Annotated in this window: 59 protein-coding genes (2 of these 59 cut by a window edge); 25 read left to right on the top strand and 34 right to left on the bottom strand. The window is 43.8% G+C overall.

Features of this window, described 5'->3' with window-relative positions; genetic code table 11:
- Positions 1-177, top strand: the final stretch of a protein-coding gene (gene queE / locus ACMUMQ_RS09640) for a 7-carboxy-7-deazaguanine synthase QueE (protein ID WP_414681776.1). 519 nt of this gene lie to the left of the window's left edge; 177 of the gene's 696 nt are visible here — the last part of the coding sequence; its start codon lies beyond the left edge, outside the window; it ends in the stop codon at positions 175-177.
- A 2-nt stretch (positions 178-179) separates the two neighbouring features.
- Here the strand turns inward: queE and ACMUMQ_RS09635 are convergent, their stop codons facing one another.
- The 3 genes from ACMUMQ_RS09635 to lplA form a co-directional block, all read right to left on the bottom strand.
- Positions 180-746, bottom strand: coding sequence for a hypothetical protein (locus ACMUMQ_RS09635; RefSeq protein WP_414681775.1), 567 nt, complete (start codon positions 744-746; stop codon positions 180-182).
- Positions 743-1936: a DUF3500 domain-containing protein gene (locus ACMUMQ_RS09630; protein ID WP_414681774.1), complete on the bottom strand. Its 1194-nt coding sequence runs from the start codon at positions 1934-1936 to the stop codon at positions 743-745. The genes ACMUMQ_RS09635 and ACMUMQ_RS09630 overlap by 4 nt, the downstream gene beginning before the upstream one ends.
- Before the next feature lie 86 nt (positions 1937-2022).
- Complete coding sequence (gene lplA, locus ACMUMQ_RS09625; protein WP_414681773.1) at positions 2023-3036, bottom strand: lipoate--protein ligase; 1014 nt, start codon at positions 3034-3036, stop codon at positions 2023-2025.
- Between the two features lie 193 nt (positions 3037-3229).
- Here lplA and dld point away from each other — a divergent pair, with 193 nt between their 5' ends.
- On the top strand, positions 3230-4972 hold the full coding sequence (gene dld / locus ACMUMQ_RS09620; protein WP_414681772.1) for a D-lactate dehydrogenase: 1743 nt from the start codon (positions 3230-3232) through the stop codon (positions 4970-4972).
- A 136-nt stretch (positions 4973-5108) separates the two neighbouring features.
- On the opposite strand, the gene greA is transcribed toward dld, so the two are convergent.
- The 6 genes from greA to ACMUMQ_RS09590 form a co-directional block, all read right to left on the bottom strand.
- Positions 5109-5585: a transcription elongation factor GreA gene (greA, locus tag ACMUMQ_RS09615; protein WP_414681771.1), complete on the bottom strand. Its 477-nt coding sequence runs from the start codon at positions 5583-5585 to the stop codon at positions 5109-5111.
- Positions 5585-8800, bottom strand: a complete 3216-nt coding sequence (gene carB / locus ACMUMQ_RS09610; RefSeq protein WP_414681770.1) for a carbamoyl-phosphate synthase large subunit — start codon at positions 8798-8800, stop codon at positions 5585-5587. The genes greA and carB overlap by 1 nt, the downstream gene beginning before the upstream one ends.
- 20 nt (positions 8801-8820) lie before the next feature.
- The gene (gene carA, locus ACMUMQ_RS09605) at positions 8821-9957 is read right to left on the bottom strand and encodes a glutamine-hydrolyzing carbamoyl-phosphate synthase small subunit (protein ID WP_414681769.1); all 1137 of its coding nucleotides are present in this window, start codon (positions 9955-9957) and stop codon (positions 8821-8823) included.
- 249 nt (positions 9958-10206) lie between these two features.
- Positions 10207-10764 carry a DJ-1 family glyoxalase III gene (locus ACMUMQ_RS09600; RefSeq protein ID WP_414681768.1) on the bottom strand — a complete coding sequence of 186 codons (558 nt, stop codon included), beginning with the start codon at positions 10762-10764 and terminating at the stop codon, positions 10207-10209.
- A 35-nt stretch (positions 10765-10799) separates the two neighbouring features.
- Entirely contained in the window at positions 10800-11270 is a 471-nt protein-coding gene (locus tag ACMUMQ_RS09595) for a GNAT family N-acetyltransferase (RefSeq protein ID WP_414681767.1), read from the bottom strand.
- Positions 11271-12116, bottom strand: coding sequence for a hypothetical protein (locus tag ACMUMQ_RS09590; protein ID WP_414681766.1), 846 nt, complete (start codon positions 12114-12116; stop codon positions 11271-11273).
- 223 nt (positions 12117-12339) lie between these two features.
- Between ACMUMQ_RS09590 and ACMUMQ_RS09585 the strand changes: the two genes are divergently transcribed.
- Together ACMUMQ_RS09585 and ACMUMQ_RS09580 are read left to right on the top strand one after the other, a co-directional pair.
- Complete coding sequence (locus ACMUMQ_RS09585) at positions 12340-13128, top strand: transporter substrate-binding domain-containing protein (RefSeq protein WP_414681765.1); 789 nt, start codon at positions 12340-12342, stop codon at positions 13126-13128.
- 119 nt (positions 13129-13247) lie between these two features.
- On the top strand, positions 13248-14057 hold the full coding sequence (locus ACMUMQ_RS09580) for an amino acid ABC transporter permease (RefSeq protein ID WP_414681764.1): 810 nt from the start codon (positions 13248-13250) through the stop codon (positions 14055-14057).
- A gap of 25 nt (positions 14058-14082) precedes the next feature.
- Here ACMUMQ_RS09580 and ACMUMQ_RS09575 read toward each other — a convergent pair whose 3' ends face one another.
- The 3 genes from ACMUMQ_RS09575 to ACMUMQ_RS09565 form a co-directional block, all read right to left on the bottom strand.
- Positions 14083-15177 carry an alpha-hydroxy acid oxidase gene (locus ACMUMQ_RS09575; protein WP_414681763.1) on the bottom strand — a complete coding sequence of 365 codons (1095 nt, stop codon included), beginning with the start codon at positions 15175-15177 and terminating at the stop codon, positions 14083-14085.
- A gap of 4 nt (positions 15178-15181) precedes the next feature.
- A complete protein-coding gene (locus tag ACMUMQ_RS09570) occupies positions 15182-15865 on the bottom strand; it encodes a Fe2+-dependent dioxygenase (protein ID WP_414681762.1) in 684 nt (227 codons plus the stop codon).
- 85 nt (positions 15866-15950) lie between these two features.
- Positions 15951-18167, bottom strand: a complete 2217-nt coding sequence (locus tag ACMUMQ_RS09565; RefSeq protein ID WP_414681761.1) for a TonB-dependent receptor — start codon at positions 18165-18167, stop codon at positions 15951-15953.
- A gap of 250 nt (positions 18168-18417) precedes the next feature.
- Between ACMUMQ_RS09565 and ACMUMQ_RS09560 the strand changes: the two genes are divergently transcribed.
- From ACMUMQ_RS09560 to ACMUMQ_RS09545, 4 genes are all read left to right on the top strand, one after another.
- The gene (locus ACMUMQ_RS09560; RefSeq protein ID WP_414681760.1) at positions 18418-19449 is read left to right on the top strand and encodes a Fe(3+) ABC transporter substrate-binding protein; all 1032 of its coding nucleotides are present in this window, start codon (positions 18418-18420) and stop codon (positions 19447-19449) included.
- A gap of 172 nt (positions 19450-19621) precedes the next feature.
- Entirely contained in the window at positions 19622-20533 is a 912-nt protein-coding gene (locus ACMUMQ_RS09555) for a LysR family transcriptional regulator (protein ID WP_414681759.1), read from the top strand.
- A gap of 114 nt (positions 20534-20647) precedes the next feature.
- Positions 20648-21622, top strand: a complete 975-nt coding sequence (locus ACMUMQ_RS09550; RefSeq protein WP_414681758.1) for an isopenicillin N synthase family dioxygenase — start codon at positions 20648-20650, stop codon at positions 21620-21622.
- A 2-nt stretch (positions 21623-21624) separates the two neighbouring features.
- Entirely contained in the window at positions 21625-22362 is a 738-nt protein-coding gene (locus ACMUMQ_RS09545; protein WP_414681757.1) for an alpha/beta fold hydrolase, read from the top strand.
- A gap of 108 nt (positions 22363-22470) precedes the next feature.
- Here the strand turns inward: ACMUMQ_RS09545 and ACMUMQ_RS09540 are convergent, their stop codons facing one another.
- Positions 22471-22809, bottom strand: a complete 339-nt coding sequence (locus tag ACMUMQ_RS09540; protein WP_414681756.1) for a peptidoglycan-binding domain-containing protein — start codon at positions 22807-22809, stop codon at positions 22471-22473.
- A 70-nt stretch (positions 22810-22879) separates the two neighbouring features.
- Positions 22880-23335, bottom strand: a complete 456-nt coding sequence (locus ACMUMQ_RS09535) for a DUF6314 family protein (protein ID WP_414681755.1) — start codon at positions 23333-23335, stop codon at positions 22880-22882.
- Between the two features lie 456 nt (positions 23336-23791).
- On the opposite strand from ACMUMQ_RS09535, the gene ACMUMQ_RS09530 reads away from it, so the two are divergent.
- The 4 genes from ACMUMQ_RS09530 to ACMUMQ_RS09515 all read left to right on the top strand — a co-directional run bounded on the left by ACMUMQ_RS09530 (position 23792) and on the right by ACMUMQ_RS09515 (position 25655).
- The gene (locus ACMUMQ_RS09530) at positions 23792-24061 is read left to right on the top strand and encodes a hypothetical protein (protein WP_414681754.1); all 270 of its coding nucleotides are present in this window, start codon (positions 23792-23794) and stop codon (positions 24059-24061) included.
- A gap of 48 nt (positions 24062-24109) precedes the next feature.
- Positions 24110-24388 carry a hypothetical protein gene (locus ACMUMQ_RS09525; protein WP_414681753.1) on the top strand — a complete coding sequence of 93 codons (279 nt, stop codon included), beginning with the start codon at positions 24110-24112 and terminating at the stop codon, positions 24386-24388.
- Between the two features lie 670 nt (positions 24389-25058).
- Complete coding sequence (locus ACMUMQ_RS09520) at positions 25059-25328, top strand: hypothetical protein (protein ID WP_414681754.1); 270 nt, start codon at positions 25059-25061, stop codon at positions 25326-25328.
- Between the two features lie 48 nt (positions 25329-25376).
- Positions 25377-25655: a hypothetical protein gene (locus tag ACMUMQ_RS09515; RefSeq protein ID WP_414681753.1), complete on the top strand. Its 279-nt coding sequence runs from the start codon at positions 25377-25379 to the stop codon at positions 25653-25655.
- A gap of 137 nt (positions 25656-25792) precedes the next feature.
- Here the strand turns inward: ACMUMQ_RS09515 and ACMUMQ_RS09510 are convergent, their stop codons facing one another.
- Positions 25793-26944 carry an alpha-hydroxy acid oxidase gene (locus ACMUMQ_RS09510; protein WP_414681752.1) on the bottom strand — a complete coding sequence of 384 codons (1152 nt, stop codon included), beginning with the start codon at positions 26942-26944 and terminating at the stop codon, positions 25793-25795.
- 117 nt (positions 26945-27061) lie between these two features.
- On the opposite strand from ACMUMQ_RS09510, the gene ACMUMQ_RS09505 reads away from it, so the two are divergent.
- Complete coding sequence (locus ACMUMQ_RS09505; RefSeq protein ID WP_414681751.1) at positions 27062-27976, top strand: LysR family transcriptional regulator; 915 nt, start codon at positions 27062-27064, stop codon at positions 27974-27976.
- 8 nt (positions 27977-27984) lie between these two features.
- Here ACMUMQ_RS09505 and ACMUMQ_RS09500 read toward each other — a convergent pair whose 3' ends face one another.
- On the bottom strand, positions 27985-29079 hold the full coding sequence (locus tag ACMUMQ_RS09500) for a PA0069 family radical SAM protein (RefSeq protein WP_414681750.1): 1095 nt from the start codon (positions 29077-29079) through the stop codon (positions 27985-27987).
- A gap of 107 nt (positions 29080-29186) precedes the next feature.
- Here ACMUMQ_RS09500 and ACMUMQ_RS09495 point away from each other — a divergent pair, with 107 nt between their 5' ends.
- On the top strand, positions 29187-29687 hold the full coding sequence (locus ACMUMQ_RS09495; protein WP_414681749.1) for an OsmC family protein: 501 nt from the start codon (positions 29187-29189) through the stop codon (positions 29685-29687).
- Positions 29688-29727: 40 nt separating this feature from the next.
- Here ACMUMQ_RS09495 and ACMUMQ_RS09490 read toward each other — a convergent pair whose 3' ends face one another.
- From ACMUMQ_RS09490 to ACMUMQ_RS09475, 4 genes are read right to left on the bottom strand one after another with little or no spacing between them, the layout of a single operon-like run.
- The gene (locus ACMUMQ_RS09490) at positions 29728-30459 is read right to left on the bottom strand and encodes a class II aldolase and adducin N-terminal domain-containing protein (protein ID WP_414681748.1); all 732 of its coding nucleotides are present in this window, start codon (positions 30457-30459) and stop codon (positions 29728-29730) included.
- 57 nt (positions 30460-30516) lie between these two features.
- The gene (locus tag ACMUMQ_RS09485) at positions 30517-31356 is read right to left on the bottom strand and encodes an ABC transporter substrate-binding protein (RefSeq protein WP_414681747.1); all 840 of its coding nucleotides are present in this window, start codon (positions 31354-31356) and stop codon (positions 30517-30519) included.
- Positions 31357-31382: 26 nt separating this feature from the next.
- Positions 31383-32243 (bottom strand): phytanoyl-CoA dioxygenase family protein, encoded by an 861-nt coding sequence (locus tag ACMUMQ_RS09480; protein WP_414681746.1) that lies wholly within the window; start codon positions 32241-32243, stop codon positions 31383-31385.
- A 14-nt stretch (positions 32244-32257) separates the two neighbouring features.
- Entirely contained in the window at positions 32258-33787 is a 1530-nt protein-coding gene (locus tag ACMUMQ_RS09475; RefSeq protein WP_414681745.1) for an amino acid ABC transporter permease/ATP-binding protein, read from the bottom strand.
- 369 nt (positions 33788-34156) lie between these two features.
- Here ACMUMQ_RS09475 and ACMUMQ_RS09470 point away from each other — a divergent pair, with 369 nt between their 5' ends.
- The 6 genes from ACMUMQ_RS09470 (at position 34157) to ACMUMQ_RS09445 (ending at position 39886) form a co-directional block, all read left to right on the top strand.
- Positions 34157-35068, top strand: a complete 912-nt coding sequence (locus ACMUMQ_RS09470) for a LysR family transcriptional regulator (RefSeq protein WP_414681744.1) — start codon at positions 34157-34159, stop codon at positions 35066-35068.
- A gap of 235 nt (positions 35069-35303) precedes the next feature.
- Positions 35304-36569 (top strand): flavin-containing monooxygenase, encoded by a 1266-nt coding sequence (locus ACMUMQ_RS09465; RefSeq protein ID WP_414681743.1) that lies wholly within the window; start codon positions 35304-35306, stop codon positions 36567-36569.
- An 8-nt stretch (positions 36570-36577) separates the two neighbouring features.
- Positions 36578-36994, top strand: a complete 417-nt coding sequence (locus ACMUMQ_RS09460; protein WP_317005223.1) for a RidA family protein — start codon at positions 36578-36580, stop codon at positions 36992-36994.
- A 12-nt stretch (positions 36995-37006) separates the two neighbouring features.
- Positions 37007-37681 (top strand): DUF1028 domain-containing protein, encoded by a 675-nt coding sequence (locus tag ACMUMQ_RS09455; RefSeq protein ID WP_414681742.1) that lies wholly within the window; start codon positions 37007-37009, stop codon positions 37679-37681.
- Entirely contained in the window at positions 37674-38843 is a 1170-nt protein-coding gene (gene argE / locus ACMUMQ_RS09450) for an acetylornithine deacetylase (protein WP_414681741.1), read from the top strand. Before ACMUMQ_RS09455 ends, argE begins: the two co-directional genes overlap by 8 nt.
- A 59-nt stretch (positions 38844-38902) precedes the next feature.
- Positions 38903-39886: a C-terminal binding protein gene (locus ACMUMQ_RS09445; protein WP_414681739.1), complete on the top strand. Its 984-nt coding sequence runs from the start codon at positions 38903-38905 to the stop codon at positions 39884-39886.
- Between the two features lie 146 nt (positions 39887-40032).
- Here ACMUMQ_RS09445 and ACMUMQ_RS09440 read toward each other — a convergent pair whose 3' ends face one another.
- Positions 40033-40644, bottom strand: a complete 612-nt coding sequence (locus ACMUMQ_RS09440) for a glutathione S-transferase family protein (protein WP_414681738.1) — start codon at positions 40642-40644, stop codon at positions 40033-40035.
- A gap of 125 nt (positions 40645-40769) precedes the next feature.
- Between ACMUMQ_RS09440 and ACMUMQ_RS09435 the strand changes: the two genes are divergently transcribed.
- Positions 40770-41621: a LysR family transcriptional regulator gene (locus ACMUMQ_RS09435; RefSeq protein ID WP_414681737.1), complete on the top strand. Its 852-nt coding sequence runs from the start codon at positions 40770-40772 to the stop codon at positions 41619-41621.
- A gap of 57 nt (positions 41622-41678) precedes the next feature.
- On the opposite strand, the gene ACMUMQ_RS09430 is transcribed toward ACMUMQ_RS09435, so the two are convergent.
- Positions 41679-42839, bottom strand: a complete 1161-nt coding sequence (locus ACMUMQ_RS09430) for a DNA alkylation repair protein (protein ID WP_414681736.1) — start codon at positions 42837-42839, stop codon at positions 41679-41681.
- A gap of 56 nt (positions 42840-42895) precedes the next feature.
- The gene (locus tag ACMUMQ_RS09425; RefSeq protein WP_414681735.1) at positions 42896-43453 is read right to left on the bottom strand and encodes a helix-turn-helix domain-containing protein; all 558 of its coding nucleotides are present in this window, start codon (positions 43451-43453) and stop codon (positions 42896-42898) included.
- Positions 43454-43577: 124 nt separating this feature from the next.
- On the opposite strand from ACMUMQ_RS09425, the gene ACMUMQ_RS09420 reads away from it, so the two are divergent.
- On the top strand, positions 43578-44249 hold the full coding sequence (locus tag ACMUMQ_RS09420; RefSeq protein ID WP_414681734.1) for an AzlC family ABC transporter permease: 672 nt from the start codon (positions 43578-43580) through the stop codon (positions 44247-44249).
- Positions 44246-44563: an AzlD domain-containing protein gene (locus ACMUMQ_RS09415; protein WP_414681733.1), complete on the top strand. Its 318-nt coding sequence runs from the start codon at positions 44246-44248 to the stop codon at positions 44561-44563. Before ACMUMQ_RS09420 ends, ACMUMQ_RS09415 begins: the two co-directional genes overlap by 4 nt.
- Before the next feature lie 69 nt (positions 44564-44632).
- Here ACMUMQ_RS09415 and ACMUMQ_RS09410 read toward each other — a convergent pair whose 3' ends face one another.
- The 3 genes from ACMUMQ_RS09410 to ACMUMQ_RS09400 are packed head-to-tail and all read right to left on the bottom strand — an operon-like array spanning position 44633 to position 46422.
- Positions 44633-44917 carry a putative quinol monooxygenase gene (locus ACMUMQ_RS09410; RefSeq protein ID WP_414681732.1) on the bottom strand — a complete coding sequence of 95 codons (285 nt, stop codon included), beginning with the start codon at positions 44915-44917 and terminating at the stop codon, positions 44633-44635.
- Positions 44918-44965: 48 nt separating this feature from the next.
- Positions 44966-45472: a GNAT family N-acetyltransferase gene (locus ACMUMQ_RS09405; RefSeq protein ID WP_414681731.1), complete on the bottom strand. Its 507-nt coding sequence runs from the start codon at positions 45470-45472 to the stop codon at positions 44966-44968.
- Positions 45473-45483: 11 nt separating this feature from the next.
- Complete coding sequence (locus ACMUMQ_RS09400; RefSeq protein ID WP_414681730.1) at positions 45484-46422, bottom strand: DMT family transporter; 939 nt, start codon at positions 46420-46422, stop codon at positions 45484-45486.
- Positions 46423-46579: 157 nt separating this feature from the next.
- Here ACMUMQ_RS09400 and ACMUMQ_RS09395 point away from each other — a divergent pair, with 157 nt between their 5' ends.
- The gene (locus ACMUMQ_RS09395; protein WP_414681729.1) at positions 46580-47041 is read left to right on the top strand and encodes an Lrp/AsnC family transcriptional regulator; all 462 of its coding nucleotides are present in this window, start codon (positions 46580-46582) and stop codon (positions 47039-47041) included.
- 63 nt (positions 47042-47104) lie between these two features.
- On the opposite strand, the gene ACMUMQ_RS09390 is transcribed toward ACMUMQ_RS09395, so the two are convergent.
- The 8 genes from ACMUMQ_RS09390 to ACMUMQ_RS09355 form a co-directional block, all read right to left on the bottom strand.
- Positions 47105-48112 carry a TIGR03842 family LLM class F420-dependent oxidoreductase gene (locus ACMUMQ_RS09390; protein ID WP_414681728.1) on the bottom strand — a complete coding sequence of 336 codons (1008 nt, stop codon included), beginning with the start codon at positions 48110-48112 and terminating at the stop codon, positions 47105-47107.
- Between the two features lie 88 nt (positions 48113-48200).
- The gene (gene npdG / locus ACMUMQ_RS09385; protein ID WP_414681727.1) at positions 48201-48878 is read right to left on the bottom strand and encodes an NADPH-dependent F420 reductase; all 678 of its coding nucleotides are present in this window, start codon (positions 48876-48878) and stop codon (positions 48201-48203) included.
- 86 nt (positions 48879-48964) lie between these two features.
- On the bottom strand, positions 48965-49738 hold the full coding sequence (cofE, locus tag ACMUMQ_RS09380; RefSeq protein ID WP_347984176.1) for a coenzyme F420-0:L-glutamate ligase: 774 nt from the start codon (positions 49736-49738) through the stop codon (positions 48965-48967).
- Positions 49731-50387, bottom strand: a complete 657-nt coding sequence (gene cofC / locus ACMUMQ_RS09375; protein WP_414681795.1) for a 2-phospho-L-lactate guanylyltransferase — start codon at positions 50385-50387, stop codon at positions 49731-49733. Before cofC ends, cofE begins: the two co-directional genes overlap by 8 nt.
- A 14-nt stretch (positions 50388-50401) precedes the next feature.
- Positions 50402-51376, bottom strand: a complete 975-nt coding sequence (cofD, locus tag ACMUMQ_RS09370) for a 2-phospho-L-lactate transferase (RefSeq protein WP_414681726.1) — start codon at positions 51374-51376, stop codon at positions 50402-50404.
- Positions 51376-52590, bottom strand: coding sequence for a 5-amino-6-(D-ribitylamino)uracil--L-tyrosine 4-hydroxyphenyl transferase CofH (cofH, locus tag ACMUMQ_RS09365; protein WP_414681725.1), 1215 nt, complete (start codon positions 52588-52590; stop codon positions 51376-51378). The genes cofD and cofH overlap by 1 nt, the downstream gene beginning before the upstream one ends.
- Positions 52587-53714: a 7,8-didemethyl-8-hydroxy-5-deazariboflavin synthase CofG gene (gene cofG, locus ACMUMQ_RS09360; protein WP_414681724.1), complete on the bottom strand. Its 1128-nt coding sequence runs from the start codon at positions 53712-53714 to the stop codon at positions 52587-52589. The genes cofH and cofG overlap by 4 nt, the downstream gene beginning before the upstream one ends.
- Before the next feature lie 260 nt (positions 53715-53974).
- Positions 53975-54634: a TetR/AcrR family transcriptional regulator gene (locus tag ACMUMQ_RS09355; protein ID WP_414681723.1), complete on the bottom strand. Its 660-nt coding sequence runs from the start codon at positions 54632-54634 to the stop codon at positions 53975-53977.
- 239 nt (positions 54635-54873) lie between these two features.
- Between ACMUMQ_RS09355 and ACMUMQ_RS09350 the strand changes: the two genes are divergently transcribed.
- Positions 54874-56099: the 5' portion of a Zn-dependent hydrolase gene (locus ACMUMQ_RS09350; RefSeq protein WP_414681722.1), read on the top strand. Its footprint extends 16 nt past the window's final position; 1226 of the gene's 1242 nt are visible here — the first part of the coding sequence; the start codon lies at positions 54874-54876; its stop codon lies beyond the right edge, outside the window.

Below are 56099 nucleotides of genomic sequence, written 5' to 3'. Positions count from 1 at the left end.
AGCCTTCCACTGTATCTTCAGCCTTGTAACCTTGAGTTAGAAGGCTCACCAAGCATAGACACTCTGACATCGAAAACGCTGAATTTAATCGATGAGGTCATTCAGCGTGGTTGGTTCGATGCCACCGTTTTACCACAACTTCATGTGTATTTATGGGGCAATGAAAAAGGCGTTTAAGCCTATGAGTCATGTAGAAGGTAAGTTTGTAATTTACCTTCTACTCTCTTATAACGAAAGCTCGACAATTTCTGACGTTCTCCATCTGCCGACTGCCAATAAACCGTCGCTCTATGACTGCGAATTTCATGCATGACAGCATCGTAATCAAGCGTCAGTGGCAACGCCTTCTCGTCTGAATCAAGAGAAAATGTCAGGCGAGAAACAACCAACATATAATTTCCAAGATCATGATGATAGGCGCTTTTTAGCTCTGCATTTGTTAGACGATAAGGGAGCGTCTTTGCGTTCTTTTCAACCTCAAGGTGCTGCTGAAAATAGACGAATAAATACGCTTTATCCTGCTCTGACAAAAGCGCTTCGACTGGCTTTTCTTCTAGCCCATGAAAATACTCTTCAGCTATGGCTAAATCCTCCAGCGGAAACGTCACTGTCAGATTTAACAACGCACCTTGCTGCGAAAAAGTCAAAACACTGCCCGGTAAAGAATGTGCGTAAGCGGAACTCATATTGACAGCAAAAGCCATCAATGTGAGTCCAACCACTCGCCAGAAAAAAGTTAAGATCATTCTGTTTGACCGCCGTAATCATCCGTAATATCACGCCATACGGAGTGAGGGTGATTGCCTTTGTCTGGCGTAGACTTATTGGATTGCAACGAGAATTCAAGCCATAACGAAGGGCCATGAATACGCACATAATCGTCTTCACTGTTCACATCGGTTGTGCCAGAAAAACCTAACACTGTGCGATCCAACTCGGCAGTATACTTATCCATGTAGTGTTGAGCTTCCGCTTCTGAGATATCTCCCACGTAGGTTTTTACCGCCGCCAGTAACAAAGCTTTTTGCTCACCTGTCAGCTTAGTCACGCTTAATCCTTCCTGCTCTTCAGGAATATCATCGTCTGCCTGTGGGCCTGCCAAAATATCTCGATACGTCCCTTCTAAGCGCGCTTCGTCTAGTTGTTCATCACTAAGAGAATGTAGCAAAGCAGCAAAAGCATCTCTTTCTTGCAACATAGGAATATTGGTTCGACCATTCATTTCAAACGAAGGAAATGGTTCAACGCCTCTAAAAGAAGGTGTTGCTCCCGCTAATTTACCGTCAACATAGGTGTTAGAGAAAGCAAAATGGTGACCACCGTAATACAGCTCCCAAGTTCCCTGATCGGAAGGCTCACCTAAGAAAGCAATTTTGCCATTATAAGAAGAGTAACCCGCTTTATAATCTGTGCTAACGGTTCCTATATAATCGTCCGCATTAAGGGTTTGTACAATTTCATCAAAGCCTTCGTTGTCTTCTTCGCCTGTGGCTTCCATGAGAATCGCCTTCACCACACCGCGCTGTTCAACACTCAGCTCACCCAAAAATACGCCAGGGCGTGCAGGAAACGCACCAGCGGGTAAGTTACTCCAGTTTTTGGCTTCGGCCACAGAATAATCCAGCTGCAAATTCGCCAATATGTCATCTGACACGTCGGCTTTGAGGATATCAATCAAACACACTAAACGAGTAAAGCTATGGTCGTCACCGCAGGCCTCAACGGCATCAGGAATCGCAATGCTGCCCATAGAGGAACTTGTATCGCCTAAACGAGCTTGAATGGCTTCATCTTCTGCAGAAGGCGGTCTTGGAGGTCCCGGAGGCCCATTATGGCCATGATCACTTGCACCATTGGCACAACCTTGAAGAATGACTCCGCTTAAAAGCAGAATGGGAAACACCTTTCCAATGGCTGAATAAGCATTGCTTTTCATGATATACCCTCTTAGGGAAGTAAATAGAAATTAGCGTCACAGTAACAAATCACCAGAACTTCGACTATCGCACAATATGCAATAATTTAAGCAATCGTCTCCACAAACCAAGCCTTAAACTCTTCTAAATTGGCTGAATTGCTTGGATAATCTTCGATGAGCTCATCTACACATTTGGCAATAGCATCAGGAAGATAAGCAACGCCGATCAAGCGTTTCGCTAATTCTTCTATTGGATCTGGAAATAAACTATCCGTATAAGTTTGCGCTGCGCTAATAATGGCCTTTTGCAGATTAAGGTGAAGTTCTACCCCGCCCCACTGAAAACGTTCATCCAATTGATGAGTAAACTCTGGTGATTTTCCAAAATTCCAATCCCAGCTTTTTTGTTGCTCAAACTTTTCTACAAAACCGGGTAAATCAGGTAACGCATCAGGCGAGATATGCTCAATGTCAGGCGTCTCACCGAAATACTCACAGAAAGCTTGGATGATGGTGTCACAAACCATATCGTGATCAATATCGGCTCGCAAACTGTCTAAATTGGTCACCCGTGAACGAACCGAAGTAATGCCTTTTGATTGGAGTTTTTTAGGATCTGGATTGAGGTAATTCGCAAGGCGACTTAAATCCGAATGCAGTAATAAGGTGCCATGGTGAAAGCCTCGATCTTTGGCTTCTTTGTAAGCGGAGCCAGAGAATTTTCGCATATCCTCACCATCTCCAACCACCAAATCATTACGACCGTTGGCGTAGCCCTCAATGCCCAGCTTTTTGAGACCATCTAAAACAATGCGAGTAGACACTTCTTTATCGTATTCAGGCTTGCCAGCCATAAAGGTAAAATTGGTGTTACCTAGATCATGGAACACTGCGCCGCCACCACTTTGACGACGAGCAAGGCTGATAGAATCGTCTTCCATCTTCTTTAGGTTGCACTCTTTCCATGGATTCTGTGCTCGACCAATCACAACTGTGTCAGCATTTCGCCACAAAAAAAGCACTCGTTGATCCGCTGGCATAGACCGAAAAATACAATCTTCCACAGCCAAATTAAAATGAGGGTCATTAGAGTCAGACAACAAAATACGGCTTGCCATTGAGTATCCTTACAAGTGATGAAATAGACACCAAATATAGCATAACAGCGAAAACTAAGTTTCAGATTCCTAAACACATGGTTTTTATCCTCTTTTGATCTATATCATTTATTACAACTCGCCCCTCTATTAAGTTAAAATCTACTAATCGATATTTCCTATAATCCTTCTCAAACACTCAACAGGAATTCCAATGTCTGATGTAACGCAAACGCTGATAAGAAATCTAAAAAACATCGTTGGTCAACAGTACACCCTAACCAGCCCAGACAAGATGCAGCCTTACTGCAAAGGGTTCCGATTTGGTTCTGGTGAAGCAATTGCCGTTGTGCGTCCATCAACACTGTTAGAAGTTTGGGAAGCACTAAAAGCTTGTAATGCTGCAGATGTTATCGTCATCATGCAGGCAGCCAATACTGGCTTAACAGGTGGTTCAACGCCTGACGGTAAAGACTACGATCGCCCGATCGTAATCATCAACACCATGCGCATCGACCAGATTCAACTAATCGATGAAGGCAAACAAATCGTCGCGCTGGCTGGTAGTACCTTATTTGGTTTAGAAGAAACCTTAGCGCCTTATGGACGTGAACCTCACTCAGTGATCGGCTCTTCTTGTATCGGAGCTTCTATCGTCGGTGGTATTTGTAATAACTCTGGCGGCGCACTGGTTCAACGTGGCCCAGCGTACACAGAGCTTTCTATTTTTGCTCAAGTAGAAGCCGATGGCAGTTTATCCTTGGTGAACAACTTGGGAATTCACCTTGGCGATTCTCCTGAAGAAATTCTTACCAACTTACAACACCAAAGATACCAAGCAAAAGACATCGAATTTACTGAAAAGCGTGCTTCTGACAACGAATACCATGAACGTATTCGTGACGTAGACGCGGATACTCCTTCTCGTTTCAACAATGACGGTCGTCGCTTACACGAATCCGCAGGTTGTGCGGGTAAATTAGCCGTCTTCGCGGTTCGTATGGACACTTTTGCCATTCCAGAAAAACAACAGGTTTTCTATGTTGGTACAAATGACACAGAAGACTTCTACCATATTCGTCGTCACATGTTAGGCAACTTCGAAAATCTGCCAGTATCAGGTGAATACCTACATCGCCAGTGTTATGACGACTCTAAAAAATACGGCAAAGACACTTTCATCGTCATTGATAAGCTAGGCTCAAAATACATCCCAAAACTGTTCGGCCTGAAACGCACTGTGGATCGTATTGCTGGTAAATTCTCGTTTTTACCAAGCAAATTGTCTGATCGAATCATGCAAGGGCTAAGCTATTTGTGGCCAAATCATTTGCCTAAGCGCATGGAAGAATACCGTGACAAGTATGAGCATCACTGGATTATTGAAACCAGCAATGGCGGCGTTGATGAAGCTCGTGAATATTTAACTGAGTTTTTCAAAGACAAAGACGGCAGCTTCTTTGAATGTACGCCAGAAGAAGGTGAAAAAGCCATCTTACACCGTTTTGTAGCAGCCGGTGCGATCGGTCGTTATCACGGACTGAACAGTTCAGACTTAGGCAGCATGATGACCATAGACGTGGCTTTCCCTCGTAACGAGAAGGAATGGTTTGAAACATTACCGCCTGAAATCGAAAACCAAATCGCGCGCAAATACTATTACGGCCATTTGTTCTGCCATGTTATGCACCAAAACTACATCGTTAAAAAAGGTGTGGATAGCAAAGCCTTGAAAGATCAAATCCTAGCAAGCTTTGACAAAAGAGGCGCAGAATACCCGGCAGAACACAACGTGGGCCATGAGTATGCAGCAAAAGACACGCTGAAAACCTTCTACAAGAAAATCGACCCAACAAACAGCTTTAACCCTGGCATAGGTAAAACCTCCAAGTTGAAGCACTGGGCCGAAGCCGCTGGTGAAGACAGCTGTGGTTGCTGCGGAAGCCAACAAGACTAAGTCATTTCTCGCTTAGCCAAACGATAAAAAGAGCGCAACAATGGGCGCTCTTTTTTTGTTTCGTACCTTTTCAATAGGCATAAAAAAGCCGCTTAGTGATTTCACTAAGCGGCTTTTAAGTTTACTTTTATATCAATTAGATATATTCCACTTTTTCGATTTCGTAAGTGGCTTCACCGCTTGGGATTTTAACAGCAACTTCGTCACCTTCTTCTTTCCCAATAATGGCTTTCGCGATTGGCGATGCGTAAGAGATTTTCTTCTCTTTCACATCCGCTTCATCATCACCCACAATCTTATAAGTAACCGTATCTTCCGTATCCACATTGTAAAGTGTCACAGTTGTACCAAAGATCACTTTGCTTGATGCAGGCATAGATGCAACATCAATCACCTGTGAGTCTGCAAGTTTGCCTTCGATCTCTTTAATGCGACCTTCAGCAAAACCCTGCTCTTCACGAGCGGCATGATATTCTGCGTTTTCTTTTAAATCGCCATGTTCACGAGCCGTTGCAATGTCTGCAATTACGCGAGGACGAACTACAGTTTTAAGGTGGTTCAACTCGTCTCTAAGACGAGCTTCACCTTCTACTGTCATTGGTACCTTTTTCATTATTTCCCCAAGTGCAAATCTTGTAGTCTTCTGACTTTAGTTTCGCCAGTTAGGCCTATTGCCAAACTAGTCGCTTCAGCGCCAGCCAATGTTGTAGTGTAACAAACCTTGCGCTGTAATGCTGTACGGCGAATCACAGAAGAATCCGTAATAGCTTGAGTTCCTGATGTGGTGTTAATGATGTAATCAATTTCACCGTTTTTCATCATATCAACAATGTGTGGACGACCTTCGTTCACTTTATTAACTTTACGAACCTCAACACCATTTTCGGTCAAGTATTTCGCTGTGCCTTCCGTACCAACTAGGTCAAAACCTAAATCAGCCAAACGGCGAGCAACAGCAACCGCACCTTCTTTGTCCATATCGCGAACACTGATGAAAGCACAACCCGATGTTGGCAACACAGTACCGCCACCAAGAACCGCTTTACCAAAGGCTTCAGCAAAAGTATCGCCAACGCCCATGACTTCACCAGTTGACTTCATTTCAGGCCCAAGAATCGGATCGACACCTTGGAACTTGTTGAATGGGAAAACCGCTTCTTTCACGCTGTAGTAAGAAGGGATAATCTCATCCGTGAAACCAAGCTCTGCCAAAGTTTTGCCAGACATAACCAAGGCAGCTAACTGAGCCAAAGAGCGACCGATGCACTTAGATACGAATGGAACAGTACGCGATGCACGAGGGTTAACCTCGATCACATAAATTTCACCATCTTGTACCGCAAGCTGAGTATTCATTAAACCGATAACACCAAGCTCTAGCGCCATATTCTTAATCATGTCGCGAATCTTGTCTTGAACTTCGCTAGACAAAGAGTATGGAGGCAAAGAACAAGCTGAGTCACCAGAGTGAACACCCGCTTGTTCGATGTGCTGCATGATACCGCCGATAACCACTTGATGACCGTCAGAGATACAATCGATATCGATCTCAATCGCGGCATTCAAGAAGTGATCAAGCAAGACAGGGCTGTCGTTAGACACTTTTACAGCACTTGTCATATAACGCATCAATTCTTTTTCGTTATAAACGATTTCCATCGCACGGCCACCTAATACATAAGATGGACGAACAACTAGCGGATAACCGATGTCTGCTGCTTTTGCCGCCGCTTGCTCAACACTACGCACTGTCGCGTTATGAGGCTGCTTGTAACCTAAGCGTTGAATCATGCTTTGGAAACGCTCACGGTCTTCAGCGCGGTCAATCGACTCAGGCGTTGTACCTATGATAGGCACACCTTCGTTTTGCAAAGCACGAGCAATTTTCAGTGGTGTTTGACCACCAAACTGAACGATCACGCCTTTTGGTTTTTCTTTGCGTACGATTTCCAAAACGTCTTCTAACGTTACTGGTTCGAAGTACAAACGGTCAGATGTATCGTAATCCGTAGAAACCGTTTCTGGGTTACAGTTCACCATGATGGTTTCGTAACCGTCTTCACGTAAACCTAATGCCGCGTGTACACAGCAGTAATCAAACTCGATACCTTGACCGATACGGTTTGGACCACCACCTAGAATAATCACTTTCTCGCGATCTGTTGGTGCCGCTTCACACTCATCTTCATAAGTGGAATACATGTAAGCTGTATTTGTTGCAAATTCCGCTGCACAAGTATCAACACGCTTGTAAACAGGGTGAACATCCATCAAGTAACGACGCTCACGCATGGATTTTTCAGTCACGTTCAACAAGTTTGCAAGACGAGAGTCTGAAAAGCCTTTACGTTTCAAACGACGGATAACGTCGTAAGTCATGTCAATCAAGCCTTTATCAGCAAGCGCGATTTCTTCTTTGATCAAATCTTCGATTTGTACCAAGAACCAGTGATCTACACCGGTTGCCGCATAAACTTCGTCTATGGTCATGCCTGAGCGGAATGCATCACCAATGTACCAAATACGATCCGCACCTGGAGATTGCAATTCATACGCTAGTTTCTCTTTGCTGTTTTCTTCGGCAAAGTTTAACTGTGGGTTGAAGCCGTCAGAACCAACTTCCAAACCGCGCAATGCTTTTTGCAAAGACTCTTGGAAAGTACGACCAATCGCCATGACTTCACCAACCGACTTCATCTGAGTCGTTAGGCGGTCATTCGCTGTTGGGAATTTTTCGAAAGTGAAGCGAGGAATCTTAGTTACAACATAGTCGATTGCTGGCTCGAAACTCGCTGGCGTTTGACCACCTGTGATGTCGTTTTGCAATTCGTCTAGTGTGTAACCAATCGCCAATTTCGCTGCGATTTTCGCAATTGGGAAACCCGTCGCTTTCGATGCCAAAGCAGAAGAACGAGACACACGAGGGTTCATCTCGATAACCACAAGACGACCTGTTTTCGGGTCCATACCAAACTGTACGTTTGAGCCACCTGTCTCAACACCGATTTCACGCAATACCGCCAAAGAAGCGTTACGCATGATTTGATATTCTTTGTCTGTTAGCGTTTGTGCTGGCGCCACTGTGATCGAGTCACCTGTGTGAACACCCATGGCATCGAAGTTTTCGATGGCACAAACGATGATGCAGTTGTCTTTTTTGTCACGGACAACTTCCATCTCGTACTCTTTCCAACCGATTAGAGATTCATCGATTAGCAATTCGTTGGTTGGTGATAAATCCAAACCGCGAGTACAAATTTCTTCAAACTCTTCCATGTTGTAAGCGATACCGCCGCCGGTGCCGCCCATAGTGAAAGAAGGACGAATAATACATGGGAAGCCAACTTCACGTTGTACACCTAACGCCTCTTCCATGTTGTGCGCAATACCAGCGCGAGGACATTCAAGGCCAATCGCTTTCATTGCTTGGTCGAAACGATTACGGTCTTCCGCTTTGTCGATGGCATCTGCCGTCGCACCAATCATTTCAACATTGTATTTAGCTAGTACACCATGACGCTCTAGATCCAAAGCACAGTTCAACGCTGTTTGACCACCCATAGTAGGTAGTACCGCATCTGGACGTTCTTTTTCAATGATCTTCTCGACTGTTTTCCACTCGATTGGTTCGATGTAAGTCGCATCGGCCATCGCAGGATCTGTCATGATTGTTGCTGGGTTAGAGTTGACAAGAATGACACGCAGGCCTTCTTCTCGTAGCGCTTTACACGCTTGCGCTCCAGAGTAATCAAACTCACAGGCCTGGCCGATGATGATCGGTCCAGCACCTATAATTAAAACGCTTTTTATATCAGTACGTTTTGGCATAGTCTTTCGTTCCGCTCCCTTTAGGCTTTTGAGGCTGTGATGTTTTCAATGAACTGGTCGAACAAAGGCGCAACATCATGCGGCCCTGGGCTTGCTTCTGGGTGACCTTGGAAGCTGAATGCGCTTTTATCTGTACGAGCAATACCTTGCAGAGATGAATCAAACAAAGATTTGTGAGTCATCACAAGGTTCGCTGGCAAAGAATCTTCATCTACAGCAAAACCATGGTTTTGGCTGGTGATCATCACTGTGCCTTTTTCAATCGCTTGAACCGGGTGGTTGGCACCGTGATGACCGAATTTCATCTTCTTAGTTTTCGCACCGGATGCCAAAGCCAACAGCTGATGACCAAGACAAATACCAAATACTGGGATTTCAGTTTCCAGAATTTCTTTGATGGCTTGAATCGCGTAATCACAAGGCTCTGGATCACCAGGGCCATTAGATAGGAAAACGCCATCTGGATTCATTGCTAACACTTCACTGGCTGGCGTTTGCGCTGGCACAACCGTCAAACGGCAACCGCGCTCAACCAACATACGAAGAATATTGCGCTTCACACCGAAGTCGTAAGCAACCACATGGAACTCAGAAGAATCTGGCGTGGTGTGACCTTTCACAAGATCCCAAGTAGATTCTTTCCACTCGTACGCTTTCTCGACAGTCACTTCTTTCGCTAAGTCCATACCTTTCAGACCTGGGAAAGCTTGTGCTGCAGCGATCGCTTCTGCTGTTTTGTCTAAAGCGTCATCACCTGCGATGATACAACCCGCTTGAGCACCTTTTTCACGCAAAATTCGAGTTAGCTTTCGTGTATCGATGTCGGCAATACCCACAACACCTTTACGTTTTAGGTAAGCATCAAGAGATTCTTCAGAACGCCAGCTGCTAGAGATCAAAGGAAGATCACGAATAATCAAACCTTCGCACCATACATTGCTGGATTCTTCATCTTCAGAGTTAACGCCAGTATTCCCGATGTGGGGATAGGTCAAGGTGACCATTTGTCGAGCATAGGAAGGATCGGTAAGAATTTCTTGATAACCAGTCATTGAGGTATTGAATACTACCTCAGCAGTTGATGAGCCATCAGCTCCGATCGACACGCCTTTAAATACTGTGCCGTCTTCCAGAGCTAGAATCGCTGTTGTTGCCAAAGGAACCTCCCGTTTAGAGCCTATTCAGGTTGCAAAAAAGCGAGACGAACCTAGATTCATCTCGCTTTTAAATAATTGCGTTTTTGACGCCGCTTTATCTTAGTCTTTCCGATAAATCTCGCGATCAAAAAATCTGAGCAATTTTACTACCATACGCCGCGAGCGTCCACCTTGAATCCCAAGTAAATCGCCAAAAACGCCCGTTTTTACAGCTTTTTAATTGACTCTTTAGTCAGGAATTAGTAATCCCTAGCAGAGTAAATCATCCGCCACTTTTTGTGCGGTTTCATATCCTTTCAAATTACCCAAAACAGTCAATGCAAAGACCATTGCAACAGCGGGCCCTTTTCCGGTCAGAATGTTCTCATCCATCACAACAGGAAGGTCGGAAATGTATTCCGCGCCCGTTAAGCCGTCTTCAAAACCTGGGTAACAAGTTGCCTGTTTATCCACCACATAACCGTGGGTGCCAAACACAACCGACGGCGATGCACATACCGCTGCCAACAGAGCATCTTCTATATCATGTTTTTCCAACATGTTTGTTAACAGTTCACTGTCGCGCAAATGCTCTGCACCTGGCATACCACCAGGTAAAACGATGGCGTCATACATTTCATCGGCAACTTCAGCCAACAAAACATCCGCTTCTAGCTTACAGCCATGCGCCATCGTCACTTGTTTAGCGTCATGCACACTCGCCACAGTCACTTCCACACCACCACGACGCAATACATCAATAATAGTAATGGTTTCAATATCTTCATTGCCATTGGCAACAGGCACCAACACTTTGCTCATACTCATGCTAAAACTCAGCCTTTTCTATTATTCAATTCGTTTCATATTTTTAAAGTAAACAAGCAAGCCGATTCACGACCTTGCTCTGTTTGGTAATAATTCTTTCGCCGCCCAACCAGCTCAAAACCCAGCGATTCATATAAAGAGATAGCGCCTACATTTGACTCTCGAACCTCCAGCAGACATTCCGTCACACCTTCCTGTTTGGCGAAGTCCAACCATTCATTCATCAGTTTTTTGGCCAAACCTTGGCGGCGTGCCGCTTTGCTCACAACCACTAACTCTAATTCTGACTGATCTCCCCATTGAGATGCGGTCAACCATCCAAGCGTTTGATTCTCATCGGTTTCCGATTCTTTATCTGCCGTCTCCACCAGCCAGTTTTTTCGTGTTTTCAAGGCATCTAGAACCAAAGACTCGCCCCAAGGATGCGGATTTGATAAAGCATCAAGGCGAGCGATTTCAGGAAGGTCGGAATCAGCGCAGGCAGGACGAACACAAGACACTATCATTTAACGCTTGTCTCTAAAAAAGCTAACTTGCATCGCTTGCCATGCGTCTTTGCGCAATTCTGGAATTCGGTAAAGCTCAGGCAGACTGACAATGCGAGCAGTAGGATATTGTTTCAGAATACTGCTTTCAGGTAAGTCATCAATGAGTTGGGTGATTTGATTGCCAGCCAACACCAACATGGGCGCATCGGGAAAACTGCTCGCCAATCGGCCAACATAACTTTCTACCGCACCAAACAACCAGTCTGAACGCCCTAAGAAATGTGGGTTTTTTAAAGCACCTGGCCACGAAAACGCACTGCTTTGCCATTCTTCAATAGACTCTTTTAATAAGGCTTGCCCCATCTTTAGCGCAAGACGCTCAATATCTTCTGCTTGAGAAAAAACGTGTGGTACATCACTCAGAATCAGTAACTTATTCGATAAAGCATAAGCGTGAATATCTAAATGCATCATTTGATGCTTTGTTTCTGGCTGAGCTTCAACCGCAATATCTACAGCCAACTCTTCAATTGGCTGCAAATCCTCTACGATAATCTCAGGCCCTGCATTTAATTGTTCACGCAGATAATTAACCGACTTTTCTTTCTCTTCAGGCAAGACTTTAACAATAGGTTCAGGGATAGCAGCCCCGAAACCTCCAATGTCTGCTGAATGATCTGCTGACGAAAACACACTATCGGAAGGCAATTCAACCGCAGAATCGACGCCTGTCACCGCCCAAGGTTGCGCTGGCGAAAAGACGGTCCCAGCAACCCCTTCCGGTGCGGACAACCAAGACGTCACGCCCATTTGCGCTAAGCAATGAGTTTGAAAAGCTTCCTTTGGGGTGAGTTCACGGAACATATACTTTTAATATCTCTGTTTAAGATTGCTGAAAATAGATCGAATAAGGCTGGTTAAAAGCCGTCAAATATTGATTGCAATAATCGCACAAATATACGCTGATAGAACACAAGATGCCACTTGCTCACCGCAAGATTCAATGGTCTGGCATTCATCTCCTGTGTATAATCGCGTCATTGATAAATCTCCGAAAAACAGCTCATCTTCGAATAAGGTACACACTATGATCTCTATGCTATCCCGCTTAGCTATTATTGCGGCCGTGTCTATTAGCAGCTTTAGCTTTGCCGACAATTTGCCAGACCTAAAAGGTCGCACTATTTTAGCGGTCACTGAAAACGCCTACACACCTTTGAACTTTGTTGATCCGGCGACTGGCAAAGGTATTGGTTGGGAATACGATGCCATGAATGAAATCGGCAAGCGTCTTAATGCCAAAATCGAATGGCACTTAAGCAGCTGGGACACCATGATCCAAGCCGTAAAGCAAGGCCAATACGACGTTGGTATGGATGGCATCACGATCAACGAAGAGCGCGCACAGCAAATTGATTTTTCTGATGCTTACATGACATCACAACAATTTATGCTGGTTCGTGCTGATGAAGACCGCTTCACGGATGCAGAATCTTTTGCTGCAAACGATGACTTTCATTTTGGCGCACAAGCTGGCACAACCAACTTTTATGTTGCGGTTTACGATGTATTAGATGGTAACGAAGACAACCCTCGCATCACCTTGCTAGAAACCTTTGGCGCATCTGTTCAAGCCCTGAAATCTGGTGACGTAGACAGCGTACTCATGGATGCGGCTTCTGCTCGTGGTTACATTGGGGCAAATCCAGGCGCATTCAAAATCATCGGAGGCCCTCTAGGTTCCGAAGATTTTGGTTTTATCTTTACGCCTGGCTCTGACCTTGTCGCTCCGGTTAACGCAGCGATTAAGAGCATGAAAGACGATGGCACATTAGACGCACTGAACAAAAAGTGGTTCTTCGACTACAACCAATAGTCAGCTTACAGACAAGGATTCTTTTTAAAGAGTCTGCTCGTAACCGATCTTCTCAGAATAATCAGAAGGTCGGTTTTTTTCTTTATTCAACCACCTGTAAATGGTTTTGCCATTACCTAATGATGCCCTTGAAACGAACTCTAGAACGCACGCCTTGGTGGTTAGTCACTGCCATTATCATCGGTTTAGTCTTGCTGTGGAACATGGCAACCGACCAAAGCTACCAACGCATCGCAGGCGCTTTAAGCCAAGGGTTGCTCACAACCATAGGTGTTACCTTTACGGCTTTTATTATTGCCAGTTCGATTGGCTTAGTTGTGGCGTTAGCTGGCTTTTCTCGTCATCGAATTATTCGAGAATGCGCCCGCTTCTACGTGGAAATATTTCGAGGCGTACCAGTACTCGTTCTCTTGTTCTACATCGCTTTTGTTGGCGCACCGGAAATGGTCAACCTCTACAATTGGGCGCTGCAAATCCCAATTGAAGCTGGTTGGATTGAAAAAGCCCGCACTCGTGACTTCACTCTACTTTGGCGAGCTATCATTGCTCTTGCGATTAGCTACAGCGCCTTTATTGCAGAAGTTTTCCGAGCAGGGATTCAAGAAGTCAGTAAAGGGCAGATAGAAGCAGCGAAAGCATTAGGACTTTCCAATTGGCATCGATTTCGACTGATCACATTGCCACAAGCCATGCGTAAAATATTACCGCCGCTCGGCAACGACCTCGTGGCCATGATCAAAGACTCGGCTCTCGTCTCCGTATTAGGCGTTCAAGACATCACTCAACTCGGGAAAGTCTTTAGCTCCTCAACCTTTCAATTCTTCGAAACCTACAACGTCGTCGCCTTTATGTACTTGGTACTGACATTGAGCTTGTCTTTATTGATTAGAGCATTTGAAAGCCACTTGAGACGTAACGACCATCATTGATTGGATGATCTATTTTCTATCTATATCAGAGAGCAGCGAATAAACAATCATGATTAATATCTTCAATTCGTGGCGTTCCAGCTAATGCCATTGTGACTTCAAGCTCCTCACGCAAGATACGCAGCATATGCGCAACACCTTGAGCGCCACCAACAGCTAACGCATAAAACTGAGGGCGCCCAAGCATCACTGCATTCGCCCCTAGGGCTAAAGCCTTAAATACATCTGTGCCTCGTTGGATGCCACCATCCATTAATACAGTGTAATCGTCACCAACAAGCTTACGTATATTTGGCAGTACATCTAGGGCACTCGGTACTGAGTCCAGTGTCCTTCCTCCGTGATTAGACACAACAATACCTTGAGCACCAATACTCTTGGCTTTTAGAGCATCTGAAGGATGTAGTATTCCTTTGATAATAACGGGGAGAGACGTTTCTTGAATCAGCCACTCAATATCGTCCCATGTAGGAGCCTCACTCATCATTCCTTGAAAAACGATACTCTGGTCTGGAGTAAAAGCTTTGCTTGGTAAGGGCGGGCGATCTTCTAAATTCACTGCTTTGACATTTTCGGGTAATTCAAAGTTCGCTCTTTGAGCACGATTACGAATGCCATGAATTGCGGAATCGACTGTCACAACGATTGCCTGATAACCAGCTTCTTGCGCGCGGCGAATCAAAGCAAGATTAAAACCTCTATCTAATTGCCAATATAACTGAAACCATTTAGGTGTACTTAATTGCTCACTCACTTCTTCCATGCTTTGGCTGCTCAAGGTACTGACCGTCATACCTATGTCTAAAGCGCTTGCGGCTCTTGCTGTGCCGACTTCGCCATCTGCATGAGCCATCTTCTGAAAGGCAACTGGCGCTAGCATGATTGGAGTGCGCCAAGACTGCCCTAAAATGGTCGTCGCTGTGGTACCTTCAGTTAAATTGTTTAATACCCTAGGCCATAAACAAACTTCATCAAAAGCTGATCGATTTCTATTTAAGGTCAACTCATCTGCTCCACCGCCATAAACATATTCGTAGATAGCATGAGGAAGCACTTCTTTTGCTAGGTGTTGATAGTCCAATAGATTGAGCGCTTTACTAAATTTTGAGGAGGTTGTCATAATATTAAGTATCTACATTTAACCTAATTAATCTGTGATATAACGCACTAAGGGTCATAACTTCAGGGTGATCCAAGCCGTTCTCAGCCCCTAGTTTCTGAACTGTCTGATCAAGATCAAACAAAATTTCTCGTGTTTCGTGATCCCGCACCATGCTTTCAATCCAAAAGAAGCTCGCCAAGCGTTTTCCTGAGGTAACAGGCGTTACCTGATGCAGACTAGTCGATGGATAAAGCACCATATCACCTGCTTTTAGCTTAACTTGGTGCTCTCCATAGGCGTCTTGAATGCATAACTCGCCGCCTTCATAGTCTTCTGGATCGTTAAGAAATAACGTCGCAGACAGATCCGTACGTAAACGCACTGGTGTGCCAGGTATCACACGTACAGCATTATCAACGTGCCAACCATAATGGCCACCTTGCTGATAACAATTAAACATGGGAGGGTAAATTTTTCGAGGCAATGCGGCGGAAAAAAACTTAGAGGTAACAGACAAGGCTTGCAAGATATGATCACCCAATTGCTGGGCTAGCTTGCTTTCAGGGTCTAACTGATTATTTTGCTTCACCTTAGAAGCTTGTTTTCCAGCACTTTGTTCGCCACTCTGCCATTCGATATTCGATAAATGCTGGCGGTATTGTTGTAGCTCATGCTCGGATAAAACATTGGCAATGGTGATCAGCATATAACTCCTCATCAAACAAAAACAAACGCAACCAGAAGGGGATCTGATTGCGTTTGATACAAGAACTAATATTTACAAGATTAAATTAGAACTTATATTTTGCCGTAACACTAGCAGAACGTCCCGCACCTAGATAAACAATACCACCGGAACGGTAAAGCGCTGTGTAGTATTCTTTATCTGCGATGTTTTGTACGTTTGCTTGCAAATCAAAGTTTTTGTTTACTTGGTAAGTAGCAAACAAGTCATACACAGTGTAAGACGGCGTTTTATTATCACTGTCTGTTCCTGCATCAGGCTGACCACCAATCATACCGCTAGAGTAAGTAGCCACTGCACCAAATGCAAAAGCAGGAGTGAATTGGTATTTAGCTTGAATGTTTGCACTTCTTTCTGCAAAGTTTGCTTTAGGCAAACCAATGTTATCTGGGTCGTAAGACTCTAAAACTTCAGACTTCATGATTGCCACGCCAGCTTGAATGCTTACTTTGTCAGTCAAGTTACCAGACAAGCCAAATTCAACGCCGTAGACTTGGTTTTTACCAGTATTTAGCGAGCCACCTGTAGCATAAGAGTCGCTACCACCCTCAATCACATCATCTTTGGTTACTTGGAAAAGAGCACCTGTTAACAATAACTTGTGATCCATGATATTCCATTTGGTACCTAACTCTAAGTTAGTGGATTGTTCAGGTTCCGCATTAGCATAATTACCATCAGAATCGACACAAATACCACCATAACCACAGCTTGATACAGCATCAGCTTCTCCGCCATTTATGTTTGAAGAAGTAGACCAAGTTGCATAAATATTACCGTGCTCCCATGGAGAGAAAACCACACCTAAATGGCCATTAAAGAATCCATCTTCAAAATCAACTTCCGTGGCTTCAGTAGCATTACGAGCGAAATAATCGGCATCATATTCAAAGTAATCATATCGAATACCACCATGCACTTCCCAATCTTGAGAAAGGGTTACTGTATCCATGAAGTAAGCAGATAATGTATTTAAATCAACATGTTTTGTGCTATCACTGCGGGTAACAGTACCTTCCCAAAGGTCATTCTCAGCATTATAAGGGTCGATTGAAAAAGTATTCGTTGTGTCTACTGTATAACTACCAATGGCAGTTTTTTCATTGGCGTACTCTACACCGGTGACAATAGAGTGTTTTTTTCCGAACCATTCGGCGTCAAAAATAAAGTTGGTCTGGTTACCTACATATTCATTTTCTTGCCAGCCAGTAAAGTTCCTTATGTTATTGTCTCTTGTGGCACTATAAATGCTGACAATGTAATCATTTTTCGTTTCGCCAAAGCGTGTTTTGTTTTCAATTCGCAAATCATCGGTTAAATAAGCTTCCACTTTAACCGTAGCGATATCCGCTTCACTATCTTGGAAATCCAGTCCGTCTTGCCCAACATAGTCATATTTGTAGAAAGTATCTGTATCACTATCGTAGGCGTGACCAGGATCTTTTTTATCATTAGCGCGGAAGTAATAATAATCAGCACTGATCGTGACATCAGGAGTGGGTTCATATATTCCTGAGATTAAGAAACCTTCTTGATCTACAGCTTCGTCAACTCGATCCGTATCCGCTTGAGAAGATAAAGCATTAAAGCGTACTGCCAATTCATCGCTTAAAACTTTGTTGGCATCTAGAGTAAAGCGCTGTTTATTCTCTGTTCCAATCGTCGCACCAACAGTGGCAAAGTCTTCATCATAAGAAGCCTTTTTAGTCACAGAGTTTACGGCACCACCAGTGGTACCACGACCGCCAAATGTTGAACTTGGCCCTTTAGAAATCTCAACTTGCTCAAGGGCGAAAGTTTCACGAGAAATCAACCCCGGCTCACGTAAACCATCAGTATAAACATCACTACGGGCCTCATAGCCTCGGATAATGTAACGATCACCAAATGAGTTCCCGCCTTCACCAGTTCCTAATGTAATACCTGGCTGCGCACTTAAAATACTTTCAAGGTCTGTTTTACCAGACTCTTCAATTGAGTCTTTTGTTAAAACAGTAATTGTCTTCGGAGTTTCAGCAATATCGCGAGTATATTTCGAATCCGACATTTTCTTCGCTTTATAGTCAGCACCCGGTTCAGAATAAGGGTTAGCATCACTCGCTAGCTCTGATTCCTCAACTAACAAAGTGTCAAGATCTGCGTCTGCAGCATAAGCTGGACCAACTAATGCTGCAGAAACAGCAAATGCAATCGCAGTTAAGTTAACGTTAGGAATCATGCTCCCTGATTCTTTTACTCTCGCAAAGGTACTCAATTGTTTCACCCTATATCTCCAAAATAAAAACAAACACGCAAATGATAAGCATTATTATTAGTAAAAGTGTTTGTATAGTCAACATATTGTAAATAAAATATATAAAGATGGATTCATATAGGAGATACCTAAACATTTGCACCCAAAGCCACCACAAGAAGAGGCGCAGCAAATATTTAAGTGAGTCTATTGAATAATAATTTGAAGCTTTTTATTGCCATTAACTGAAGCGATTTAGATACCCAAGGTGACTACAATTATGAACACAATTTCTCGAACCTCTTTACTCTGGTTAAGCGCCTCAATGCTAGTAAGCTCAGCAGCTGTGGCCAGCGGATCTTTAAATATTTACTCTGCACGTCAAGAAGCACTCATCGCACCAGCCCTAGATGCTTATGCAAAGAAATACCGAGTTACAGTCAATCTAGTAACTGGAGATGCGGATACTTTATTAAGTCGTCTCAAACTTGAAGGAGAGGCAAGCCCTGCTGATGTCTTCATCACTGTAGATGCAGGTCGTCTATATAGAGCAAAAGAGGCAGGCGTACTCCAACCATTTGAGACAAATACTCTAGATGAAGTCGTGCCAGATCATTTACATGATCGTGAGCATTATTGGTATGGTTTATCTCAACGTGCTCGAGTAATTTTCTACAATCCTAAAAAGGTTAATCAAGCTGACCTATCAACTTATGAAGACTTAGCCGACACTAAATGGAAAGGTCAAATATGCGTACGCTCTTCCTCCAACATTTATAACCAATCTTTAGTTGCATCTATGATTGAAGCAAACGGAGAAGAAGCCACTCTTAGCTGGCTTCAAGGCTTTGTTAAGAACTTCTCTCGTCCACCGTTTGGCGGCGATACAGACTTACTAAACGCAGTAAGTGCAGGCGTTTGTAACATCACATTAGCAAACACCTACTATTACGGCCGCTTGGGACAAAGTGATGATGCTGCGGATAGAAAAGTTTACGAACAAGTAAAACTATTCTGGCCTAACCAACAAGAAGGTGAACGAGGAGCTCATGTAAACGTCAGCGGAATAGGCATGACAGCTTCAGCTAAAAATAAACGTAATGTTAGAAGATTAGTCGAGTTCTTAACCGATCACGAAAGCCAACAATGGTATGCGGATATCAACAATGAGTACCCTGTTGTAGAAGGAATTGCGCCACCAAAAAGCCTACAGCCTTTCGGTGAATTTAAAGCAGATACCATTTCATTAAGCGCCTTAGGTGAGAATAATAGGCTTGCCGTTGAGCTGATGGATAAAGCAGGCTGGAAATAAGTCTAGTATGCGACACCGAATCGCTTCATTGTGGATACTGAATTCTATGTTCATTATGGAGCGATTTATTAAATCCTTTCCGCCTCTAGTTGCTTGATCTGTATGCAAAAGCTATCGTAATGCTTAGCGAGAGCCTACTTACTTCAATCAAGACTAACGAGCGGATCAGTCATTGACCTCAAGAAAGCGTATTCATTCCACTGCCATTTACTGCTTTGATAGCGTTCGACGACTCGGCTCCATCCGAGAAGCCTCTCGCTCGCTTCATATGGCGACGTCCGCTGTCAGTCGGCAAATACAAAAGCTAGAAGAAGAGCTTGATATTCCCTTATTCGAGAGGTCACCAAGTGGCTTAAAGCTGACGTCAGCGGGCGAAAGCTTTGCAAGACACGCACAACTAGTATTAAAAGACGCCGAGCGCCTTTATTCAGAAATAGACGCTATAAAAGGCATCCAGAAAGGTCACATTGAAATAGCTACTGTGGAAGGCCCTTCCATTGAACTTATTCCTCGCCTAATCAAAAATTTCAGAGAGCAATTTCCCAATATATCCGTTGGCGTTCATGTTATTGGTTCCTCAAAAATGCCAGAGCTTCTAATCAATGGCGATGTGGACATTGGTCTCGCCTTTGATATTTCACACCTACGAGACCTCAACCAATTATGGGTAAAAAACTATGCTCTTGGCGCTGTGGTAGCAAAGGATCACCCTCTTGCAAACAAACCAGAAATTAGCCTTGAAGAATGCAGTGACTATCCATTGATTTTAAGCAAAAAAGGCCTTTCAACTCACAGACATTTAAGCAGCTTTATTAACCTAATCGGTCCATCTCATCAGGTGATTGAAACCAACTCTGTAGAGTTGTCTCGAAAGCTCGCTATGAGTGGAATGGGTATCGCGTTTCAAACCATCATAGGAATAGAAGAAGACTTAGAAGATCAAAGTTTATTCCACATTCCCGTTACTCGCCCGAACAAAATGAGCTCTGATCTTGGTGTGTATGTTCGAGCAAACCGAACCTTGCCAGTGGCAGCGGATCATTTTGTCAGAGAGCTTATTCACGAGCTCGACCAGACGTCTTAATCTAGGTGATGCGTTTTCAGCAACACCCTCATCGAAAATAAGCGTTATCACCACTCACTGAACGACTGATAGCATGACACTTCCTTCGTCAAACATTCAGATAATTGGTGAGATATGAATACTCAAAACACAAAAACCGAAACATTACCTGTCATTGATTTATCTGGTTACCAAGAAGCAACGCAGACACAAAAACAAGAATTAGCACTGAAAATAGGTCAAGCTTGCAGAGAGTTCGGCTTCTTTTACATCACAGGCCACGGCATTGATGAAACACTGCAAAGCCAACTATTTAATGAAAGTACAAAACTGTTCAATCTTCCTTTAGAAAGTAAGCTCAAAGTAAATAAACAACTGTCTAAAGCAAACAGAGGATACGAACCTCTTAAAAACCAAACATTGGAAGCTGGCACACCGCCAGATCTAAAAGAGGGCTTTTATATCGGCTTTGACCATGAAAACGATCACCCTCTAGTAAAAGCAAAGAAATTCAACTTTGGCAAAAACCAGTGGCCAGAAGACTTACCTCAACTAAAGCCTATCGCAACAAACTACTTACATGCGATGACCTCTCTATGCGAAGCACTCATGTCACTTATGGCATTGTCGCTCAACTTGCCAAACAACTACTTCGATGATTTTTGCAAAGGCCCACTTGTTACGCTGAGGCTACTTCATTACCCACCGCAACCGGTAAATGCACAAGAGAATGAAAAAGGCTGTGGCGCTCATACCGATTTCGGCGGGTTAACACTGCTTTTACAAGATGATAATGGCGGGCTGCAAGTCTGGTCGCATAAAACGGAAAATTGGATTGATGCGCCTCCAATCAAAGGCAGCTTCGTCGTCAATATTGGCGATATGATCGCCCGTTGGACAAACGACCAATATTGCTCAACCTTACACAGAGTCATCAATAAAAGCGGCAACGAACGCTACTCAATTCCGTTCTTCTTTAGTGGCTATTTAGATCATGAAGTAAAGTGCATTCCTACATGCTTGGACGAAAACGAGCAGCCGAAATATGCACCAACCACGGTTGAACAACACATGATTGAAATGTACCAAAGAACCTACGGGAATAACTGATCATGACTAACCTCGTTTTTATTCATGGCGCGTGGGCGAGCGGCTGGGCTTGGGAACCTTTACTTCCCTACATCCGTTCCTCTAACACTCACTACCATGTGATTAATCTGCCTGACAGTGAAAGTTACGAAGCCTCTCTTCAGTCTCAAGCAGGTATTGAAGAATACAAGTCGCACGTATTAAACGCCCTTGCCAAGATAAAAGGCCCAGTCTGGCTCATTGCGCACTCCGGCGGTGGCCTTATTGCCACAGCCGTCGCAGAGGAAATACCAAGCAAAATAGCGGGTATCATTTATGTTGCAGGCATGATGCTACCCAGCGGCATGAGCTTCTCTGAACTTTGCCAAACAGTTGCCCAGAAAGGAATCAATACGCAAGGCATCTCACCTTACCTTCAAAACACACAGTACGGCACCAAGGTAAAAGAAGAAGGCATTAGAGAAATTTTCCTGCATGACGCTTCTGAAGAAGCCATTCAAGTGGCAAAAGAAAACATGGTCGTTCAACCAAACGCATCTCGAATTATTAGCGTTCACTGGACAGAAGAAAGAGCCGGCCGTATTCCAAAGTATTATATAGTGGCAGAACGTGACCGCTCACTTGTATTAGCCGTCCAACAGGAAATGATAAGACTCGTGACGCCAACAGCAGCAGCCACTCTTGATTGTGGCCATTTCCCTCAGATAGTCATTCCTGAGCAGCTTGCTGATGTGATTATGGAATTCGTCTCAAACCAATAAGTCGCCTTTTGAGATGTCTAGTTGAACGACTTAAACGAAAAAAGCCAACTCATGTTGGCTTTTACAGTCTTGAAAGACGGACGCTCTATAACCGAAGCATCTTAGAAACTAGTGTTTTACCGTGGTTTTTAGCTTGTCTAATAAAGCAATGGACGCTTTTCCATCAACCACTTCATGATGCTGTCGTTGAAAACGCACAATGGCATCACGTGTCTTTTTACCCATAATACCGTCTGCTCGACCTGCATTATAACCAAGACGATTTAACTGCTTCTGAGTTTCCAACACCACATTCACTTTTACAGGTGCTTTTTCAGCAAGGCGACAATGCTGCTCACCTGCTTTGCTTTTGTGATGACAATCCATTGGATCTGGTGCATTGCCTTTCGCCAAAGCAGAACTGCTCAACACAACACCAAACAACATCATTATGATTGGATACTTCATTTCTTTGCTTCCTACGTCATGATTAATGTGAATTATTTTATCTTAAATAACACCAAGAAAAGCACAAGATCTAGCAAGTTCGTGTGAATGTCGTCTGGATGGAATAATCTTTTTTCGGGCCAACAACACTGAAGCTTAGCTCGAATTGATCAGCCGAAAGGAATTCAAATGTCGCGTCATAATGATCTTTGATGCACAAATGATGCGACGTCAAAATACTGGCTTGAGTAAAGGCGAAACTTAAAAACAAATCGCCTTTTGTGGCGCCATCAGAGAAGAAAATATCAAAGCCTTCATTGGTCATTCGATATTGATAAGTACGAAACGCATTGGGCTTTTGATCTTGGCTTTTATGCTGAGCATTTGGCAGAACCATCGCTTCTTGGAAATCCAAGTATTGCTCATGCTCATCATTCACCTGAAACGTCGCCTGCCCAGTGATTTCCCCAAAGCTAGAAACCACTCGCTGTACTTTCCAACTGCCTAAAAAGTAAGACAACACCTCTTTTGCTTCGATTTCGTACATTATAATTCTGAACCTGTAGACGTTTTGCTTAAAATAAACCGCGAATGTTACCACCAGTTTTTAATAAATCATTAAAAGCCAATATTTATCGAAAAAAACATTGTGCAAGATGATTTTGAATAACCCTCTATTTAGCGAAGGCTGATCTCTTTTTCGCTTATTTCTACAACACAAGCATGCAAACTCTTCGACCTAATATGCTTATTAGGGGCAATTCAACGTCCCGTTTTGAAGCTTTCTTACTCATTTGCAAGAAACAGCCTGATACGTGCTTATTTTGCGAAAAAGCTGCATATTTCGGCAATTATGCACTTAAAATCGCCTATTCGGCAAAGACAAGGGAAGCGCCTTTTCAGCTATTTCAATCCCAAAAAATTCCTCTAATATGAACTTCATCAGACGGGGACTTGCTTACCAAGCCCCAAGTAAAAATTAAATATATAGAAGGAAAACATCATGAAAAAATTAGCAGCAATCGCAGCAACTCTAGTTACAGCAACTGTTCTATCTACTTCTGCTTTCGCGTCTAACGACAATGCAATTGACGATCTACGCACTGCTAAGGCAAGCGTTGCCTCTCTATCTACTACTTTGGAAAACCTAGGCCAAACAGTTGATTCTAGTGTTGATCTGAACGGTGCACACACATTCGGTCAGAAAGAAGCCGCTTACAACGCTAAGCACGCTGAACTTCAAGCTCAATTTGATGAATTAAACGCTCAATAAGAAAAGAACCTTATTAGCCATTAAACCCAATTTGAAAAGGACACTATCATGAAAAAATTAACAGCAATCGCAGCAACTCTTATCACAGCATCTGTTTTATCAACTTCTGCTTTCGCGTCTAACGACAATGCAATTGACGATCTACGCACTGCTAAAGCAAGCGTTGCTTCTTTATCTACTACTTTGGAAAACCTAGGCCAAACAGTTGATTCTAGTGTTGATCTGAACGGTGCACACACTTTCGGTCAGAAAGAAGCCGCTTACAACGCTAAGCACGCTGAACTTCAAGCACAATTTGATTCACTGCAACTAACTTCAGCGGAATAATCCCCTTTTCCGTTTCATTTTAGATGCCTCCCCTTGAAAGAAGCCTCAATGTTGATTCCCCTTCATTGAGGCTTCTTGCTTTTTAAATACCTGATCTTTTAAAGTGCTCTAGAACCCAACTAAGCAAAACTTGCCTTACCCTCTTAATCTAAAAATACCCTAATCCTCGAATTTTATTTATCGCTCACACCAAGTGCTTGGTCAATTCACGCAGACTTTCTAAGATAAGAATACTCCAGCGCCACACCAAGATGATTTTTTAACATCTGATATAAGTAGATTCATAAGAAAGCCAATATTTATCGAAAAAAACATTGTGCAAGATGATTTTGAATATCCCTCTATTTAGCCAAGGCTGATCTCTGTTTCGCTCATTTCTACAACACAAGCATGCAAACTCTTCGACCTAATATGCTTATTAGGGGCAATTCAACATCCCGTTTTGAAGCTTTCTTACTCATTTGTAAGAAACAGCCTGATACGTGCTTATTTTGCGAAAAAGCTGCATATTTCGGCAATTATGCACTTAAAATCGCCTATTCGGCAAAGACAAGGGAAGCGCCTTTTCAGCTATTTCAATCCCAAAAAATTCCTCTAATATGAACTTCATCAGACGGGGACTTGCTTACCAAGCCCCAAGTAAAAATTAAATATATAGAAGGAAAACATCATGAAAAAATTAGCAGCAATCGCAGCAACTCTAGTTACAGCAACTGTTCTATCTACTTCTGCTTTCGCGTCTAACGACAATGCAATTGACGATCTACGCACTGCTAAGGCAAGCGTTGCCTCTCTATCTACTACTTTGGAAAACCTAGGCCAAACAGTTGATTCTAGTGTTGATCTGAACGGTGCACACACATTCGGTCAGAAAGAAGCCGCTTACAACGCTAAGCACGCTGAACTTCAAGCTCAATTTGATGAATTAAACGCTCAATAAGAAAAGAACCTTATTAGCCATTAAACCCAATTTGAAAAGGACACTATCATGAAAAAATTAACAGCAATCGCAGCAACTCTTATCACAGCATCTGTTTTATCAACTTCTGCTTTCGCGTCTAACGACAATGCAATTGACGATCTACGCACTGCTAAAGCAAGCGTTGCTTCTTTATCTACTACTTTGGAAAACCTAGGCCAAACAGTTGATTCTAGTGTTGATCTGAACGGTGCACACACTTTCGGTCAGAAAGAAGCCGCTTACAACGCTAAGCACGCTGAACTTCAAGCACAATTTGATTCACTGCAACTAACTTCAGCGGAATAATCCCCTTTTCCGTTTCATTTTAGATGCCTCCCCTTGAAAGAAGCCTCAATGTTGATTCCCCTTCGTTGAGGCTTCTTACTTTTTTACGCTTTCATTCCTTTACTCTTCATCACTAACGCATCTCACAAACCAAAAAGTCAGCCCCTAAAGCGTAAGTTCTCTCTAGATAGCTGATCAACGGAAGTTTTGCCCATTAACTTCATATCTCGCTCAAGCTCTGCTCGCATGAGCCCTAACGCTCGCTCAACACCGGGTTGACCAGCTGCCGCAAGTGGATACAAATACATTCTGCCAATACCCACCGCCTTTGCACCAAGCGACAAAGCCTTCAATACATGAGTGCCGCGCTGCACGCCACTGTCAAAGATCACATCAATTTCATCACCAACTTCATCGACAATTTCAGCCAGTTGATCAAACGAACTACGAGAACCATCCAACTGTCGACCACCGTGATTAGAAATAATGACGCCTGTACAGCCAATTTCGACCGCTTTGCGAGCGTCTTCTCGGCTCATAATACCTTTCAAACAAAACTGACCATCCCAGAATTTCACCATTTCGGCGACATCATCCCAGTTCATTGAAGGGTCAAGCATATTGGTAAAGTAGTCACCGATAGACGTCGCGCCATTGCCCATGTCGATGTGCTCATCCAATTGAGGCAAACTGAAAGGTTCATGTGTGACGTAGTTAATGCCCCACATGGGTTTAAGAACAAATTGCAGCATGCCTTTCAAGTTCAGTTTAAAAGGAATAGAAAAGCCAGTTCTCAAATCCCTTTCACGGTTGCCTCCGGTAATGGAGTCCACCGTTAGCATCATGACTTGTACACCTGCGTCTTTTGCTCGCTGCATCATGGCGCGATTTAATTCTCGGTCTTTGTGAAAGTAAAACTGATAAACCTGAGGCGTGTTGGTTTGTTTTGCAATTTCTTCCATACTGACTGTACCAAGAGAAGACACACCAAACATGGTGCCGTATTTCTCTGCTGCGCCAGCAACGGCACGCTCACCATCATGGTGAAATAAACGCTGTAACGCCGTGGGAGAACAATAAACTGGCATATCGAGTTTCTGCCCCATCACAGTCACAGAAAGATCCACATCCTGAACACCAGTTAAAACACTCGGCACCAAATCACAGGTTTCAAAAGCGGCCGTATTGCGACGATAAGTCGACTCATCATCAGAACCACCATCAATGTAATTAAAGATCGGGCCTGGCAAACGCTTTTTGGCCAAGACCCGAAAATCATGAAAGTTATGACAATCTTTTAGTCGCATCATTGTGTCCCTTATTTTTTTAGTTGTTCACTTGATCAATCCAGTCACTATAGTCCGAGTTTCATTTATAATAAATATGACACAAAATAATAAACTCTTTCTTAAAACGGCGTAATGACTTTGAATGCAACAGATTTAACACTTTTTGTTTACGTGGCCGATACAGGCTCTTTCAATAAAGCCGCTCAATTAGCAGAGCTATCCACACCGGCTTTGAGCAAAAGAATCAGTCGCCTTGAACAAGCACTTGGTGTGCAGTTGATTCACCGAACAACAAGACGGCTCAACCTGACAGAAGCAGGCGAAAGCCTTTATGTGCACGCTAAAAACATAGAAGGCCAAGTCAGCGACGCCGTGGCTGCGGTATCGGCTTTCAGTCACGGGCTAAGCGGGCACATAAAAATCTCTGTGCCCACCATTTCTGGAGAGTTACTACTAGCCGAAGCTATCGCTGAGTTTTGCCAAATGTACCCAAATATCACAGTGGATATGCGTCTGGAAAATGACTTTGTGAATCTGGTCGAGGAAGGGCTCGATCTTGCAGTTCGCACCGGAAAATTAGAAGACTCCAGCTTAATCGCCAAGCCACTGATTCAATCCAATTGGGTGGTTTGTTGCTCACCAAGTTACATTGAAAAACACGGTGAAGTCACTCATTTAGAAGAACTAAAAGAACACAATTGCCTCGCTTACACCTATCAGGCACAAGGTTCATTCGATTGGCGCTTTATTAAAAATGAGACAGGTAAAGGTTCGATAGAAGAAAGCGTGCGAATCAGCGGAAGTTTAGCCACCAACAACGCTCAAGCCTTACGCAAAGCGGCTTTGGCAGGCTTTGGTATTGTTTATGTGCCACGTTGTTGCGTCTATGAAGACCTACAGAAAGGCGCTTTACAAGCCATTTTGACCGACTACCAACCACGGCAACTTGGCGTCTACGCAATTTACCCACAGACTAGATACTTACCAGAAAAACTTAGACTGCTGATAGAACACATAAAAAAAGCCTATCAAAACAAGAAGGAATACTTTTAAAGCAAGCATCAAAACAAAGGCATTTGATCGCCTTCTTTAGGCGGTACTTTAAACTGTCGGCAATCAAGAAAACTGAGGCGGTTGTCATCCAGCCCATACTTTCTTCTCGCCACATGAAAACGCTGATTAATCAAATCCGCAAATAATCCTTCGCCAGTCATACGTTTACCAAAACGGCTGTCGTAAAGCTTGCCACCACGCATGTCCATAATACGCTGTAAAACATGATCCGCACGGTCTGGGTAATGTTGTTGTAGCCAGTCAGCAAATAAAGGAGCAATCTCATGGGGAAGGCGAAGCATAATGTAATTGATGGATTGAGCACCGACTTTGGCACTAGCCGCGACAATCTCCTCTAGCTCATGATCATTAATAAAAGGGATCACAGGGGCCGCCAAAACACTAACGGGAATCCTCGCCTCACGCAGTGTTTGAATCACCTTCAGACGGGTTGCGCCTGAAGCCGTTCTTGGCTCCAAAATACGCTTTAAGTCGTTATCCAAGGTGGTCACACTGATCGCCACATGAACCAACTTCTTCTCAGCCATTTGCGCCAAAATATCAATATCACGAAGAATCAAAGTACTCTTGGTAATCAAGGAGATCGGTTGATGATGAGCCAAGGCAATCTGCAATAATTCGCGAGTAATTTTCAGTTCCTTCTCAATCGGCTGGTACGCGTCCGTGTTGATCCCCAATGCAATGGGCTCACAGCGATAATTCGGGTGAGCCAGCTCTTCTTCGAATAAATAAGCAGCGTTCGTTTTCGCCACCAGCCTCGTTTCAAAATCCAGACCAGGAGACAAATCCAAATAAGCGTGTGTAGGCCGTGCAAAACAATAAATACAGCCGTGCTCACACCCTTTATAAGGGTTTATCGATTGCCTAAACGGCACATCAGGGGAGTTATTTCGGCTAATGATGCTCTTGGCTCTTTCGTAGCGGACTTCTGTTTTCGGCGACGATGTTTCCAATAAGGCCACATTTTCGTCATTTTCATCCACTTCCACCAAGGTAATGGCAAAACGCCCAGCTAGATTATTGGCCGTGCCTCGCCCCTTAATTGGCAAATGAAAAGGATTCGTCTTACTTGGAATAGACATAAAAAACAACCCATAATTACTGTATATATATACAGCATATTGATTGTTTAAAATTCACAATGCAAGGCTTATTCGCCTTAATTTCCTGTTAGCATAAAAGGCATTCAATGATGATGGTTAGAACTTACTGGAGCGCTTTTATGTCAGAATACTTTGCTACCGTGGAGTGGAAACGCCATTCCCAGAACTTCCTAGACCGACAATACAGCCGCGCCCATGAATGGCAATTCGAAGGCGGTGTGGTGGTACCAGCCTCCTCTTCTCCTCATATCGTTCCCGTCCCCATGTCTGTTGCTGATAATGTGGACCCAGAAGAAGCTTTTGTGGCCTCTATCTCAAGCTGTCATATGTTGTTCTTTCTCGACTTCGCTTCCCGCAAAAAACTCATCGTAGAACAATACACAGACAAAGCGGTCGGCACCTTAGCCATTGGGCCAAATGGCAAACAGATGATGACAGAAGTGGTATTAAAGCCAGAAGTGATCTTTGTTGGAGAAAGGCCAAGCGCAAAAGTATTAAAAGCCTTACATCATCAATCCCACGAAGCCTGCTTTATTGCGAACTCAGTGCTGACTGACGTACGGATTGATGAGGCATTTTTAGTGTAGTGTTCCACTCCCCATGAAAACACTACACCACATTACACTATCAATCCAAAACCGAAGGGTCCTGCTGGATCATTAACGTCTTCATTTCTTCAAAATGCTGTCGGGAGAAGTCTTCTATTTTTTCCCAGTCGCGGGCTGTTTTTTCGGCAACCTCATCGGAAAGCACATTCAATGGTTGACCAGTAGACAAGGCCGTAACAAAGATCTGACAAGCGCGCTCTAACGTCCACATGTCGTCAAAGGCAACACCAATGTCTGTTCCTGTTACCATCACGCCATGATTACCCATCAATAAACGGCTGTTATTTTTTAGCAAGCCACACAGTCGTTCGCCCTCTTCGACGCTATCCGCCATACCACCAAACATAGTGTCCACAGAAACGCGATTAAAATAACGGGCGGTATTTTGATCGACAGGAAGTATTCTTGGGTCTTTCATCGTAGAAACAGCCGTTGCATAAACAGGATGTAAATGCATGGCAACGCGCACATGAGGTAATTTCTGATGGAGCTGGCCATGAATAGACCATGCTGTTGCATCCACATCAGGTCGTTCTGCCGTAGAAGGATCATCCGCATCCAAAAGCAACAGATCACTAGCTCTTATTCGTGAAAAATGCTTCCACTTAGGGTTAATAAGAAATTTCTTCCCATCTTCTGAAACAGCAGCACTAAAATGATTAGCAACCGCTTCGTGCATACCAAGATGAGCAAAAATACGAAAAGACGCTGCTAAGTCGATTCGTATTTGTTCTTCATTAGAAAAGGACATTGTTATCTCCTGAAAAAAGCCTGTGTAAACTGACCTCTACACAGGCTTTATTAATCATTAAGGCATAAGTTTTTTGAGATCTTCTGCGTTTGGCGCTTGGAAGTTATATTTCTCTAATAAAGCCGCGTATTCAGGTGTTTTACTGAATTTTTCAATACCTTCAATGAGTGCTTTCTTCACTTCATCATTTCCCTTTTTAACAGCGAAGCCATTTAATACAGGATAAAGAATCGTGTCAGAAGACACACCAATACGTCCATTCAATTTTTTCACGACGCCTTTAGCAATAGAAGCATCGGTAACTTGTACTTCAACAGCACCAGATAAGACGGCTTGAGTCGCCTCAGGGTCTGTTGGGTACTCACTAATTTTAATAGGGCCTAGACCATTAGCATCACAATAATCCGCTGATATGCTTTGCACTTGTTTAAGGAATGCCGTGCCAGCCATTGTCCCTACTTTATGACCGCATAGATCTTCAAATACTTTAGGCTGAAAATCTTTGACTGTAGGCGCTACGATAGATTGACCGCTTTTTAGATAAGGGATCATATCGATCACTTTTACTCGCTCAGCCGTGATGTACATAGAGGAGTTGATAATATCGTAGCGGCCGCCTTGCAAACCTGGAATTAAATTGGCCCAGCGAGTATCAATATTTTCCGCTTCAATACCCATTTCTTTTGCAACGCCGTTTAAAAATTCAATATCAAAACCCGCTGGCTTGCCCTTATCCATATATTCATAAGGTGCATAAGTCATATCAGAACCCGCAATGATTTTCCCCGTTTCTTTAAAGGCAAAAGCACTTGCTGAAGATAGAAGTAATGTCGCACTCATTGCAGTCGTAACAACACCAGTAACCAGTGAACGAGCTTTACATGCAGAATATTTCATTGTATTTCCTCTCATTAATTTAGGGGTTAATCTTGATTGGCTTGCTGAACAAAGAACGAAGCACCTTTCGGTTTCTGAGGTAGCTTCAAGGTATTTGCAGTACTCCTGACTTGACCGCTTTCTTTCCCCCAGACCATTTCGCCTGAGTGAATACTAGGAAGTGGGTTCTCTCCATATGGCAGCGCATCTTCAGCCGCATAAACGTTAATAAACATAGTGCGAGGCAACTCAGTGTCATTCGGGCTTGAGGCGTGTAATAGGCGTGAATGCATGAAGCAAACAGAACCCGCTGGTCCGTAACAAGACACTGGATTTTGGCAACGCTCACTTTCAATCTCATCACTCACTGCGCCAGTGAAAACCCCATCATGCCAATGACTGAATAGCTCTTTTTTATGACTACCAGGAATCACTTGAAGCGGCCCATTTTCTAGCGTGACTTCACTGACCATCAATAAGCTGGTCACTAAGTCATCATTACTGTGTGGTGTAAATGGAAAGTCTTGGTGCCATTTCACTTGCGTCGCCGTATGAGGCAATTTGGAGTTGATTTTGCCATGATGAAAACGGGCGCCAGAACCGCCAATCAATTGACCTGAGTACTGGGCCACTTTTGACTCTAATGCGATTCTTTTGTAGGTGTCCGAAATTTCCGCCGGCGACGCCACTCGTCGTAATGACGGATGATCAGCACTGTGATCATGATCAACATCAAAACGAGCACGCCCATCAATGGTTTCGCCATACGCTTGCGTGTGTTTACGGCTCTCTTCAACCCAGCCATTGAAATCTTCCAACAAAGCAGAAATGTCTTCCGCGCTTAATACATTTTCAACAACCAAAAAACCGTCTTCGTTGTATTTATCAATTTGCCATTGTTCTAGCATCGGATACTCCAAAATTATTCAGTTAAACTTAACGATACGTCTTTTAGGAAAGCTTCCACTCGTGGGTTATCTCCCCTTCTCAAGGCCTGAGGAGATTCATCACACACCACTCGGCCTTTTTCCATAAACACAATGCGATCAGAGACATTGAAAGCGAAGTTCATTTCATGGGTGACGATCACCATGGTGATGCCATCTTTCGCTAAATCCTCAATCACTTGCAGTACTTCATTTACTTTTTCAGGGTCCAGTGCAGAAGTAGGTTCATCAAATAGCATAATGCTTGGCTTCATCATCAAGGCTCTGGCAATCGCAATCCGCTGCTGCTGCCCACCGGACAATTGGTGAGGGTATTTCCACGCATGCTCTAACATCCCAACCTTGTTCAAAAGCTGGTAAGCCTGCATTTCTAAATCTTTTTTCGGTGCCAATTTGTGATAAATAGGCGCCAGTAATAAATTGTCCATAACAGACAAATGAGGGAATAGATTGAAGCTTTGGAACACCATACCGATTTCTGTTCTATGTTCTGGATGCTCGATAACACGGGGCTTACTTGAAACTTGGCGAAGTAATTTGATAAACGGGTTGCCATTGAGTTTGATTTCGCCGTTATCAAGCTGCTCCAAACCATTCAACAATCTGATCAAAGTGGTCTTACCTGAGCCAGAAGGCCCGATAATAGACACTACATCGCCCGTTTGTACGCTCAAATCAACCGCGCCAAGCACTTCTACATCGTTGTAGCTTTTATGTAACTTATGCGCCTCCAAAGCTGGCCCATCAATCTCTGCCGCTTTTTCTGCTTTTAATTGCGGAGCATTGGAAATCTGCGCCATCAATTCTTCAGAAAGTTGCTGCTTTGGCTTTGCTTTCGTCACATCCAAAGCGTTCTCTAAAAAGCGTAACAAGAAGTCAAAAACGGTCACTATCATCACATAGAAAATTGCCACCGCTGCCATGGTTTCAAGCACTAAAAAGTTCTGGGTATAAAGTCGCTGACCAACGAGTAATATTTCTGTTAGTGACACCACGGAAACCAACGAGGTTAGCTTCACAATGGAAACAAGCTCATTGGTTAAGGCCGGCAACGCCACACGAAAAGCTTGAGGAATGATGACCAAGTACTGAGCACCAACAAAACGAATACCTAACGCCTTTGCTGCTTCACTTTGCCCTTTCGCAATAGACAGCAAACCACCGCGGTGTATCTCCGCTATATAGGCACTTTCACACAACACCATGGCAAGTAAACCGGCAAAGAATGGATTGGATAAAAATTCTCCACTGGCAGGAAAAACCAGAGGCATGTTGTAAACAAACATCAGTAAAACAAGAAGAGGTAAGCTGCGAAATAACCAGATATAAAACTTTGCAGGGATATTTAAGATACCGTACTTAGATTGCCTGCCTAAGGCGAGAACAAAACCAAACACAATACTGATCAACCAGCTGGCAATACTTAGCTGTACAACCGTCAAACTTGCCGACCAAAAGTCCGGCAAGCTAAACAAGCTAAAAAGATAACCCCAATCAAATACCATAATACTCGTATCCTCGTTCCAACTAGCTCATTAACAAGCGATTAATTGACAAGAAATAGATTTAAATCAAAACCTACCCTTCTTGAATTTGTAATCAGTATGTAGGGCGTTGGAGGAAGCTAGCAATTAGTATTTTTTTCTCTTCTACTTCAAAAAAAACTATCTAAAGGCGCCGCACCAGAAAAGAATATTTGTTCAAGTTTTGCACTAAAATGACTCAGTTTTTCTTTTTAATTCGTTCATACAACAAACTAAGTTCAATACAAAACTATTTAATATCAATAACTAAAGACTAAAAGGCATAAAAATTGCGTAGATAAAAAGTATTCTAAACGCAAAATTGAATACATTTTTTGTATAGGCAACCTAATGAGACATTTCACCCTAAAGCAACTCCATTACTTCACCACCACAGTGGAAACAGAAAGCATCGTAGAAGCATCAAGAAAGCTACATATTGCCCAGCCTTCCATTTCAACAGCCATAAAAAACCTAGAAAGTTCATTCGGACAACAGCTTCTTATCAGACACCATGCTCAAGGCATTTCACTGACACCAAGTGGTCGACGCTTTTATGATAAGGCTAAAGAATTACTCCGAGCTTCCCATGAATTCGAGCAAAACTCGTTGGCAGACAGTGACATTATCAGTGGCAAAATTTCCATCGGTTGTTTTGAATCGGTCGCGCCACTTTACATCCCCAAGTTAACAGCTGGGTTTAAGAAAATGTATCCAGGTATAGAGGTTCAACTCCATGATGGGCAACAACACGAAGTAATGGCGGGATTACATCGAGGACAGTTTGATCTTGCGCTTTTATACGATTTAGAAATTGACAATTCTGTTCGAAAAGAACCACTTAACGCGCCTCATAAGCCTTATGCATTATTACCGGAAAACCACCCATTAGCTCTTAAGGAATCCGTTACATTGGAAGAGTTAAGCCAAGAGCCAATGATATTGCTGGATGTTATTCCAAGCCGAAATTACTTCTTAAACATCTTTGCTGAAAAAGGCTTATATCCTAAAGTTGCATACACTTCTCCATCGATTGAAATGGTTCGCTGTATGGTTGGGCAAGGCCAAGGTTTCTCTATTTTAGTGACTCGGCCTTGCAATAAGATGACTTATGATGGAAAGCGACTGGAATATGTTGAAATTGAAGACGACATGGAAAGCTCAATGTTGATCATGGCTTACCTAAAAACCGACGAGCCAACCAAGCCTGCTAGACTGTTCATGGACTACTGCTTAAGCACAAATTTAGAACCCTCTTCCTAAAAAGCACCTTCTAAACATTGCACTAATATGACGCAGAAAATAAAAGAACATACCTCAATTTAGGTGTGTTTTTTTGTTTTTGTCCTCTATCGCCCCCCAATATCAGTCAAATAACGCTTAGATATTATTTTCCTATTTAGTTAACACAATTATTGTAATTTACCTGTTTTTTTCACTGCCATAAGCTAATTAAACCTCTAGACAATCAATATTTTTGAATTAAGAAGGCACGCAAATGACAGTCAATATTAAAGAAGTGGATACTTTAGTCGTAGGTGCAGGACAAGCCGGCATAGCAATGAGCGAACATCTCACTCGTCAAGGCGTTCCTCATCTAGTACTAGAAAAGAATCGAATTGCCGAAGCTTGGCGAACAAAACGATGGGACTCTCTTGTGGCAAACGGCCCAGCTTGGCACGACCGCTTCCCAAGTATGGAATTCTCAGATGTGGACCAAGACTGCTTCGTACCAAAAGACCAAGTCGCAGACTACTTCAACGACTACGTCAAAAAATTTGAGTTGCCTGTTATAAGCGGTATTGAAGTCTATAATGTAGAAAAAAACAAAGAAGGCTCTGGTTTTACAGTACAAACCTCTGACGGCACTTTTCATGCTCAGCATATCGTTTCCGCCACAGGTCCATTTCAAACACCCGTTATTCCGTCTATCGCAACCGAAGATCATGGCATCCATCAAATTCACTCAGCAGATTACCGTAATCCAGAAGCACTTCCTGAAGGTGCTGTGCTAGTCGTAGGTGCAGGCTCTTCTGGTGTACAAATTGCTGATGAGTTATTGAAATCAGGAAAGACGGTTTACCTTTCTGTTGGCCCTCACGATAGACCTCCTCGCAGTTATCGTGGCCGTGACTTTGTTTGGTGGTTAGGCGTGTTAGGTCTTTGGGACGTTCCAGCCAACGAACCGGGTAAAGAGCATGTCACCATCGCAGTAAGTGGTGCCGAAGGCGGCAAGACCATCGACTTCCGCCAGCTGGCTGAACGAGGCATGAAGCTTGTTGGTCGCACTCAGTCCTTTAACCAATCAACTGTAATCTTTAACAACGACCTAGCGGACAACATTCGTGCAGGTGATGCAAACTACCTTTCGCTACTCGATAGAGCCGATGCTTACATTGCCGACAATGGTCTAAACCTGCCAGAAGAGCCAGCGGCAAGAGAACTGTTATCTGACCCTGATTGCATGACGAATCCAACACTTGAGTTAGATATGAAAGCTGCCGGGATTCAATCCATTATTTGGGCAACAGGTTACTCGACCGATTACAGCTGGCTTAATGTGGACGCTTTTGATGACAACAATCAGCCTAAGCACCATCGCGGCGTGTCGAAACAAACGGGCGTATATTTCTTAGGTTTGCCGTGGCTCTCACGTCGAGGCTCTTCATTCATATGGGGTGTTTGGCACGATGCAAAATACATTGCTGACCAGATCGTCATCCAACGCCAATACAAACAATACTCTAGCCCAGCGGCTAAATAGGGGAAGTTATGCCTACTCACACTCGCATTAGAATGTTTAACACCAAAGAAACCTACCCAAATCAGTCCCTTGACAATGACCTTTGCCAAGCGGTTGTGGCTGGCAATACAGTGTATGTAAGAGGGCAAGTTGGTACCGATTTCGACGGCAAGCTTATTGGTCTTGGCGATCCAGCCGCACAGGCAGAGCAAGCCATGAAGAACGTAAAACAACTATTAGAAGAAGCTGGCAGTGACCTATCTCATATTGTCAAAACAACCACCTATATCACTGATCCTCGTTTTCGTGAGCCAGTGTATCGTGAAGTAGGACGTTGGTTAAAAGGTGTTTATCCCATCTCAACAGGATTGGTTGTCGCTGGTTTGGCGCAACCAGAATGGTTGATGGAAATTGACATTATCGCCGTCATTCCAGATGAAAAATAGCGAGGAGATAAGATGACTATTTCTATCACAGCGTATTGTCCTAAAAGCGGTCAACTTGGCATTGCCATTAGTTCTTCTAGTATCGCCGTTGGCGCTCGTTGCCCGTGGTTATTAGCAGGCGTTGGCGCGGTATCTAGCCAAAACATTACACTGCCATCCTTAGGCAGCAAAACTCTTGAATACATGGCGAATGAATTATCCCCTGAGCAAGCCCTCAGTAAAGCCTTATCTGAAGATGAGTTTAGCGACTATCGCCAAGTCACAGCGATCAACACCAAAGGAGAAACCGCCAGTTTCAGCGGTGCACAATCCCTCGGTGTTTACCAGACGGTGGCAGGGAAAAACTGCATTGCTGCGGGTAACATGCTCTCTAAGCAGTCAGTAATTGATGCTATGATCAAAGCCTTTGAAGTGTCCGAAGGGGAATTGGGTGACCGACTTCTATTCGCCCTAAACGCAGGCGCAGAAGCCGGTGGCGAAGCTGGCCCTGTTCACTCAGCGGCTTTAAAAATTGTCGAAAGTTGCTCTTGGCCACTAGTTGATTTACGTGTTGATTGGGCGGATGAACAACCAATAAACGCCCTATCAAAACTGTGGAGCGATTATAAGCCTCAAATGCAAGCCTACGTGACTCGCGCCTTAGACCCTCGCCAAGCGCCAAGCTACGGAGTACCGGGAGATGAGTGATTCTCTTGTGGACTTTTCACCGTCCTTACAGCACATTTTCAAGGAATTGCTGCAATTTGACACGGTGAGTCGAAACCCCAATATTGCCTTAATTCGATTCATAGAAAGCTACCTTAATGAGCTAGGCATTGACTCCCAGCTCATTATCAATGATGAGAGAACCAAGGCGAATCTATATGCTCGATTAGGCCCAAAAACAGAAGGTGGCGTTATGCTTTCTGGGCACACAGACGTTGTGCCTGTGGACGGCCAGAACTGGACAGTTGATCCATTCAAACTCACTGAGTTAGACGGCAAATGCTATGGTCGAGGCAGCGCTGATATGAAAGGCTTTATTGCCTGTGTTCTGGAATCCGTACCACGCTTTAAAGAATCCAGTCTGCGACTTCCCTTACACTTGGCCTTTTCCTATGACGAAGAAATAGGCTGCTTAGGCGTCCGATCCTTAATCGAACACATCAACTCATCGCCCCAAAAGCCCACCATGTGCATTGTCGGCGAACCCACTAATATGGAACCGGTTTATGGTCACAAAGGGAAAGTAGCGATGCGCTGCAATGTGCAGGGTCATCCATGCCATTCCGCCTATGCACCCCAAGGCGTGAATGCGATTGAATACGCCGCTAAGCTGGTGAACAAACTCACCGACTTAGCTGAACCGCTTAAAGAGCATCAAGACGAGCGTTTTGATCCACCTTATAGCACTCTACAAACTGGCGTCATTAAAGGCGGAACGGCACTCAATATTGTGCCTGAGCACTGTCACTTTGACTTAGAAATGCGCTATTTACCACAAGCAGACCACAGCGCCAGCTTAAATGCGTTACAGGACTATGCAAAAAACACCCTAGAACCAAAGATGCAATCGGTTAACGCCAACACAGGGATTCAATTCGAAGTCTTAGCTTCCTATCCGCCCCTACTCACAGACCCACAATCGGACTTTGCCCAATGGGTGGCGAACTGGAGCAACAGCCAGAATTTCGGCACTGTGGCCTTTGGTACCGAAGGCGGATTATTCGACGAGGCTGGCGTCGCTACCATCGTCTGTGGTCCGGGCAGTATGGAGCAAGGCCATAAACCCGATGAATTTGTCAGCGTAGAACAATTGAAAAGCTGCCATCACATGCTGGAAAACCTGCGCGACTGGATGAGCGAATAACACCTTAACCTCTCCTAACCGCTTTAGGGAAAGACTACATCATTAGAGGAAGAACATACATGACAGCAAAGAAAAAAGTCGTTTATTACAACATGCCCAGCGACCTAAACTATGAAAAACAACTACTAGAACAGTGGGGAATAACCGACCTAGAGCTGGTACAAGTAAATGGCAACAACCTCGTAGACGATGTGCAAGAAGCCGATTCCCTCACGCTTGAATACACGGAAGTCAGCGCTGACACATTGAAAAAGCTGCCTAATTTAAAAATCATTGCGCTACAAAGCATTGGCACAAACGAGATAGACATAGACGCAGCGGACAAGGAAGGTATTTACGTCACCAATACACCCGCTTTTTGCGCTTACGAAGTCGCCAGCCATGCCATGGCGCTACTACTGAACCTCAGCCGCAAAGTACATATTTATGGAAAGAGTGTAAAAGAAGGCACTTGGGATGCCAGCATCGGCGGCGACCTGTACCAATTAAAAGGTAAGAACTGCGGTCTTGTATCGCTAGGTTCCATCCCTCGCGCACTCATTCCTATGCTAAAAGGCTTTGGCATAAATATTTATGTGCATTCTTCATCAACGTCGAAAGAAGAAGCCGAGCGTTTGGGCATTTCAAAATGCGACTCTTTGGATGAACTTCTCAACATCTCAGACATTGTCTCTCTCCACTCGCCTCTTCTTCCCAGCACAAAAGGCATGATCAACGAACACGCCTTTGAACAAATGAAAGAGGGTGTCATCCTTATCAATACGGCTCGTGGTGAACTCATTGATGAAACCGCATTGATCAGCAACCTAAAATCCAACAAAGTCTCTGCTGCAGGTTTAGACGTACTCGCAGACGAAGGGAACCCAAACTGTGAGCTCATTGCCATGGACAATGTCATTGTGACGCCTCATGTGGCCTTTTTATCAAAAGAGTCCTTACTAGAAAGTAAGAAGATCTCTCTTCAACAAGCCGTAACACACCTGTCAAAACAGAAAAAGCCAGAGTTTGCGGTCAACAAAAACATTCAATCGATAAAACACTAACATAGCCTTTTATTATACAAAGTGAACAATATAAGAGTGGGAGGTCCCGCTCTTATGCACTAAGAGCAATTTTTCCTTTTAACATCTCAAAATACAACCAAAACTATATTTTGTAAGAAAACACCTAAAAAATAACGTTTCAATGGCTAACGCTGAGTAATTGGAATAAACCAATCCTGTGACTCAATATCTCTAATCCAACGCTGAATATTAGGGAAATCACTCAACTGATAAGCACCGCCTTCCTCCGCCACGTGGGTGTAGGCAAACAGACAAATATCAGCCAGTGACAAGTCCTCACCTATCAGAAAGGTTTGGTTTTTTAGAGTATCGTCCATAAGTTGTAAAGCCTCATTTCCCTGTTGAACACGATCAGGCAACATCTGCTTTTTTAATGCATTCATAGCATTGTGGGTTAACCAAAAACGCACTGAAGCAATGTTTGGCTCGTGGCTGTACTGCTCCCAAAATAGCCATTTATGTATGTCAGCTTTTTGTATCAGATCGACTGGCAATAAAGGGGATTGGTACTTTTCAGCAAGGTACAAAAGAATTGCATTACTTTCACTCAAGCATTCCCCACTGTCTAACTCTAATAGAGGGATTTTACCGTTAGGGCTCAATGCCAAAAACGCCTCAGTGCGAGTTTCACCTTGGGTAATGTCATATTCCTTTAATGGCACGTTAAGCCCTAGACAAGCACATAATAAACGGATCTTATAACCGTTTCCGGAGGGTAAAAAATCGTGCAATATCATGAGATACTCCTTGCTTAATGAATTATCGAAAAATGGATAGCCCTATCTTCTGTGATTGGGTAAAGAGAAAAAAGCCAATTAAATTGATGATAGGCGTCACCAATTTTGATGAATAGGAGAAGGTATTGGATACAGAACTGTTAAAGACCCTCGTAGCAATTGTCGACCACGGCAGTTTTCAACGTGCTGCCATGCAAACCTTTCGAACACCATCGGCCATCAGCATGCAGATGAAACGATTGGAAGAGCACATTGGAGCCGAGCTATTTACCAAGCAAGGTCGAGAGCAAGTACTGACAGAGAAAGGCCAACAACTCGTCGGCTATGCAAGGCAAATCCTACAACTGCAAGAAAGTGCTCTGCAATCCATCGTTGGACCAAAGCAAAATGCCTTCATCAACCTTGGCTGTCCAAACGATTATGTGTCGAATTTACTTGTTGTCATTATGTCAGCCATGGAATCCCTATTGCCCTCGATTCAGTTTCGCATCAGGACGGGAACGTCAATTGAGCTTAGGGAGCTGATGGATAAAGGAGAAATTGATTTAGCCCTTGTTACTCGCACCCCAGGAAGTGATGAAGGCTTAACGCTCTTTCAAGACAAAGGCGTTTGGGTCGCGAAGAAAGACTTTGACTGGCAAAGTTTATCGCCTTTGCCTTTGGCCTTATACGAGTCTGGTTGTAAATTTCATTCCAGTGCCATTGATGGTTTCCAGAAAAAAGGCATGCCATATCAACTGTACTGCGTAACCTCTAACTTAACCCTGATCGAGTCTTTACTAATGGCTGAAAAAGCCATCTCCGCCATTGCCAGTATCAGCGTCAATGACGCCTTAGAAATCATTGAAAGCGACCTTTTGCCCAACTTACCATCGGTTGAAATCGCCTTTACTCGATCCGCGTCTGCACCAGATTGGTTAACCGTTGAATGGGTTGAAAGCGTGATAGAAAACGTCATAGAGAGCACAGGTATGTAACACTTTGATTTAATATAAGACTTAGATATAAGGCCGCTTCCCTGCTATACCGCGGTGTTATTTTTCGACCAATTCAAATTCACAATAACCGTAGTCGGTGCCATTTATTTTCACTGAAACCGCATGAGTCCCTGGGTAATATTTGCGAGTTGTGATGACTTTAAAGGAGTGTTTCTTATCAATTCTGAGAGTTTGCTCAGGGCTCAGTATGACGTTTTTCCATTTGAATACTTTCGTCGTCAGTGTGCCATTGGCTTTTTTATGATGTATTACATAATCAATGATCAGCGTTTGTTCTTGTTTCGAATCCGAACATAACGCGAGTTCAAAACATAAGTCTCCTCCCACACTAACCTCGTGGCTTATTGTGTTCAGCGACTCCAGTATTATTTTGGCGGGATAAATACCAAATGCAGCTAATGCCTCAGGGTGGCCTTGTTTGATTAACGTACGGCACGCATGTTTTACCAATCGGGTTCTATTGTTTTGTGTGTCCTTGTTCAGCAGTTGATTACCCTGTAACCAATCTTTAGCGATACTCGCCACCATGTCAGGGTGATCTTTGGCAATGTCATTAAGATGGTTAGCCACTGAACGTCTGACATACTCTTCCTCATCATCTCGTAGGCTTGTTAAAAGAGGAATGAGTGGAGAAGGGTCTTTTATTAAAGAAGGTAATTGCATCGCCCAAGGCAACCTTGGCCTTGTTCCTTCACTGACTAAACGACGCACATGGTAATCATCGTCATCAATCCAAGAGGCAATGATAGCCAAAGCTCTGTCCTGATCCGCCACAATAAAGGGTCGAATATCGAACTCTGAAGAAAAATAAGACGTCATATCTTTGAGCAGCTGCAAACTTAACTCAAAGTCCTCTAAACCATGTTGAGCCACCAACATACCCAATGACATCATCGCCCAGCCACATAGCCCCTCTTCATCACTTTGTTGCGAGACTTTAAGGTTCACATGGGGCCGAGTGTGTAACATCCGCCTTAATATTGGATACCTAAGGTTTAGCTCTACTGGCAAGACTTTGTGCATCTCGTCGGCAATAAGTTGCGCCCGCTGTTTTAGCTCTAAACGATCGAGCTTCGCTTCTATCGTGCGACAAAATGCTTCTTCATTAAAATCTGCTTCAGAAGGAAGTTGTTTAGAAAGATGAAACGCAAAGGTACGCACCAATGCCATCGAGAACTTGTCTTTAAAGGCTTCCATAACAATCTCCTGAATGTAGGTTTAACAGTGAATCTTTGCTGAGCTATCACGTGGCATTAATGCTCTGTAACAAATACCGCCATAGTATCTTTTTCTAAGGCTTTGAATACATGAGCTTGATCTCCGGGGTAGCAAATGTAATCACCATGATTAAGCTCGATAGGGTCTTCTTTTAATCCAACTAATGCTCGACCCTGAGCAATGATAACGTGCTCAATGACGCCTTTTGCGTGAGGTTGTGAATGATGTGTCTCACCGGGTTGAACTAGCGTGAGATAAAGGTCACGCCGCGCAGAGGCTGGGCAGTTCGCTAATAAGATGGCCTTGTAATCCGCTTGGCCTGAGTTCACTGTGGTGCCTTCTCCTTTACGCAATACTTGAACCGTCGGTTTTTGCTGTTCTAGTAACACTGAAAAAGGTATTTCTAACGCGGTACTTAATGACCAAAGTGTTTCAATACTTGGGTTTCCTGCCCCAGCTTCTAGCTGGGATAAAGTCGATTTAGCCACCCCCGCAATTTTTGCAAGCTCTCCTAGTGAGTAACCTTTTTTGTGTCGTTCTCTTTGTAATGAGGCTGAGATGATTTTTTTCGGATCGGCAGTCGATTGTGTCATGTGATTCTCTATTCTCTATTTTTATTCAATATAAAAAACGATTGTTCTATTTGACGAACAGCAATGATTTGTTCATTATATAATCCAAATGTTCAATATAAAATACTAATGTATGAAATTAAAAATGAGTAAAGTGACCCGTAGCATCCTTTTCGTCTGTCTAATTGATAGCGTTGTTGGTATGTCTTTTGGTGCCTCAGCGGTGAATTTTGGTGTGGAGCTTTGGATTCCATTTGTTTTGTCAGTCATTGTATTAGCTGGGGCTTCTGAGTTTTTATTTGTCTCTGTAATTGCTGCTGGTGGTAGTCCTTTTACGGCGGCATTAGCAGGCTTGTTGGTCAATGCTCGGCACCTGCCTTTTGGTGTCTCTGTAAAAAACGAAGTCGGTACAGGAAAACAAAGATTATTGGGCTGTCATTTAATGAATGATGAAAGTGTGGCTTTTGCTCTGGCTCAAAGTGATCGCAAGGCAAAGAGGCAGGCGTATTGGTTATGCGGTCTGGGCATCATTGTCTGCTGGCCATTGGGAATATTAGTAGGCGGATTATTTGGTGATTTAATAACCCACCCAGAACACTTTGGTTTAGATGCCTTATTCCCTTCCTTAATGCTTGCTTTGGTGATTCCTAACTTAAACACGATCAATAAAAAGGTAACGGCATTTATAGGTGCGCTAATGGCGTTATTAACAACGCCTTTTCTGCCTGTTGGTTTGCCTGTGTTGTTGTCGGTAAGTGCACTTCTCTTTACCACAAAAAGCGCTGAAAAAGGCACTAAAAGGAGTGAAAGGGTATGACGGTATTATTGGTTTTTAGCATGGCCATGTTAGCACTTGGCACTTTCGCTTTTCGTTATTTTGGTTCGGTGTTAGATCAATATTTAACCGGTTTTCATCGATATGAAGCCTTATTGAATAACATGGGAATGGTATTGCTTATTTCTGTTTCCGCTGTCGCCATGATATATGAAGCGGGTGAATTTGCAGGATGGGCACGTTGTACTGGTGTATTAATAGCTGGCGTGTTGGCGTATTGTCGTGTGAATATCTTAGGGGTTTTACTGGCAGGAGCTCTTATTACGGCAGGTCTACGATTACTAGGAATCGCTTAGTCTAGGGAAGGTGCAACTTGGTATAAGTTTCGTCAGAGGCTTTTCTTACTTTTCTCAGACAAGCTCTTTTTACTCTTCACTTTCTGAAATTGTATAAAACCTTTCTACCTTTTGAGTGACCTTGCCCCAATGGGATGCCTTCACTCGGACTTGGTGTTTCTCAAAGGACACCTTATCGGTGAACTCTTCATAGACATCGAAACGGTACGGATTATCTGGGTCTTGGGTGACGGTAAAGGTAATACAACCTGCTTCTTGATGAGTCAGTGCAATATGGTTTGGTAATTCACTTTCAACCGCTTCCAAGTCTTCCCTTGGCACTTCAATATAACCACTCAATGTTATCTTATTCATACTTTTCCCTAAGGTGTGTTTCTGAATTCAAGCTCAACGACTTCGCCTTTATTTATTCAGATTGTATCTCATATAGGTCACAGAAAATGGCAGATGTTCAAAGTATTTTGTTTCACCCTTGATAAAGCCTATTTTTTCATACCAATTCAGCAGTTTTCTATGCTTAGTAATAATACCAATGCTAATCATGTTAATCGCATCTAAGCGCGCTAGACCAATAATATATTGGGTTAACGCCAATCCAAAGCCCTTACTTTGATGTTCTGGTAGCACGGATAATCTATTCAAATACGCCTTGTTAGCCCCCTCTTTTTCGGACGCCATTGTCTTAGCCTCATAAGCCACACAGGCAACAGAAAGCGTATTTTCAGTTAACATAAAATACCGCTCACCTCGCTTAAAATCGGCCTCAACCCAGCTTTTCTCACAACATGAAGGATGTTTTGGACAATTATCTGACGTGATACCAAACTCTTTAGCAACAGGTTTATTCGCTTCCCGAATAAGGTATGCAATGACCTCAGCGTCCTCTACAAATACTTCCTTAATATCCATCACTGTGCTCTCTATTTCAGGGTAATCTTTGCAGAGTACGTTTTAAACGGAAATTGCCAATCAAACTTCACGGCACACACCGCCAACAACACCAGTAAAACGCCCAACCCTTGCCATAAACTGATTTGCGTTGAAAATGCTAGGTAATCCACAATCAAAGCAGTAACTGGGTAAACAAAAGACAAAATCGCAATCAAGCTAGTAGGCAACTTTTGGAAGCTGTCGTACATGATGATGTACATGAAGCCCGTCAGTACTACGCCTAGCACTAAGATATCAATCCATTGGTTAGTTTGCGTTGGTAAGTTCGAAGCATCCATAAAAGGTAATAACATCAGCACACCAATCACAACCTGAACTAAGGCCACAAAGGTCGATGGCACTTGGCTGACTTTCTTGGTTAATAGTGTCGTTACCGTATAAAGTAAAGCCGCTCCTAAAGCGAGTAACAAACCCACTAATGCTGACGGGTCACCTGCTGAGTGACGGCTCGAAGAGAAAAGAGCAGAAAGCTCCTCCACATCCAACTCAACAATCAAAAACAGACCAATAAATGCCAAAGCCAACCAAAAAAGCAGGGATCCTGCTAACTTTTCACGGCTGACCAAAGCGCCCATCAACACTAAAAATAACGGCTGCATATGATAGGCCACAGTAGCAATGGAAAACGGGATGTAATTAAAAGAAGCAAACAGCAAAATCCAGTTCAACACCAAAGTAATGCCGCCCAAAATGATCAGGGACAAGGTGCCAAAGAAGAAAAACTCACGGCGAACCACCCCCGAAAAATACGCATAGCCTCCTAAAACAATCACGCCAATGACGCATCGAAAAAACACCACATTGTACAATGGCTGCTCAGAACTGATCACAAAATATCCGATTGTCCCTGACAGTATCATGGCAATCACCAACTCAATAGTACCGACTCTTATCGCTGAACGATTCATTTCACTACCCCTGTTTTTTGTTTAAAGAAGATGAAACCTTCCTTTATCTTTCATCAACACACTGTTCTATGATAAATAGAATAAAGGCTAATCAACGCCATTGGCAGATACAAAAAAAGGCAAATATAGATAAAAACTGTGTGTTTTGGAGGCAAAAATGCGAAATAACTTTAAAAAAAATGAATACCATCTAGATGGCATAGATACCCAGCTCATCAAGCTATTATTCGACAACGCGAGAACCCCTGTCAGCGAGCTGGCTCGCACCGTTGGCATGACCGCACCTAGCGTTAATGAGCGTTTAAAAAGACTGGAAGAAAATGGTGTGATTGCAGGTTATAGAGTCGACATCGACCCTGTGGCCTTGGGTTATAGCCTAATGGCGATTGTGCGTATGCGCCAACTCCCCGGAAAAATTCATGAACTAGAAGCACAGATTCAAGCCATACCCGAAATCGTAGAATGCGATAAAGTCACCGGAGACGACTGCTACATCGCACGCTTATACCTAAAAGACATCAGCGAGCTTGACCCAATTCTGGACAGCATTTCAGAACTCGCCGATACCAACACCGCCATCGTCAAATCTACACCCGTAAAACGTCGACTGCTGGTGTAAATTAAAGCCAACACTAGGTTGGCTTTTAAATCACTTAGAGAGATTGTTTAGAGGTTATCTAAATTACCCTTTAGCAAAAGCCGGAATCACTTCTCGTCCGTATTTCGCGATGATTTCTTCTTCGTCTCCGCTGTCTAGGTAGATGTTGAATTGCGTTGTGCCAGCCGCTTCAAGATCTTTGATTTTGGCAATATGCTCTTCAGGCGTACCTAGAACACAGAAGCTTTTCACGATGTCTTCTGTGATGAAATCTAGGAATGGGTTATCACTTTGACCGTGTTTCGAGTAGTCGTAGCCTTTACGGTTTTCAATGTAGTCCGTTAAGCTTTTTGGCACTAAACCAGAATCGGCACCGTATTTTTCAACGATGTCGGCTACGTGGTTACCGACCATCGCTGGGAACCATTTCGTGTGTTCAATACAGTAATCCATGTCGCCAAAGTAGGCTGGTGCCGCCGCTTGGACTTTGAAGTTGGACATATCGCGGCCCGCTTCTTCACCCGCTTTGATCGACTGATCCGTAAACCATTTAACAAGGTCTGGATCACCAATTTGCAGAATCACACCGTCACCCACTTGACCCGCCGTTGCCAAGGCTTTCGGGCCGTACGCGCCGATCCAAACAGGCAATTCGTAACCTGTCGCCCAAGGCAATTTCACTGGCTCAGGGCATTCGCCATATTCCACTTCTTCACCACGAACCATGGCTTTCACCTTGGTAGTGAATTCAGACAAACGCGCTAAAGTCGCTGGCTTTTTCCCCATCACTCGCATAGACGAATCACCACGACCAAGACCAATGTCGAAACGGCCATTACTTTGATGCGCCAAACTTGCGTATAAGCTGGCAGACAAAGACCAATCACGAATGTTCGGGTTCGTCACACAAGGTCCGAAACGCATATTTTTCGTATGTTCCATACACATTGCCATGGCAACAAATGACTCGCGCCAAAGAATGTGCGAATCGTAAAACCAGCAATAAGTAAAACCCGCTTCTTCCGCCTGACGAACCAAATTTCGTGCGCGGTCTGGGCTAACAAAACCTTTAAACGTGATACCAAATTCCATAATGTGTTCCTCTTGCAATAATGTTTTTAATTAGTTTTTTAAATTTCAATAACCTTTAACAAAGTATTGGTGAGCTCAGCAGTCGAACTTAATGTTCTGGTGGGCAAATACGCACACCCGCGTGACTAAACGGCACCTCTTTCGAAATATTCAAACGAATCAAGATAGGCGTCAGCGCTTCAATACAGCGGGCGCTTTCTGCCAAGCCTGCGTTGTAAGCTGTGGTTCCCATAAGTTCGATAAGCGCCATGACTTTCTTCTTCGCGTCAAGGTCATTACCACACACTAAAATGTCGCAGTTAATGGCGCGAGAAAGGTCGTTCAGGGTGACGGCAGAGACGTTATGCAAGGCGCCAACCACCGGAATGCTTTCGCCAAGCAAAGCTTGTGCGGCTTCCGTGACAGAACCTTCTTTTGGCATTTCAACGGCTTTTGGATTGCCCGGCGCCAATGGCACAACAATGTCCACCAACACTTTATCTGTGAGCAAAGGCGCTAGAGCGGTCAGTGTTGCGTCATGGCCGCTATAAGGCACAGACAAGATCACTAATTCGTCCGCCGCTTTGGTGGCGTCTTCCATGCTCATGCCTGTGATATCAGCAATGGTGCCTTTTTCGGACAGCTGCGCGGTCATTTCTGTCGCGGCGTCTTGTGCTTTTGTTGCATCACGAGAGCCCAAAACGACACTGACACCCGCCAGCGCCAGACGCAATGCGAGGCCTTTACCTTGCGGGCCTGTACCGCCGATGATTGCTACTTTACTCATACATTCCTCTTTCTTTTTATCGAATATTAATGTGTTAAATCGGTTTACGTTTCTGACTATTAACGATTGCTGCACGAAGTGATTGTTTATCTAAATAAATCTTCGTTATGAGCGCGCATCAAATCTTTGCTTGAGCTATCGGTTCTCGGCCAATCCAAACCACGGAAAACAATCACAGGCGACTTGGCACTTTTCTCCATGAGCAAGCCAGATGCGGCAGCGAGTTCGTCTGCAAAAGCCGGTGCAGTAACACTCAGCGGACGACCAAACGCATCTTCTTCCCCCAACATGTGCATCACGCCCGGCACGTTCGCCAAGCCAATCGCCACGTTGGTTTGACCTAATCGCCAAGGTCGACCAAAGGTGTCGCTGATGATGACACCCAATTCACAGCCAAAATGTTTTTCTAAAGCAAGGCAGATTTCTCGGGCGCTTTTGTCTGGGTCTTCTGGCAATAAAATCAATTGTCCCGGATGATCTGCGTTTGACTCATCGACCGCAGCATTGGCGCAGATGTAGCCATGTTTGTGTTCAGCAATAAGAACGCCTTCGTCTTGATCTGGACGTTTCATGGCGCGTACTACACGGCTTGATTGAGAAAGAATCACTTCGACTTTTCGCGGGTCTTTATTCACCGTTTTTGCCAGCTCAATGGCTTCTTCGCTTGGCGTGACGTCTTCTAAATACGCGCACGCGCCTTCGCTTTTAGACACCACTTTGTGAGCAATGACCAAAATATCGCCAGCCACCAAGGTTTGTTTTTGTGAGATAAAAGTATCAATAATTTTCTGCGCTAAATCGTCACCTTGTTGGAAATCAGGCAAGCCCATTAGACGAAACATACTCATAGAATCAGGCATATTGATGTTCCTTAACGGGTGATATAAAACACGATTTCCATGCATTGAAACGTTCAGGCGCTTGTATTACCGCTTGTTTCAAATCATCGCTTTGGTCTATGTCTAACGCCAAATCGGTGAAGTTTAATGAATGACAACTCAAGCCATTTTCAAATGCATTGCCTTTATGAAGTCTCGCGGACTGATGGCCATATTCAAATTCAATGGCGTCTGGCGGTGATGTCAGCAAGGCGTTTGTGCCACCGTCTTTTGCCACAGCAATCACCACTTCCGCGTCATCCGCGACCGTGATTAATGCTTGGATTTCATCTGGATTCAGTACGGCAATGTCACCAGGAATAATCAATTGGCTGTCATAACCAGACTGTTTAACCCAATCACAGGCAAAAGTTAACGCACCGTTTAAACCGTTTTCGCCATCATCAAATAAGGTATTGGCATCATAAGACTGAGCAAGGTCCAATACCTCTAATGATTCACTGACCACCAACACATCCAATCTAGGAAAATGCGTTTGGAAAAACGCTAAGGTGTTTTGAAAAAGGCTCAAAGATAAGCTTTCACGAGCTTCGTCCGTCATGCTGTGAGCAAGACGTTGCTTGGAACGTTGCGGGGATTTCATGGGAATCACCACGCACAATTTATCCATTAAAAAATGTGACATTAGCTTGCCCTCCTTGCGCCTTGTTTCGAGAGAGATTGAGTCAAAGCAAATTGAACAACACTGGATAACAAGTCTGATTTCTCTTCCGTGGTTTTCATTAAGGTTGGCGTGACCAAAACGTCTAGGCCTTTTTGCTCTAACCCCGTCGCCTCCTCTTGATCCACAGTGTCGATAACTAAGGCATCCAAAAACGACGCATAAGACGCATAAATACCGTTTGAATCGATGCTTTTACCTGCACTTTCGAGCATTTTATCGGCAGGTCCTTTAATGGTTTTGCCACCAATAAGTGGCGACACAGCGATGACATAAGCACCACTGCTTTCAATGGCTTGTTGGATTTCTGGCACAGCGAGAATCGCACCGATGCTGACGATCGGATTGCTTGGCGCGATCACAATAATGTCGCTGTGTGTTATCTGCGCCAACGCTTCTGGTGTCGCCACAGCATCCGAAGCGCCTTTGTATTCAATATCTAACACCTCTGGTTGGCAGTGCTCACGGACAAAAAACTCTTGAAAAGACAACCAACCTGCTGGCGTTTTAACTCGGGTTTGCACCACGTCGTTGGTTGGCAACAAAATAGGCACACTGACACCATGACGTTTTGCCAAAGCCGTCGTCACCTCACTGGCACTCACGCCTTTGGCTTTTTGACTGGTGCGATAAATATGCGTCGCTAAGTCCAAATCTCCCAGCGTCATCCAAGTGTTTTGCCCCAAAGCATTCAGCTCTTTTAACACTTGGTGAGTTTCGTTTTTGCGCCCCCAGCCTTGTACTCGGTCGATTTGATCGCCAAGGGAATAGATCAAGGTATCTATGTCTGGCGACACCCACAAACCATGAAACTCGTCATCGTCGGCAATGTTGCCAATGATGCTGGTCGCGCTGGCATATTGGCTCGCCGCCAAGCCTTCCGCCGCTTTTGCACCACCGACACCGCCCGCCAACAAGGTGATCGTTAAGTCTGCCATTAGGCCACTCCCACAATGTCGATTCGGTTAGATTGAAAAGCCGTCTTGCCATAATCTTTTACTGTGTCGTATTTGGTGTTGCGCTGAATGGCATTGAAACCGGCGGCATGAATGTTCGCCACCATATCTTCTGGGAAAACTTCTTGTCCGTGGGTTGCGCCAGCGGCTCTTGAAATACTTTCGTTCATCAAGGTGCCACCCAAATCATTTGCACCAGAGCGCAACATTTGCGTTGCCACATCTGGCCCCATTTTTACCCAAGACGCTTGAATATTGTCGATGTAACCTTGCAGCATGAGTCGCGCGATGGCGTGCATTTTGAAATGTTCGTCTCGGGTTGGGCCAGGACGCACCTTGTCAGGATTGTCGTTAAACAAACGGGTTTCGTAATGAATAAATCCAAGAGGAACAAACTCCGTAAAACCGCCCGTTTCTTTTTGAATATCACGCAATAATTTAAGGTGATTTGCCCAATGAATCGGCTGATCCACATGACCGTACATAATGGTCGACGTGGTTGGCACGCCAACCGAATGAGCGGCTTTGATGATGCGCACCCACTCTTCTGTGGTGAGTTTGTTCTTGGTTAATTGTTTGCGAACTTCTGTGTCCAAAATCTCTGCGGCTGTGCCCGGCATAGAGCCTAACCCCAAGGCTTTCAGCTCAGATAAAAATACTTCTGGTTCCAGCTTGGCCTTCTTGCAGCCGTACCAAATTTCAAACGGCGAGAAAGCATGAATGTGAATCTCTGGAACGCGTTTTTTCACCGCGATGATTAGCTCTCGGTAATAGTTCGCGTCGATGTCTGGGTGCAAACCGCCTTGAATACAGACTTCCGTTGCGCCACGTTTCCACGCTTCTTCCGCTCTGTCTGCCACTTGTTCTACACTCAAAAACTCGGCTTCTTTATCACCCTTTTCTTTGGCGAAATTACAGAATCGACACCCCATGTAACACACATTGGTGAAGTTGATATTGCGTGTAATCACAAAGGTACCTGTGTCGCCAACGCGTTTTTCACGTACCTTGTCTGCGGTATCTAACACGGCTTGAGCGTCTTCACCTTGTGTCGCAAAAAGGACACACGCTTCTTCCACACTCAGCTCTTCACCCAGTAAAGATTTTTCTAAAATGCCACGAACCGCTGGCGTAACTTGATCGGTGAATAGCGCCGGATGTATTGATTTTTCTGTGGTTAAGGTCGATAAATTCATGCGATTGCTCCTCTTACATGAGCTGCATAGCCAACCAATGATGCCGCTCTTTGTATTAAATTAGGGGTTAGGTATTTATCGTTTTGATCTTGGAAACGGGAATAAATCGTCAGACGTTCGCCCAATGAATAGCCCAAACCTTCACAAGCAGTCGCCACACTACTGATCTGCGGCCACGCACGTTCTGGGTTAATAAAATCTTTGGTAAGCGGGGAAATACCACCCCAGTCGTTGATGCCAGCATTGATGTAGCTGCCGTATTCGATCTCTAAATTAGGCGGCGCCTGTATGCTGATTTCCTCAGGGAGAATCAATCGAGCAACCGCAATCGTGCGCTTCATGTCGTCTAAATTGGGTTCTTGGCAGCCTGCCATGGCTGTGCCTTCTTTGGCACGGAAGTTTTGGATGATGACTTCTTGAATATGACCGTAAGCAAGGTGGCGATCTCGAATCGCCACAAGGCTGCGAACTCTGTCTTCCCAGCTTTCGCCAATGCCGATCAAAATTCCAGTGGTGAAAGCAATGTCCAGTTTGCCTGCTTGCTCTATCGTATCGAGGCGGCGCTTTGGTGTTTTGTCTGGGCAAGCGTAATGGGCTTGGCCTTGTTTTAATAAATCTGTGGAAACATTTTCCAGCATCATGCCCATGCTTGCGGCAACAGGTTTTAACCGTTTCAACTCATCGAATGACAAAGCGCCCGCATTCACATGAGGAAGCAAACTGGTATTGGTTAAAACATTTTCACATTGGTCATGGAGATAATCTAAGGTGTTGTCATAACCTAAATTTGCCAGTAAATCGCGGGCTTTCTGGTGACGCTCTTCTGGTCGTTCGCCCAAGCTAAACAGAGCTTCCTTACAGTCTAAAGCCTGACCTTCCCGTGCTGTTTTTAGCACCTGCTCCGGCGTCATGTAGTTGGAATGAATCGAATCTGGCGACTGAACAAAAGTGCAATAGCCGCAAGAATCACGACACATATTGGTCAGTGGAATAAAGACTTTCTTAGAATAGGTAAGCTGCTTACCCCAGTAGTTATTACGAATCTGGGACGCTTGTTGGCAGAGTGCATACAAGTCTGGCCCAGTAGCAAATTCATACGATATGGCTTCAGAAACAGAGATCATATTCACTCCAATATTTAATGAAAAATTAACTTTTTTACCATTTGGTATAAAAATTAATAGCAATCATTTGGCACGGAGTAAATCGTTTTTATTAGTGCAAAACGCGCACTAAAATTGATCTAGGGAAATAAAGTTCAGATAAGTAAAAAGTTAACCAAAAGGTTAAGATTATGAAAAATAGCACTTTTTCTGATTAAAAAATTGCTAAATTAGGCGTTATTGAAATAAGAAAAATTAAAGGAAATAGCCTTAAATTTATTTTAAATATTTTTTCTAGCACCAAGAGCGCGCATAACAAATTCTGTCACCGCTTCTTCCGCTCGTTTGAAATCATTTTGATCCAAATTATTTTTGCCTAGCAGTATTTCAATTTGAATTGAAAAATCCGCGTAGGTTTGTGTCGCAGCCCAAATAGTAAAAAACAAATGTTCTGGGTCTGTTTGGTCAATTAATCCCTTACTTATCCAAGACTTAACCAACAAAACGTCACGATCAAATTGAGGTTTTAAATGGCTGATAAGATATTCTTTTAGCATCGGCGCGCCGCTGATAATTTCATGGGCAAAGACTTTAGAACCATTAGGATAAATGCGAGAAAGTGCCATTTTTTCTTGAACATAACGACGAATGATGACTTCTGGCGTTTCTCCCTCCGTTTCCAGAAAAGAGAGCTTTTCAATCCAAATATCGAGCATCTCTTTCAGTACACGTTTGTAGAGTAACTCCTTGTTTGGAAAGTAATAAATTAGGTTTTGCTTGGAAATATTCGCGGTTTTGGCAATCGCTTCCATGGAAGAACCGCTGTAACCTTTTTCAGCAAAGACCACTTCAGCAGAACGTAGGATGCGCGCTTCTAATTCTTCACGATTTATCGACTGCTTTGTTCTTCTTACTTTTTTTTCAACCAATTTATTGTCCACTTAAAACCTCATTTGAAAAACAAAAAACAGAATCATAACGTACTGTTTTTTATATATTTTCCTAATTTTCTCTATTTAAAATCTAACACACTTATATGAATCAAACGAGTCTTTCTATTCGCTTTTGATTAAAACTTGGCCTGCTTATTGCTGACCAGAAAGACAAGTTATCTTAAATTTTTTTAGCTGTATTTTTTACCTTTTGGTAAATGATTTTGCATCGGTATTAGGAGAAAGCCATGAAAGACCTTCGTATAAATGAACAACGCCTTTGGGACTCATTAATGGAAATGGGAGAAATTGGCGGTACGGAGAAAGGCGGCTGTAACCGACTGGCAGGTACAGATCTTGATAAACAATCCCGTGACCTTTTTGTTTCTTGGTGTGAAGCCTGCGGTTGTGAAGTGGAAGTAGACAAAATAGGCAATATATTTGCTCGTCGCCCAGGAAAGAATAATGATTTACCCGCTGTTGGTACAGGCAGCCATTTAGACACTCAGCCGACAGGCGGTAAATTTGATGGTGTTTTCGGTGTGCTTTCTGGCGTTGAAGTTCTTAGAACACTTCATGAAAACAACATTGAAACACCAACACCAATGGAATTTTCTGTTTGGACAAACGAAGAAGGTTCGCGCTTCCAACCGGCGATGCAAGGTTCTGGCACTTACGTTGGTCGCTTTGACCTAGAAACTGAATTAAACAAAACCGATGTGAATGGCATTCGCCTTGGCGACGAGTTAGAACGCATTGGTTACTTAGGCGAAATGGAATTAGGCAGCCGCAACATGGGCGCATTTTTTGAAGCGCATATTGAGCAAGGCCCAATTCTAGAAGACGAAAAGAAATCCATCGGCATCGTACGCCTTGGACAAGGCATTCGCTGGTACAACGTGGAAGTCATCGGTCGCCCTTCTCACTCGGGCACAACGCCAATGCATTTGCGTAAAGACGCCATGTTAGCTGCGTCTGCCATTGTCACTGAAATGAACGCCATCGCCCTTCGCCATGAAAACGGCTTAGGCACAGTTGGCTTTATGCAGGTGTGGCCAAACTCTCGTAACACAATTCCGGGCAATGTGAAATTCAGCGCCGATCTGCGCAACCCTCGCCCAGATGTTCTATTAACCATGCATGAAGAGCTGACTACCTTTTGTGAAAAAATCGCAAAAGAGCACGATTTAGAAGTCAAACTCGACCCTTTCTGGTATTTCGCTCCAGTGGAATTCAATGCCTCAGACGATGTAAAAGCGGCAACAGAAAAACTCGGTTACAGCCACATGGACATTTACGCAGGTGCAGGTCACGACGCTTGCTACATGGCGGATTTAGTCCCAACCGGAATGATTTTCACACCTTGTTTAAACGGCATTAGCCATAACGAAGCGGAATACAGCTCACCAGAAGAATGTGCCGCTGGCGCCAATGTGCTTTTACACACTATGTTAGAAGCCAGTGAACGCATCGC

The organism is Marinomonas algae (genome assembly GCF_047525555.1).
GTDB lineage: Bacteria > Pseudomonadota > Gammaproteobacteria > Pseudomonadales > Marinomonadaceae > Marinomonas.
This window is presented reverse-complemented; position numbering and strand designations above follow the sequence as displayed.

Excerpts from the sequence above, each read along its gene's own strand:
- ACMUMQ_RS09635 (WP_414681775.1), bottom strand. The coding sequence starts at position 746 with ATGATCTTAACTTTTTTCTGGCGAGTGGTTGGACTCACATTGATGGCT.
- ACMUMQ_RS09630 (WP_414681774.1), bottom strand. The coding sequence starts at position 1,936 with ATGAAAAGCAATGCTTATTCAGCCATTGGAAAGGTGTTTCCCATTCTG.
- lplA (WP_414681773.1), bottom strand. The coding sequence starts at position 3,036 with ATGGCAAGCCGTATTTTGTTGTCTGACTCTAATGACCCTCATTTTAAT.
- dld (WP_414681772.1), top strand. The coding sequence starts at position 3,230 with ATGTCTGATGTAACGCAAACGCTGATAAGAAATCTAAAAAACATCGTT.
- greA (WP_414681771.1), bottom strand. The coding sequence starts at position 5,585 with ATGAAAAAGGTACCAATGACAGTAGAAGGTGAAGCTCGTCTTAGAGAC.
- carB (WP_414681770.1), bottom strand. The coding sequence starts at position 8,800 with ATGCCAAAACGTACTGATATAAAAAGCGTTTTAATTATAGGTGCTGGA.
- ACMUMQ_RS09600 (WP_414681768.1), bottom strand. The coding sequence starts at position 10,764 with ATGAGTATGAGCAAAGTGTTGGTGCCTGTTGCCAATGGCAATGAAGAT.
- ACMUMQ_RS09595 (WP_414681767.1), bottom strand. The coding sequence starts at position 11,270 with ATGATAGTGTCTTGTGTTCGTCCTGCCTGCGCTGATTCCGACCTTCCT.
- ACMUMQ_RS09590 (WP_414681766.1), bottom strand. The coding sequence starts at position 12,116 with ATGTTCCGTGAACTCACCCCAAAGGAAGCTTTTCAAACTCATTGCTTA.
- ACMUMQ_RS09585 (WP_414681765.1), top strand. The coding sequence starts at position 12,340 with ATGATCTCTATGCTATCCCGCTTAGCTATTATTGCGGCCGTGTCTATT.
- ACMUMQ_RS09580 (WP_414681764.1), top strand. The coding sequence starts at position 13,248 with ATGATGCCCTTGAAACGAACTCTAGAACGCACGCCTTGGTGGTTAGTC.
- ACMUMQ_RS09575 (WP_414681763.1), bottom strand. The coding sequence starts at position 15,177 with ATGACAACCTCCTCAAAATTTAGTAAAGCGCTCAATCTATTGGACTAT.
- ACMUMQ_RS09570 (WP_414681762.1), bottom strand. The coding sequence starts at position 15,865 with ATGCTGATCACCATTGCCAATGTTTTATCCGAGCATGAGCTACAACAA.
- ACMUMQ_RS09560 (WP_414681760.1), top strand. The coding sequence starts at position 18,418 with ATGAACACAATTTCTCGAACCTCTTTACTCTGGTTAAGCGCCTCAATG.
- ACMUMQ_RS09550 (WP_414681758.1), top strand. The coding sequence starts at position 20,648 with ATGAATACTCAAAACACAAAAACCGAAACATTACCTGTCATTGATTTA.
- ACMUMQ_RS09545 (WP_414681757.1), top strand. The coding sequence starts at position 21,625 with ATGACTAACCTCGTTTTTATTCATGGCGCGTGGGCGAGCGGCTGGGCT.
- ACMUMQ_RS09540 (WP_414681756.1), bottom strand. The coding sequence starts at position 22,809 with ATGAAGTATCCAATCATAATGATGTTGTTTGGTGTTGTGTTGAGCAGT.
- ACMUMQ_RS09535 (WP_414681755.1), bottom strand. The coding sequence starts at position 23,335 with ATGTACGAAATCGAAGCAAAAGAGGTGTTGTCTTACTTTTTAGGCAGT.
- ACMUMQ_RS09530 (WP_414681754.1), top strand. The coding sequence starts at position 23,792 with ATGAAAAAATTAGCAGCAATCGCAGCAACTCTAGTTACAGCAACTGTT.
- ACMUMQ_RS09525 (WP_414681753.1), top strand. The coding sequence starts at position 24,110 with ATGAAAAAATTAACAGCAATCGCAGCAACTCTTATCACAGCATCTGTT.
- ACMUMQ_RS09520 (WP_414681754.1), top strand. The coding sequence starts at position 25,059 with ATGAAAAAATTAGCAGCAATCGCAGCAACTCTAGTTACAGCAACTGTT.
- ACMUMQ_RS09515 (WP_414681753.1), top strand. The coding sequence starts at position 25,377 with ATGAAAAAATTAACAGCAATCGCAGCAACTCTTATCACAGCATCTGTT.
- ACMUMQ_RS09510 (WP_414681752.1), bottom strand. The coding sequence starts at position 26,944 with ATGATGCGACTAAAAGATTGTCATAACTTTCATGATTTTCGGGTCTTG.
- ACMUMQ_RS09500 (WP_414681750.1), bottom strand. The coding sequence starts at position 29,079 with ATGTCTATTCCAAGTAAGACGAATCCTTTTCATTTGCCAATTAAGGGG.
- ACMUMQ_RS09495 (WP_414681749.1), top strand. The coding sequence starts at position 29,187 with ATGATGATGGTTAGAACTTACTGGAGCGCTTTTATGTCAGAATACTTT.
- ACMUMQ_RS09490 (WP_414681748.1), bottom strand. The coding sequence starts at position 30,459 with ATGTCCTTTTCTAATGAAGAACAAATACGAATCGACTTAGCAGCGTCT.
- ACMUMQ_RS09485 (WP_414681747.1), bottom strand. The coding sequence starts at position 31,356 with ATGAAATATTCTGCATGTAAAGCTCGTTCACTGGTTACTGGTGTTGTT.
- ACMUMQ_RS09480 (WP_414681746.1), bottom strand. The coding sequence starts at position 32,243 with ATGCTAGAACAATGGCAAATTGATAAATACAACGAAGACGGTTTTTTG.
- ACMUMQ_RS09475 (WP_414681745.1), bottom strand. The coding sequence starts at position 33,787 with ATGGTATTTGATTGGGGTTATCTTTTTAGCTTGTTTAGCTTGCCGGAC.
- ACMUMQ_RS09470 (WP_414681744.1), top strand. The coding sequence starts at position 34,157 with ATGAGACATTTCACCCTAAAGCAACTCCATTACTTCACCACCACAGTG.
- ACMUMQ_RS09465 (WP_414681743.1), top strand. The coding sequence starts at position 35,304 with ATGACAGTCAATATTAAAGAAGTGGATACTTTAGTCGTAGGTGCAGGA.
- ACMUMQ_RS09460 (WP_317005223.1), top strand. The coding sequence starts at position 36,578 with ATGCCTACTCACACTCGCATTAGAATGTTTAACACCAAAGAAACCTAC.
- ACMUMQ_RS09455 (WP_414681742.1), top strand. The coding sequence starts at position 37,007 with ATGACTATTTCTATCACAGCGTATTGTCCTAAAAGCGGTCAACTTGGC.
- argE (WP_414681741.1), top strand. The coding sequence starts at position 37,674 with ATGAGTGATTCTCTTGTGGACTTTTCACCGTCCTTACAGCACATTTTC.
- ACMUMQ_RS09445 (WP_414681739.1), top strand. The coding sequence starts at position 38,903 with ATGACAGCAAAGAAAAAAGTCGTTTATTACAACATGCCCAGCGACCTA.
- ACMUMQ_RS09440 (WP_414681738.1), bottom strand. The coding sequence starts at position 40,644 with ATGATATTGCACGATTTTTTACCCTCCGGAAACGGTTATAAGATCCGT.
- ACMUMQ_RS09430 (WP_414681736.1), bottom strand. The coding sequence starts at position 42,839 with ATGGAAGCCTTTAAAGACAAGTTCTCGATGGCATTGGTGCGTACCTTT.
- ACMUMQ_RS09425 (WP_414681735.1), bottom strand. The coding sequence starts at position 43,453 with ATGACACAATCGACTGCCGATCCGAAAAAAATCATCTCAGCCTCATTA.
- ACMUMQ_RS09420 (WP_414681734.1), top strand. The coding sequence starts at position 43,578 with ATGAGTAAAGTGACCCGTAGCATCCTTTTCGTCTGTCTAATTGATAGC.
- ACMUMQ_RS09415 (WP_414681733.1), top strand. The coding sequence starts at position 44,246 with ATGACGGTATTATTGGTTTTTAGCATGGCCATGTTAGCACTTGGCACT.
- ACMUMQ_RS09410 (WP_414681732.1), bottom strand. The coding sequence starts at position 44,917 with ATGAATAAGATAACATTGAGTGGTTATATTGAAGTGCCAAGGGAAGAC.
- ACMUMQ_RS09405 (WP_414681731.1), bottom strand. The coding sequence starts at position 45,472 with ATGGATATTAAGGAAGTATTTGTAGAGGACGCTGAGGTCATTGCATAC.
- ACMUMQ_RS09400 (WP_414681730.1), bottom strand. The coding sequence starts at position 46,422 with ATGAATCGTTCAGCGATAAGAGTCGGTACTATTGAGTTGGTGATTGCC.
- ACMUMQ_RS09395 (WP_414681729.1), top strand. The coding sequence starts at position 46,580 with ATGCGAAATAACTTTAAAAAAAATGAATACCATCTAGATGGCATAGAT.
- ACMUMQ_RS09390 (WP_414681728.1), bottom strand. The coding sequence starts at position 48,112 with ATGGAATTTGGTATCACGTTTAAAGGTTTTGTTAGCCCAGACCGCGCA.
- npdG (WP_414681727.1), bottom strand. The coding sequence starts at position 48,878 with ATGAGTAAAGTAGCAATCATCGGCGGTACAGGCCCGCAAGGTAAAGGC.
- cofE (WP_347984176.1), bottom strand. The coding sequence starts at position 49,738 with ATGCCTGATTCTATGAGTATGTTTCGTCTAATGGGCTTGCCTGATTTC.
- cofC (WP_414681795.1), bottom strand. The coding sequence starts at position 50,387 with ATGGATAAATTGTGCGTGGTGATTCCCATGAAATCCCCGCAACGTTCC.
- cofD (WP_414681726.1), bottom strand. The coding sequence starts at position 51,376 with ATGGCAGACTTAACGATCACCTTGTTGGCGGGCGGTGTCGGTGGTGCA.
- cofH (WP_414681725.1), bottom strand. The coding sequence starts at position 52,590 with ATGAATTTATCGACCTTAACCACAGAAAAATCAATACATCCGGCGCTA.
- cofG (WP_414681724.1), bottom strand. The coding sequence starts at position 53,714 with ATGATCTCTGTTTCTGAAGCCATATCGTATGAATTTGCTACTGGGCCA.